Source organism: Candidatus Phycosocius spiralis (assembly GCF_030158815.1).
Lineage (GTDB): Bacteria > Pseudomonadota > Alphaproteobacteria > Caulobacterales > Aquidulcibacteraceae > Aquidulcibacter > Aquidulcibacter spiralis.
In genome coordinates, this window is sequence record NZ_BPFZ01000007.1 from 1 (window position 1) to 57671 (window position 57671).

50 protein-coding genes and 1 pseudogene (1 of these 51 running past the window's edge) are annotated in these 57671 nt (G+C 53.2%); 22 read left to right on the top strand and 29 right to left on the bottom strand.

All coding sequences use genetic code 11. The features are described 5' to 3' along the window. On the top strand, positions 1-526 hold a 526-nt coding region (locus PsB1_RS06460; RefSeq protein ID WP_284359876.1), incomplete at its 5' end, for a TetR/AcrR family transcriptional regulator C-terminal domain-containing protein. 13 nt (positions 527-539) lie between these two features. Here the strand turns inward: PsB1_RS06460 and PsB1_RS06465 are convergent. Further along, positions 540-1310, bottom strand: a complete 771-nt coding sequence (locus PsB1_RS06465; protein WP_284359878.1) for a glycosyltransferase family 2 protein — start codon at positions 1308-1310, stop codon at positions 540-542. A 49-nt stretch (positions 1311-1359) separates the two neighbouring features. On the opposite strand from PsB1_RS06465, the gene PsB1_RS06470 reads away from it, so the two are divergent. Beyond that, a complete protein-coding gene (locus tag PsB1_RS06470) occupies positions 1360-2748 on the top strand; it encodes an ABC1 kinase family protein (RefSeq protein ID WP_284359879.1) in 1389 nt (462 codons plus the stop codon). A 30-nt stretch (positions 2749-2778) separates the two neighbouring features. Here PsB1_RS06470 and PsB1_RS06475 read toward each other — a convergent pair whose 3' ends face one another. Continuing rightward, the gene (locus tag PsB1_RS06475; RefSeq protein ID WP_284359881.1) at positions 2779-3639 is read right to left on the bottom strand and encodes an SDR family oxidoreductase; all 861 of its coding nucleotides are present in this window, start codon (positions 3637-3639) and stop codon (positions 2779-2781) included. Positions 3640-3716: 77 nt separating this feature from the next. Here PsB1_RS06475 and PsB1_RS06480 point away from each other — a divergent pair, with 77 nt between their 5' ends. From PsB1_RS06480 to PsB1_RS06495, 4 genes are all read left to right on the top strand, one after another. Further along, positions 3717-4382 carry a tetratricopeptide repeat protein gene (locus PsB1_RS06480; RefSeq protein WP_284359883.1) on the top strand — a complete coding sequence of 222 codons (666 nt, stop codon included), beginning with the start codon at positions 3717-3719 and terminating at the stop codon, positions 4380-4382. A 101-nt stretch (positions 4383-4483) separates the two neighbouring features. Next, entirely contained in the window at positions 4484-6151 is a 1668-nt protein-coding gene (locus PsB1_RS06485; protein ID WP_284359885.1) for an MFS transporter, read from the top strand. Between the two features lie 273 nt (positions 6152-6424). Continuing rightward, positions 6425-9865: a hypothetical protein gene (locus tag PsB1_RS06490; RefSeq protein WP_284359887.1), complete on the top strand. Its 3441-nt coding sequence runs from the start codon at positions 6425-6427 to the stop codon at positions 9863-9865. Positions 9866-9873: 8 nt separating this feature from the next. Continuing rightward, entirely contained in the window at positions 9874-10941 is a 1068-nt protein-coding gene (locus PsB1_RS06495) for a beta-N-acetylglucosaminidase domain-containing protein (RefSeq protein WP_284359889.1), read from the top strand. A 119-nt stretch (positions 10942-11060) separates the two neighbouring features. Here PsB1_RS06495 and PsB1_RS06500 read toward each other — a convergent pair whose 3' ends face one another. From PsB1_RS06500 to PsB1_RS06520, 5 genes are all read right to left on the bottom strand, one after another. After that, on the bottom strand, positions 11061-11888 hold the full coding sequence (locus tag PsB1_RS06500) for an enoyl-ACP reductase FabI (protein WP_284359890.1): 828 nt from the start codon (positions 11886-11888) through the stop codon (positions 11061-11063). Between the two features lie 121 nt (positions 11889-12009). Next, a complete protein-coding gene (locus tag PsB1_RS06505) occupies positions 12010-12657 on the bottom strand; it encodes a cupin domain-containing protein (RefSeq protein ID WP_284359891.1) in 648 nt (215 codons plus the stop codon). A gap of 145 nt (positions 12658-12802) precedes the next feature. Next, on the bottom strand, positions 12803-13408 hold the full coding sequence (locus tag PsB1_RS06510) for a sigma-70 family RNA polymerase sigma factor (protein WP_284359892.1): 606 nt from the start codon (positions 13406-13408) through the stop codon (positions 12803-12805). A 775-nt stretch (positions 13409-14183) separates the two neighbouring features. After that, positions 14184-15224 (bottom strand): aldo/keto reductase, encoded by a 1041-nt coding sequence (locus tag PsB1_RS06515; protein ID WP_284359894.1) that lies wholly within the window; start codon positions 15222-15224, stop codon positions 14184-14186. A gap of 27 nt (positions 15225-15251) precedes the next feature. Continuing rightward, positions 15252-15929 carry an arylesterase gene (locus PsB1_RS06520; protein WP_284359895.1) on the bottom strand — a complete coding sequence of 226 codons (678 nt, stop codon included), beginning with the start codon at positions 15927-15929 and terminating at the stop codon, positions 15252-15254. 60 nt (positions 15930-15989) lie between these two features. Between PsB1_RS06520 and PsB1_RS06525 the strand changes: the two genes are divergently transcribed. After that, positions 15990-16676 (top strand): ABC transporter ATP-binding protein, encoded by a 687-nt coding sequence (locus tag PsB1_RS06525; RefSeq protein ID WP_284359896.1) that lies wholly within the window; start codon positions 15990-15992, stop codon positions 16674-16676. Next, positions 16673-19207: an ABC transporter permease gene (locus PsB1_RS06530; RefSeq protein WP_284359898.1), complete on the top strand. Its 2535-nt coding sequence runs from the start codon at positions 16673-16675 to the stop codon at positions 19205-19207. The genes PsB1_RS06525 and PsB1_RS06530 overlap by 4 nt, the downstream gene beginning before the upstream one ends. Before the next feature lie 51 nt (positions 19208-19258). Here PsB1_RS06530 and PsB1_RS06535 read toward each other — a convergent pair whose 3' ends face one another. The 3 genes from PsB1_RS06535 to nth form a co-directional block, all read right to left on the bottom strand. Next, complete coding sequence (locus PsB1_RS06535) at positions 19259-20026, bottom strand: dienelactone hydrolase family protein (protein WP_284359900.1); 768 nt, start codon at positions 20024-20026, stop codon at positions 19259-19261. 17 nt (positions 20027-20043) lie between these two features. After that, positions 20044-21630, bottom strand: a complete 1587-nt coding sequence (purH, locus tag PsB1_RS06540; protein ID WP_284359901.1) for a bifunctional phosphoribosylaminoimidazolecarboxamide formyltransferase/IMP cyclohydrolase — start codon at positions 21628-21630, stop codon at positions 20044-20046. A gap of 85 nt (positions 21631-21715) precedes the next feature. Beyond that, complete coding sequence (nth, locus tag PsB1_RS06545) at positions 21716-22426, bottom strand: endonuclease III (RefSeq protein ID WP_284359903.1); 711 nt, start codon at positions 22424-22426, stop codon at positions 21716-21718. Between the two features lie 109 nt (positions 22427-22535). Here nth and PsB1_RS06550 point away from each other — a divergent pair, with 109 nt between their 5' ends. The 4 genes from PsB1_RS06550 (at position 22536) to glmS (ending at position 26514) form a co-directional block, all read left to right on the top strand. After that, the gene (locus PsB1_RS06550) at positions 22536-23081 is read left to right on the top strand and encodes a DUF2244 domain-containing protein (RefSeq protein ID WP_284359904.1); all 546 of its coding nucleotides are present in this window, start codon (positions 22536-22538) and stop codon (positions 23079-23081) included. 19 nt (positions 23082-23100) lie between these two features. After that, complete coding sequence (locus PsB1_RS06555; protein WP_284359905.1) at positions 23101-23571, top strand: VOC family protein; 471 nt, start codon at positions 23101-23103, stop codon at positions 23569-23571. Between the two features lie 3 nt (positions 23572-23574). Beyond that, positions 23575-24546, top strand: coding sequence for an alpha/beta hydrolase (locus tag PsB1_RS06560; RefSeq protein WP_284359906.1), 972 nt, complete (start codon positions 23575-23577; stop codon positions 24544-24546). A 144-nt stretch (positions 24547-24690) separates the two neighbouring features. Beyond that, complete coding sequence (gene glmS, locus PsB1_RS06565; protein ID WP_284359908.1) at positions 24691-26514, top strand: glutamine--fructose-6-phosphate transaminase (isomerizing); 1824 nt, start codon at positions 24691-24693, stop codon at positions 26512-26514. 312 nt (positions 26515-26826) lie between these two features. On the opposite strand, the gene tkt is transcribed toward glmS, so the two are convergent. Next, positions 26827-28797, bottom strand: a complete 1971-nt coding sequence (gene tkt / locus PsB1_RS06570) for a transketolase (RefSeq protein ID WP_284359909.1) — start codon at positions 28795-28797, stop codon at positions 26827-26829. A 180-nt stretch (positions 28798-28977) separates the two neighbouring features. Between tkt and PsB1_RS06575 the strand changes: the two genes are divergently transcribed. From PsB1_RS06575 to PsB1_RS06585, 3 genes are all read left to right on the top strand, one after another. Further along, complete coding sequence (locus PsB1_RS06575; RefSeq protein WP_284359910.1) at positions 28978-29379, top strand: hypothetical protein; 402 nt, start codon at positions 28978-28980, stop codon at positions 29377-29379. 105 nt (positions 29380-29484) lie between these two features. Further along, positions 29485-30195 carry a response regulator transcription factor gene (locus PsB1_RS06580; protein WP_284359912.1) on the top strand — a complete coding sequence of 237 codons (711 nt, stop codon included), beginning with the start codon at positions 29485-29487 and terminating at the stop codon, positions 30193-30195. Continuing rightward, complete coding sequence (locus PsB1_RS06585) at positions 30146-31783, top strand: sensor histidine kinase (RefSeq protein ID WP_284359913.1); 1638 nt, start codon at positions 30146-30148, stop codon at positions 31781-31783. Before PsB1_RS06580 ends, PsB1_RS06585 begins: the two co-directional genes overlap by 50 nt. A 257-nt stretch (positions 31784-32040) precedes the next feature. Here PsB1_RS06585 and PsB1_RS06590 read toward each other — a convergent pair whose 3' ends face one another. Further along, positions 32041-34899 (bottom strand): [protein-PII] uridylyltransferase, encoded by a 2859-nt coding sequence (locus PsB1_RS06590; protein ID WP_284359914.1) that lies wholly within the window; start codon positions 34897-34899, stop codon positions 32041-32043. A gap of 51 nt (positions 34900-34950) precedes the next feature. Then, positions 34951-35448 carry a SixA phosphatase family protein gene (locus PsB1_RS06595; RefSeq protein ID WP_284359915.1) on the bottom strand — a complete coding sequence of 166 codons (498 nt, stop codon included), beginning with the start codon at positions 35446-35448 and terminating at the stop codon, positions 34951-34953. A gap of 198 nt (positions 35449-35646) precedes the next feature. Here PsB1_RS06595 and PsB1_RS06600 point away from each other — a divergent pair, with 198 nt between their 5' ends. The 3 genes from PsB1_RS06600 to PsB1_RS06610 are packed head-to-tail and all read left to right on the top strand — an operon-like array spanning position 35647 to position 37777. Then, the gene (locus PsB1_RS06600; RefSeq protein ID WP_284359917.1) at positions 35647-36090 is read left to right on the top strand and encodes a hypothetical protein; all 444 of its coding nucleotides are present in this window, start codon (positions 35647-35649) and stop codon (positions 36088-36090) included. A 56-nt stretch (positions 36091-36146) separates the two neighbouring features. Continuing rightward, positions 36147-36518 carry a YciI family protein gene (locus PsB1_RS06605; RefSeq protein WP_284359918.1) on the top strand — a complete coding sequence of 124 codons (372 nt, stop codon included), beginning with the start codon at positions 36147-36149 and terminating at the stop codon, positions 36516-36518. Positions 36519-36520: 2 nt separating this feature from the next. Beyond that, positions 36521-37777, top strand: coding sequence for an RNA polymerase sigma factor (locus tag PsB1_RS06610; protein ID WP_284359920.1), 1257 nt, complete (start codon positions 36521-36523; stop codon positions 37775-37777). Between the two features lie 340 nt (positions 37778-38117). Here the strand turns inward: PsB1_RS06610 and PsB1_RS06615 are convergent, their stop codons facing one another. Beyond that, complete coding sequence (locus PsB1_RS06615; RefSeq protein WP_284359921.1) at positions 38118-39431, bottom strand: NAD(P)/FAD-dependent oxidoreductase; 1314 nt, start codon at positions 39429-39431, stop codon at positions 38118-38120. Between the two features lie 454 nt (positions 39432-39885). Here PsB1_RS06615 and PsB1_RS06620 point away from each other — a divergent pair, with 454 nt between their 5' ends. Further along, complete coding sequence (locus tag PsB1_RS06620; protein WP_284359922.1) at positions 39886-41460, top strand: lysine--tRNA ligase; 1575 nt, start codon at positions 39886-39888, stop codon at positions 41458-41460. 450 nt (positions 41461-41910) lie between these two features. Here the strand turns inward: PsB1_RS06620 and flaF are convergent, their stop codons facing one another. Continuing rightward, positions 41911-42297: a flagellar biosynthesis regulator FlaF gene (gene flaF, locus PsB1_RS06625; RefSeq protein WP_284359923.1), complete on the bottom strand. Its 387-nt coding sequence runs from the start codon at positions 42295-42297 to the stop codon at positions 41911-41913. Further along, positions 42245-42697 carry a flagellar biosynthesis repressor FlbT gene (flbT, locus tag PsB1_RS06630; RefSeq protein WP_284359924.1) on the bottom strand — a complete coding sequence of 151 codons (453 nt, stop codon included), beginning with the start codon at positions 42695-42697 and terminating at the stop codon, positions 42245-42247. The genes flaF and flbT overlap by 53 nt, the downstream gene beginning before the upstream one ends. 225 nt (positions 42698-42922) lie before the next feature. Between flbT and PsB1_RS06635 the strand changes: the two genes are divergently transcribed. Then, the gene (locus PsB1_RS06635; protein WP_284359925.1) at positions 42923-43678 is read left to right on the top strand and encodes a TerC family protein; all 756 of its coding nucleotides are present in this window, start codon (positions 42923-42925) and stop codon (positions 43676-43678) included. 225 nt (positions 43679-43903) lie between these two features. On the opposite strand, the gene PsB1_RS06640 is transcribed toward PsB1_RS06635, so the two are convergent. The 4 genes from PsB1_RS06640 to PsB1_RS06655 form a co-directional block, all read right to left on the bottom strand. After that, the gene (locus PsB1_RS06640; RefSeq protein WP_284359926.1) at positions 43904-44251 is read right to left on the bottom strand and encodes a glycine zipper family protein; all 348 of its coding nucleotides are present in this window, start codon (positions 44249-44251) and stop codon (positions 43904-43906) included. A gap of 344 nt (positions 44252-44595) precedes the next feature. Further along, complete coding sequence (locus PsB1_RS06645) at positions 44596-45573, bottom strand: HupE/UreJ family protein (RefSeq protein ID WP_284359928.1); 978 nt, start codon at positions 45571-45573, stop codon at positions 44596-44598. A gap of 8 nt (positions 45574-45581) precedes the next feature. Further along, the gene (locus PsB1_RS06650) at positions 45582-46391 is read right to left on the bottom strand and encodes a peptidylprolyl isomerase (protein WP_284359929.1); all 810 of its coding nucleotides are present in this window, start codon (positions 46389-46391) and stop codon (positions 45582-45584) included. 19 nt (positions 46392-46410) lie between these two features. Then, a complete protein-coding gene (locus tag PsB1_RS06655) occupies positions 46411-48294 on the bottom strand; it encodes a DUF3604 domain-containing protein (RefSeq protein WP_284359930.1) in 1884 nt (627 codons plus the stop codon). A gap of 344 nt (positions 48295-48638) precedes the next feature. Here PsB1_RS06655 and PsB1_RS06660 point away from each other — a divergent pair. Continuing rightward, positions 48639-49792: pseudogene (locus PsB1_RS06660) on the top strand (IS3 family transposase). A gap of 183 nt (positions 49793-49975) precedes the next feature. Here the strand turns inward: PsB1_RS06660 and PsB1_RS06665 are convergent. From PsB1_RS06665 to PsB1_RS06700, 9 genes are all read right to left on the bottom strand, one after another. After that, complete coding sequence (locus PsB1_RS06665) at positions 49976-51670, bottom strand: amidohydrolase (RefSeq protein WP_284359932.1); 1695 nt, start codon at positions 51668-51670, stop codon at positions 49976-49978. A gap of 203 nt (positions 51671-51873) precedes the next feature. After that, entirely contained in the window at positions 51874-52698 is an 825-nt protein-coding gene (locus PsB1_RS06670) for an alginate export family protein (RefSeq protein WP_284359933.1), read from the bottom strand. Further along, positions 52607-52831: an Arm DNA-binding domain-containing protein gene (locus PsB1_RS11940; protein ID WP_420887889.1), complete on the bottom strand. Its 225-nt coding sequence runs from the start codon at positions 52829-52831 to the stop codon at positions 52607-52609. Before PsB1_RS11940 ends, PsB1_RS06670 begins: the two co-directional genes overlap by 92 nt. A gap of 281 nt (positions 52832-53112) precedes the next feature. Next, a complete protein-coding gene (locus tag PsB1_RS06675) occupies positions 53113-53397 on the bottom strand; it encodes a hypothetical protein (RefSeq protein WP_284359934.1) in 285 nt (94 codons plus the stop codon). A 158-nt stretch (positions 53398-53555) separates the two neighbouring features. Then, positions 53556-53753 carry a hypothetical protein gene (locus PsB1_RS06680; RefSeq protein ID WP_284359935.1) on the bottom strand — a complete coding sequence of 66 codons (198 nt, stop codon included), beginning with the start codon at positions 53751-53753 and terminating at the stop codon, positions 53556-53558. Next, positions 53719-54084, bottom strand: a complete 366-nt coding sequence (locus PsB1_RS06685) for a hypothetical protein (RefSeq protein ID WP_284359936.1) — start codon at positions 54082-54084, stop codon at positions 53719-53721. Before PsB1_RS06685 ends, PsB1_RS06680 begins: the two co-directional genes overlap by 35 nt. After that, the gene (locus PsB1_RS06690) at positions 54081-54608 is read right to left on the bottom strand and encodes a glycoside hydrolase family 108 protein (RefSeq protein ID WP_284359937.1); all 528 of its coding nucleotides are present in this window, start codon (positions 54606-54608) and stop codon (positions 54081-54083) included. Before PsB1_RS06690 ends, PsB1_RS06685 begins: the two co-directional genes overlap by 4 nt. Then, positions 54592-54897 (bottom strand): hypothetical protein, encoded by a 306-nt coding sequence (locus PsB1_RS06695; protein WP_284359939.1) that lies wholly within the window; start codon positions 54895-54897, stop codon positions 54592-54594. Before PsB1_RS06695 ends, PsB1_RS06690 begins: the two co-directional genes overlap by 17 nt. Before the next feature lie 653 nt (positions 54898-55550). Then, positions 55551-57050, bottom strand: a complete 1500-nt coding sequence (locus tag PsB1_RS06700) for a sigma-54-dependent transcriptional regulator (RefSeq protein WP_284359940.1) — start codon at positions 57048-57050, stop codon at positions 55551-55553. A gap of 241 nt (positions 57051-57291) precedes the next feature. Here PsB1_RS06700 and hisC point away from each other — a divergent pair, with 241 nt between their 5' ends. Further along, positions 57292-57671 carry the 5' end (the start) of a histidinol-phosphate transaminase gene (hisC, locus tag PsB1_RS06705; protein WP_284359941.1) on the top strand. Its footprint extends 712 nt past the window's final position, so the window shows 380 of its 1092 coding nt (coding positions 1-380); the start codon lies at positions 57292-57294; the stop codon falls past the right edge of the window.

Sequence of the window (57671 nt, forward strand, 5' to 3'; positions counted from 1 at the left end):
GATATTGATTCCATTGGCGCTCAAACACGCGGGCCAAGACCCTGCGGTATCTTCAGGCGTGTTGGTAACTTTTGTAACTGACCTTGTTGTGGCCGAGCAAATTGAAGGGGCCTGTCGACTAATTGACAACCATCGTGGCCCTACTAAGCCATTGCTCAATCAATTGGTCAGAGATGCGCGATTGGCATTAAGTGCACCAGGTGCTTTGGCACCTTGGCGAATAGCTGTTGGTGAAGCGGACAGATTTCCTGACCTTGCAGCATTTTTACGCAATGGTTTCATTGAACCAATTGAGCGCTCGATTGAAAAATTGTTTGAGCGCTCTTTGGCAGCAAAAGAAGTCAGAGGGGCCAGTGCTGCAACCTTGAGCCGATTATTTTGTGCACCTGTTGCCGCGGTTGCGATGATGCTGGCCACTTTTGGGGACGATGAAGATGCCGACTTCGATGTTGATCGCTTCTTAAGCGCTCATGTAGAAGGATTTTGGCGCGGATGGTCGGTTAGTGAGCAAGTGTTAGATAGCTGATTCTAACATAGGTTTAAGCTCTACGGCCTAATCGCCTTTCCCAATATTTAGCTAGCCTGAGGTAGCGAAAAAAGGCATAATTCATAGCTGTCATAAAGCCATAAAGGCCGCGAACGCAATGACGGCGCGTCACATAGGCTTTGAGAAAAGCCAATGGGAACTCCAGTATCAGACGTAAGGCAGAAAATGTTCGCCCCTTTTCGTCTATATCATCGGCTTGACTATCGCTATAGGCATTGAGTTTGATCAGTTCATCACCAAGGGATCGAACGGAGCGATGTTCAATCATACCCGCTAAATGATGCACGGTTGTGCCAGGTAGAATATCCACCCGATCGTGGACGGGGGAGGTATTATAACGACCGATATCGCGGTGGTAGAGCCGCACCGGACTTATGCGAAATGCCCAAGGATGGGGGTGAATTTCACCTGGAAACATTTCGATAATGTCGGTTTTGAATGCACATGGCGCTTGGTTATCCGTGCTCAGAGCCGATCGGATCGCTTCTTTCAGTTCATGCGTCACCACTTCATCGGCATCAATATTGAGCATCCAAGCATGGCGGCATTGATCTTCGCCAAATCGCTTTTGCGCTCCATAACCCGGCCAAGGATTATAAATCACCCGCGCGCCAAGGCTTTGTGCCAACTCAATCGTGCCATCGCTAGAGCCTGAATCAATCACCACAATATCGTCGGAGAGGTCGCGTACCGCTGCAATCGTTCGCTCAAGGCGATCGAATTCATTCTTGGTAATGATGAATATAGAAAGCGATGCACTCATGGCTGGACCCCTTCAGGCTGCTTAGCAGAGCTGGTGCGGACACGTCGAGATGGGGCTCGCTTCTATACTCACAGCGCTCTATATCCCGAACATGGGCGAGGATAGCGAACGTAATCGAATGTCTAGGAGGCTAACTCGGGTTGCACAAGTCGGCGTCAATATGGGCGCGGCAGCAGCCAGTTTTGGTGCGCTAAAATTATTTGGCAGCCAAGAGGGAGAGCGTGCAACCGCAATCGCGCTTCGCCAAGCTCTGGGTAAGACCCGTGGGCCGTTGATGAAGGTGGCACAAATTCTTGCCACCATTCCAGACTTTTTACCGCCTGATTACGCCCAAGAACTGGCGGCTTTGCAAGCTAATGCACCCTCCATGGGCTGGTCATTTGTTAAGCGGCGGATGCGCGGTGAACTTGGGGCTAATTGGGAAAGTCAATTTGCCCAGTTTGAGACTGAAGCGGCCCATGCAGCCTCTCTGGGTCAGGTGCATCGCGCGACGCTGCATGATGGCACACAAGTGGCTTGTAAGTTGCAATATCCAGAAATGTCTAGTGCAGTGGAATCCGATATTGGGCAATTAAAGTCACTGCTTGGCCTCTTTAAAACATTTGAACGCACCATTGATCCCACGGAAGCTGTCAATGAGGTTACCGATCGCTTGCGTGAGGAGCTCGACTATGGGCGTGAGCGTCAGCATATGCGCCTTTATGGCAATTTACTGGCAAACCAGCCTGACATCGAATGTCCGCGGCCTATAGACGCCCTCTCCACGGGTCGATTGCTGACCATGACATGGCTTAGCGGTGCACCTCTTCTGAGCTTTAAGTCTGCCCCTCAACAAGAGCGAGATCGCATCGCAACCCTGTTATTCAACGCTTGGTGGATACCCATGATGCAAACCGGAGTAATTCATGGTGACCCGCATTTGGGTAATTATTCCCTAACTCCCGATGCGGCACGGCTGAATTTGCTAGATTTTGGATGTATACGGATTTTTCCAGCTCAATTTGTCTCAGGGGTTGTGCAACTCTATCGCTCCCTTGAGCGTGAAGATTTTGCAGGGACACTTGAGGCTTATGAGATTTGGGGCTTTAAAGGGCTTACACGCCCGCTGGCGGAGGCCTTGAATGTGTGGGCGCGCTTTATCTATGCACCCTTGTTGGACAATCGAAGTCGCACCGTGGCAGACGGTATTGCACCAGGGGAATACGGCCGCAGCCAAGCGTTTGAAGTACGAAACCTCTTAAAACAATATGGCCCAGTAAAACTGCCAAGGGAGTTTGTGTTCATGGACAGAGCGGCCATAGGCCTTGGGGCGGCCTTTCTGCATTTAGGGGCCAAGCTCAACTTTTATCAATTATTTCAAAACTCAATTGCAGATTATGATGAAGCCGCCTTGGCCAAACGGCAGAAAAAAGCCTTGGGTGCGGTTGGTCTTGGCTAAACAAGATGTATCCTAAATAGCCCTTTGACCTCAATGCCCGTTCCGATCCAAATGAGCCAAACAATCAGCCAAGCCTTCAACATAAGTCGGGAAAGCAGGTATCCATCCCAATTCTTGTTTTATCCTTAGGTTTGAGACGCGTTTACATTCGCTATAAAATCGCCGTCCCATCTCCGAGAGTTCAGCCTCTTCAAACGGAATTAAGGGTGGTGGTGTACGGCCTAAAAGCCGACAGGCTTCAACCACGACCTCACCAGAGGTACAAGGATGATCATCGCATACATTGTATATGCGTCCGGGATTAGGTTGGGCGCAGCTCGCCATAAGGGCTGAAACAATATCGCATTGATGCACGCGAGAAAACACCTGTCCGGGCTTGTCGATGCGCCGCGCCGTGCCGGCCAAAACTTGTTCTAATGCACTGCGCCCCGGCCCATAAATCCCTGGTAGTCGAAAGATATGAGCTTGAGGGGTTATGCTTTGCCAAGTCGTCTCCGTTTCGGCGCGGCGCTGGGCTTCGATGGACAAGGGGGTAGGGGTATCATCTTCACAAGCCCACCCACCTTGGCGGTCCCCATAAACCCCTGTGGTCGATAAATAGGCAATCCAGCTTGGGTGATACTGCTCCAAGGTGCGGGCCAAAGCGGTTATGGCTGGGTCACCATTGGGCCCAGGCGGGATAGATGCTAGAACATGTGTTGCTGCTTGGGCAGCACGTTCGAGAGCTGCGTTTAAGGTGCCGTCAAACAAGATTGGCTCAATCCCTTGAGCGGTGAGCGCTCTGGCACGTAATGTGCTGCGGCAACTGCCCTTAACAATGGCCCCTTTTTGGGCCATAGCAAGGCCAAAGGCAGTTCCAACATAACCACATCCTAGTATCAAAACGTCCATGTCACCTGCTTTGCCTCAGTTTTGCCGCTTAAACCCATCAAAAGCCAATCATAACCCTTAACATGCACACCAAAGTCATGAATTACAAACTTATACTCACTCTAACCGTGGCGTTAGCAACGCTAGCAGACCAAGCCTCCGCTGCAATAGATCCACGAGATAGCGCACGTTTAGAAGCCTGTATCACCAAAGCCGAAACCAGGCCGGAGGAGGCGCGTGAAGATGGCCTGATTTGGCGCAGTCAGGGTGGGGCTCGTTTTGCTGAACAATGTGTCGCGATAGCTCAAATCGAAGGGGGGGATATTGCCGGTGGGGCAGAACGTCTGACTGTTTTGGCTTCGGCCCCTGATGCGGGCGATAGCGATCAGCGCGTGCTGATCATGGCGCGCGCAGCCAATGCATGGCTGATGATTGAAGCCTTTACCCCGGCGATGAATGTTCTTGATGCCGCCCTTAAACTCAAACCTGGTGAGCCTGACCTCTTGATTGATCGCGCGCGGGCCAAAGCAGGGCTTGGGCAGTGGGCAGAGGCAGAGGCTGATTTGACCTTGTGCTTGTCCGTTCGCCCGCTCGATGTGCTCGCTCTTCGCTTACGGGCGGAGACTTTGCTGCAACAAGAGGCCTATGATGCTGCAGATCGTGATTTAAACCAAGCCTTGCAATTGGCCCCCAAGGACGTAGATAATTGGCTGGTACGCGGACGCATTCTTGAAGCCCGCCGTCTAGGCCGTGCCCCAGAGTGAAAAAATCACTGTACCCGAATGAGCAACCCATTCCACACTGACTTGATTGCCAAAGCAGCCCCAGCTTATTGTGAGCCAGATACCAAGCAAGGGGACATCGAGTGATACAGAGTGCGACTTCATCGTCTCAAGAGCGTCAAAATCTTAAGCTTGTGGTCGCTGCCTCCGCCGCCGGCACAGTGTTTGAATGGTATGACTTTTTTATCTTTGGTCTGTTGGCTTCCGTGATGGGGCAGCATTTTTTCACTGGCTCTCCCCCTGCTGCCCAATTTATTTTTGCACTTTTAACTTTTGGAGTAGGCTTTGCAGCACGCCCCTTGGGCGCGTTGGTGTTTGGTGCGATAGGCGATACCAAGGGGCGAAAAGGCGCATTTTTAGTTACTATTTTGATGATGGGGGCATCCACATTCGCTGTGGGCCTGCTGCCCGACTTTGACCAGATTGGCATTTGGGCACCTATCTTGTTGGTGGCCCTACGCATTGCCCAAGGCTTTGCTTTGGGCGGGGAATATGGTGGGGCCGTGATTTATGTCGCCGAACATTCCCCCGCACATCGACGCGGCTGGAATACATCTTGGGTGCAAACCTCTGCAGCGGGTGGTTTGCTTTTGGCAATCTGTGTCGTGCTCCTCACCCGAATGGCATTGGGAGAAGAGTCTTTTCAAGCCTGGGGTTGGCGCTTACCTTTTTTGTTATCGGCTTTTTTGCTGGCCATCGCCTTGTGGATAAGGCTGCAATTAGAAGAAAGTCCGATGTTCCAAACGCTCAAAGCTGAAGGTGCAGCTTCAACTGCTCCATTGTCTGAGGCTTTTGGCAATTGGGGTAATCTGAAGCTGATATTGCTTGCTTTGTTCAGTTTGATGATGGCACAAGGGGTCGTTTGGTATACCAGCTTCTTTTATGTTCAAGTTTTTTTGGAACGCCAATTAAAAGTTGATCCACAAACCATCAATGTGTGGCTCTTGACCATAACTACTCTTTCGGCAGCTCTTTATGTATTCTTTGGATGGCTTTCCGATAAAGTGGGACGCAAGCCTGTCGTTTTATTTGGTATGGCTTTGGCCGGTTTGAGCTTTTTCCCAGGGTTTCACCAATTGACCAAAGCTGCCAATCCCGATCTGGTCGCTGCCCAAACCGCAACCCCGGTGGTTGTGGTGGCCGATAAGGCGACCTGCTCAATTCAGTTCAATCCAGTTGGTAAGACCCCAGACGGTCGCGATGCCTTTTCCTCCTCTTGCGATGTGGCTAAAAGTTTTTTGACGAATGCAGGTATTTCATATGATAATCGGCAAGCTCCGGCGGGTAGCCTTGCCTATATTAGAATTGGAACGCACACCATCAAAAGTGTAGAAATCGGGAACTTAGACGCGCGAAGCCAAAAGGCTGCCAAGGACGCATTTACCAAGGAAGTGAAAGCTGCACTCAAGATTGCCAATTACCCGAACAAAGCCGATCCGGCTAAAATCAACCATGCTATGGTTATAACAATATTGATGGTGTTTGTTATCGCAGCTACAGCCCTTTATGGACCATTGGCAGCGGCATTAGTAGAATTATTTCCAACCCGAATTCGCTATACAGCCTTATCAGTGCCCTATCATGTGGGAACCGGCTTTTTTGGGGGCTTTATGCCTGCTGCTGGTGTGGCTATTGTTGCAACCAATGGCAATATGTACTCAGGACTTTGGTATCCTGTGATCATAACCGCTATTAGCATCACCATTACCTTGGTCTTGCTTCCAGAAACCAAGGACCGTGCCATCGAGTAAGTTTGAGCTATTCAAAATGCTGAAGCAGGCGCCAACTCTAAAGACTTGGTCTAGAGTTCACAAAAAGAAATTTAAAACAACTAATTCTTAGCTGTGCACGTTAATGGGTGTTAACGCCTCATTTACCATGACACCAGCACAAACACCTATTCGGGACTTTCGCCGTCACAAAAGAGCTGTTCAAACCACGCAAAGCAGTGGATGGCAATGTGGAGGGTGATTGTTTTCAAGGATTTGTTGGAGATATCACAGGGTGGATAAAGAGTAACTCAAATGAGCGGACAGACGCCATCGAGTGTGAAGGGCTTAGAACCTAAAACACGTGAGGCCGCCAAAGACCTCGCGCGGCGCGAAGGCTTGACGCTTGGCGAGCTGCTGAATCGTTTGATTGCTGACATTGAAGAACCCAAACCAGAATCCAACCCACCCTCACAAATCCTTTCACAACCGGGGCTTGAAGGGGATCGTTTGACTACTGCTTTAGAGCAATTAACCCGCCGTTTGGAAGCCAGTGGCTTAGAAGTTGGGTCAAATTCGCCAGAAGAACATGGATTTGAAGCCAAGGACACTTTACCTCCTGTTGCAATAGATGTTGGCAATAAAGCTACCCCAAGCCTTGGGGACAGCCTTGTGAAGAACACAGATGCGACGCCAGAATCGATCGGACCTCCACCCTCGCTTCCTCAGGATTTGACTGAAGCTGAACACTTTTTGGTCGATAAGATCAGTCTGGATGGGACGAAAGAGCCTGAAACGGCCCATTTGGCCTCGATGCATGCGATGGAGGCAGTTTTACACGCGCTGAAGACGCAAATGACCGCGACCGAGAACCGTGTCGGGGAAATTGAACACATCATCCAAGAGTCACTACAAACCCTTGATCGCAGTCTAGATCTGGTCACCCAGCGCTTAAGCTCCACTGAAACATTGGCTCAAGAGACCAATCGTAGATTTTTGGATGGGATGGTGGATTTATCTGCACGGATTACCTCGTTGGAATCTAATCCGGACATCAACCTACAAACGGGCGCAGGTCATTTTGAAAATCGAATAGCTCAGATCGAAAGCTTGTCGACCCAAGTAAAGGAAACCCTTGATCACACTATGGCAAAGCTTGGTGACCAAGCCGATCGAATTCAGGAATTCACCCAAGACAATGCCACCCGGATGGTCGATGCCCTGATTGAACTATCAGCCCGTATCACACAAGTAGAAGCCATTGGTACAACCGGTGATCTCAGGCTTGCCATTGAAGCTTTGGAGTCCAAATCGGCACAAATCGCATCGCAAATGAGCGAATTAAGCACACGCTTGGGCGAAAAGGATAAAGACGCAAATACGCAAAGTGAAACGGCTATTTCAAGCAAAATTGATCGACGCTTTATCGATCTTGCGCAAGCATTAGCTGATCGGTTGGACGCTACTGATAAACGAAACCAAGAGGTTTTTGAACAGTTCAACAACCGCCTGATCCACGCCAATGATGACTTGAACTTGCGTATTACGCAGCTTGAAACACACAGCCAAACTGATGCTTCGTCTGAAATTCAAGATGTGAAAACGCGGTTGGAACACCTAAGCCGATTGATCGAAACACGCCTTTCCTCGTTTGAGGACCAAAATGGATCCAGTTTGGGTCAAGCGGGTGAACGTTTGCATACACTTGCTGAAAGCTTAGGCCATAAACTTGATAGCAGCGAGATCCAGTCAACTCAAACCATGACTCTTCTCACCCAGCAAATGGATAAATGGGCTGAACGCCTCCAGGCCAATCAGGAAGGCACTTTCACTAAGCTGACAAGCCGCCTTGAAGACCATGAGGCACGAACACAAGCTTTATTGGATGAAGTCCTTGGGCGTGTGCGCCATGAGATTAAAACAGCAGAAGATCGCACACAAAGGGCGGCGATGAGTTTGGCAGCGCGCATAGAAACTGTAGAACAAGCAACAGTTGCACCTTATGCTGAAGCCATCTTGGACATTCCAAATATAGATGGAACCAGTTCTTCACTGGCGTTTGATCCTGACGCGATCAGTGCGATTGATGATTATTCATTTGAGACTGGGCCAGGCTCATTTGGATCAACCAGTTACGAAGATCCTTTCGCAACGAGGGAACCAAACTTCACCCCACCCCTTAACGCGACTAATCGTGGGAGAGTAGGTGGGTTTGGCTCCCCCTTTCCGTCGGAGGTTAGTGCGGACGGTTTATCAGATTCTCCACCAATGGATATCCAATATCTATCCGAAGAAGAAGTAAGGATTGGTGAAGACCAAGGCGATCCTACTCGGTCAGCCGATCAAGTGATTGACCTTGGACAAGAACTCATTGGCCCACCTTTGTTGGACGTTCTGGAAGAGGAGGCTGAAAGCGCGTTTATAGATTTGGATCAGGACTGGGACGACTTGGTTCCCCTTCATGATCCCGATTCATCTTCATATCATAACCCAATTTCTGTCACATCGGCAGATGAAAGCGCCCTAGAAATTGACGCACCAGTTTTAAATGCCAAAAATCGTGATGAAGAAAAGTCCGGCCCAAAGAAGGCAAAATCGGCGCAAACTCAACGCAAGACACATGCGGTTAGGGGGAATAGTGCAACTCGGCAGGCCAAGTTAAAACCCAGCATGGCACCCGTGGCTATGGCTGCCGCACTTGTCACATCGGGTGCATTTGCAGTTTATAGTCTTGTGCAAACACCCGCAGAATTAAATCAAAAGCCTGACGTCCATAATCAAGACCCAGCTGATAAGTTGTCCAATGCTGCCAACGTCGATCCGCTAAACCAAAGCGCTAGCCACTTAACGCCCGTTCCAGCCCCAATCTCAGCACAGCTTTCTGAATCCGCACTTATGTCCAAAGAGGCTAAAGAAAAACCCAGCTTCAACCCACCCTCCAAAAGTGCACAGCAAGGACTGGAAAAAGCCCAATTCAATCCGCCACCACCAAACCAAGCTACCAAAGCGCGCTTCACCCAGCCCCCGATAGAAAGGACTAAACCAGATCCAATCAACGCGCGGATCACACCAAAGGCAGAGAGAAAAAGTGCCTCACCCACCCAGTCGGTCACAAAAGCCACAATAAACCAAAATTTAGACGTAACCCTATCGTCACCGGGCCAACTTCCAGTAACTTCTCCGTCACCCCAAGTACGAACTACGCCAAGTCTTACCCAGTCATCAAGGTCATTGTTTGAGCAAGCTCTTGCCCGCGAGCAGGTGGGTGATCTAGTTGGAAGCCTTGCTTTGCTCAATCGTGCTGTTGAGGCAGGTGATATGCTTGCTATGAACCGCTTGGCCAAAAAATATGAGACAGGTGATGGTGTGGCTAAAGATTTAGGTAAAGCGCGCGTTTTGACCGAACGCGCTGCGGCACGTGGAAGCTCTGAGGCTATGCATAATTTGGGGGTCTATTATGCGCAAGGCGATGGCGTTCCCAGCGATATGGCCCGTGCCGCAGACTATTTTCACCGTGCAGCGCGTCGAGGCATTGCAGATTCTCAATTTAATTTGGGGGCCATGGCGGAGCAGGGACTAGGCGGCCCCAAATCGGATTTGCAAGCCTATTATTGGTACTCTATAGCCAGCAAAAGCGGTGATCAAGACGCCGAAGCCAAGGCCCGCGAAATCGGCAAACGCTTATCCAATGATCAAAGAGCGGCGCAAGATAAGTTAGTCGCCCAATTCCGGCCAGAAATCAGCGCCCCAGAATAAATCCAGACATGGCCGAACCCAATCTAGGCATTATCGAAGGCTATTTTGGGCCACCTTGGCGTTGGGAAGATCGTTGCGCCGTCGTTGAGCAACTCGCCCCTGTGGGCTATCGTTTTTTTCATTATGCGCCCAAAGGGGATGCATTTTTACGTCGACGCTGGCAAGAAACCCATCCTCCAGAAGAAGCTAAACAAATCGCCCATTTTGTGAGCTTTTGTCAGGAAAAATCAGTTCGCGTTGGTATTGGCCTTAGTCCTTATGAAGCCTTTAATGATTTTCATCATGGTGTAAAGCAAGACTTCGTGCGTCGAATTAAAGACCTTGCCTCTCTAGGCATAGATGACCTTGGTATTTTTTTTGACGATATGCATAGCCATTTGCCTGATTTAGCACAAAAACAAATTGAAATTATGCACTTAGCCAAAGAGAGCGCCCCAAATCTCAAGCTGGTTATGACCCCAACCTATTATTCCAATGATATGGTTTTAGACCGTGTGTTTGGGCCAAGGCCGCTTCATTATTTGGCTCAACTAGGGGCTGAACTTGATCCGGCGATTGATATGTATTGGACAGGCGAAGAAGTTTGTTCTTTGGAAATCTCACTTGGACATGTACAAGACATTGGCGCGGTGTTGGGTCGTAAGCCGCTATTATGGGATAATTACCCCGTCAATGACGGACCGCGGATGAGCGGGTTTTTACACTTACGTGGTTTTACTGGGCGTAGTGCGCGTTTGACTGATTGGACAGCAGGCCACGCGATCAATCCTGCCCTACAGCCTTATTTGACTTGTATTCCTGCTATGACGCTTGCTGATCTTTATCGTATGGGCGATGCCTATTGCTATGGAGCCAGTGGGTTGGCTGCGGCACACAAGGTGCTGGGGCCACAGCTGGCTGAGATGGTTTGCGCGGATTTGATCAGTTTCCAAGATGCTGGACTTAGTCAGCTTAGCCATCGACTGGAGGCCTTAAGCGAGCGATATCAATCTATCGACCACCCCGCCGCCCGCGAGATCGTGACTTGGCTTCAACATGGCTATGCGTGCTCGAGTGAGTTTGTCCAAACCCAATAAGTATGGCTTGGACTGGGTGATTGTGTTGGGAAAATCCGTATGGTCAGCCTTCATCTGGCTTAAAGGTTTGACAATGGATCGGTGATCAGTTGGTACAGATTACGCTTCCCATTCAGCCACTAACCCTCACCCAACCCGTCGGGAACGCCGACCACATGAAAGCCCGCATCGACATGGACAATTTCTGCTGTCGTTGAACGACCAATGTCGGAAAGCAGCCATAACGCGCACCCTGCTATCCCCTCCATGGAAGTGTCTTCCTTCATCAATGACCATTCGCGCCCAGTATTGACTAAGCCCCGACCGCCTTGAATACCTGCCAAAGCCAAGGTGCGCATTGGGCCGGCACTAATGGCGTTGACCCGTATTCCGCTGGGCCCAAGGTCGCGTGCAATATAACGGGTAGCGGCTTCAAGAGCAGCTTTGGCTACCCCCATGACATTGTAGGAGGGCAATACCCGCTCGGCCCCCAAATAGGACAAGGTAATCATGGAGCCGCCTTGGCTCATCAATGGAGCGGCACGTTTCGCGCAAGCGACCCATGAGAAAGCGGAAATATCCATCGTACGTAGAAAGTTTTCCCGCGTTGTATTTTCAACAAAAGAGCCTTTGAGTTCATTCTTGTCTGAGAAGGCGATGGCGTGCACCAAAAAGTCCAAGCCACCCCAGTGCTGGTTAATAGCAGCAAAAACGGCGTCCAAGGCTAGGTCATCGGTTACATCGCAAGGAAGGATTAAATCAGAACCAACACTTTGTGCCAAAGGTCGCATCCGCTTTTCAAGGGCTTCCCCCTGGTAGGTAAAAGCCAATTGAGCACCTTGTGCTGCCAATTGCTGGGCGATGCCCCACGCGATCGATTTTTCATTGGCAACACCCATGATCAGGCCTCGCTTCCCATTCATCAAGGTACCGTTTGGAAAAGTGGTTTGGGATGTAACGCTGCTCATGTGAGCTCCTGCCGCTGATATTGCTTAGTCCACGTGGGTGTCCACATGCTGTTTGGCGCTTCTTTGCCTTGTCTGCCCATAGGGTCAAGAGCTAAGTACGTCCTAAGTTGGGTTAAACGACCTAGTGGCGGGTGAACAGACGTTGCAACATGCCCAGCGCACCGGTCAATGCAATATCGCCTTCTTCAATCACCAACGCGATACAGATACCGTTATCAAGGGCTATTGGATGGTGCACTTGACCGGGGCGCTTGATCGACAGATCGCCTGGTCCAAAACGCTCAATGCCATCCTCAAAGGCACCGCAGACCACCAAAGTATATTCGGTGCCGGTGTGGTCATGTTGGGGTGACCCATGCCCTGGCTCAATCCGCACTAATTTGGCGCGCAGTTCACCGCCGGTTTCAAGGACCATCGATTTCATACCCGGACCAACAAAGGTCCAACCCTGATATGCCGCTGCCTCAAGGCTGACGTCACGTAAGGGTTGAGGTAAGCGCAACAATTCATGAATAGAGCGCCCGGCAGTCTGAGCTGCCTCCAGCGCTTGTGCTGTGATATCATCGAACCGATCAATTCGGGCCAGTACGCTTGATAGAAAATGCTCCGAGACTGGTTCTGGGTTTTGGCCTTCTAAAGCTGCCCCGCCTATCATATCGCCAAGATTAAATGAATAAGACCTCATGCCTTTCAAGGCCGCTTGGGTTTCAACCAGTAGACGCAATGAAGGGTCCACAGTCAGGAAGTCGTTAGAATTTGCCCCGATCATCGTCGTACCTTATTTATCCCAGTGGTCTTTTCTCGAGCTAAGCAATTGCTTGTGGCGTTTGGATTGTGTCAGCCTGTGCAGCAGCAATTAGGATAAGTGATATTGGTTGCCATTTGTTTACGTCAAGAAACTGTAGGTCTAAGCCTTAGTCTTGGCCATCAAGTTTTGATCTTAACTTTAAAAATGCCAGTCGCAGACGTGACTTGACCGTACCCAAGGGCAAACCCGTCTGTTGTGCGATTTCGCGATGGGATAGACCATCATAAAATGCTTGATGCAATAATTGTCTTTGTTCTGTTGGTAAATCAACCATGGCGGCGCGCACCAATCGATCACGTTCAGCGCCTAGCAAAGTGTGATCGGCAGCCTCTGATTCCGAGGGTTGTAACATTAGGTCATTGGGATCAAGCTCTGGCTTGGTGCTACGCCGAATGGCATCGATGCGTTTGTTGCGGGCGATACGAAACAGCCAGGTTGAGACTGACGCTTGGGTTCGGTCAAAGAGTTCGGCTTTGCGCCAAACTGTGACCATGACATCTTGGGCTAATTCCTCAGCCAATGGATTGTCCGCACCCAGCCGCATCAAATAGGCCTTCACGCGCGGCCCATAATAAGCGAACAATTCCCCATAAGCTACCTTATCCTTATGCTGAGCAACTGCTTGCATTAAATCGGCAAAGCGATCGCGTTGTGCGTCGCTTAAGAGCCCATTATTGGGTATAGTTGTGCTAGCGGCATGCTCATGCGGCATGAGCTTAGACTTAGGAGGGGGGCTATCCGAATAGGACATCAGAAAAAGCTACTTTCTTTAGGTACGCACAAGATCGCTTAGGTTTTACGTCTTGACTGAAATCAAAGATGCGACAAACCGTTTCTATGAATGGTTAGACACGCTCTAGGTTTCCTTTAGAACCAGACGTCCTCAATTGCCAATTTGAAACTGCGTGCGTAATAAGCTACGCTCAAACCTAGAAGAACAGTATATCTTTATCCGCAATCGAATAATAGCTTGGACTCCTTGTGTATAGGCGGATTGAATAAAGATAAAAGCGGTCTGGGTGCGAGGGTTCAGCTTGAAACAAGGCGTGGCGGCGTTAGCAGGTTAAACCGACACTAAAGCTTGGCCAGGCAGCAGATAGCACAACATCACATGGAGTTAAAAGTTGCGTGCGTCGCTCAAGAGGCCAATGTGACTGTAAGTCCTTACACCTGCCTGCTGCAAAGCCATGAGATTCGGGTTGTCCTCAACGCCTAATCCTATTTAATGGGGTTTTTGATGGCCAAGAAATTCCGCCCCCTTAAATGAAACCTCAAACGGCGTGCGGCGAATAACCGCCACGAGCAGATCAAGGTTGCGAGCTTGCGTTTGCGTCACTTTCCCAACCATGCGCAAGGTTATGCACTTTGTCCGTTGGTCTCAACTTTGCGCCCTCAATCCCTATCTGTGCCCTGATAACATGGTCGCTGACAACCCCATCAAGGGGCAAAGCAATGAATGATCGCATGCCAGTGTGCCTCCCAAACGCTTAGGGGCAAGGGTTTGGTGTTGTGGCGTGCAATTGTTCAACCGCTGCTTCCAGCTCAGGCGACCAAGCGACATCAAAGGCATCAATGTCATGGCGCAATTGCTCCATCGTGGTAGCACCAATAATCACCGAAGCCATGAATTCTCGCGTCGCGCAGAATTTAAGCGCCAATTGCGCCGGGGTCAGGCCATGGTCGTGTGCAAGGTTAACATAGGATTTGAGGGCCGCTTCTGCTCCAGGCCCTTCATAGCGTTGACCACGCTCAAACAATGTGCTGCGGGCACCGGGTGGGCGGGCACCGCCTAGATATTTGCCGGTGAGATAGCCTTGCGCCAGCGGCGAATAAGCCAATAGGCTGACATTTTCGCGTAGGCTGACTTCTGCCCCACCCATTTCAAAGGTACGGTTCACAAGATTATAGGCATTTTGGATCGACACAATGCGTGGCAGGCCGTTACGTTGCGCCTCATCGACAAAGCGCATAACGCCCCAAGGTGTTTCGTTGGAGACACCAATATGGCGGATCGCTCCTTTTTTGATCCACACATCTAAGGCGGCCAGCACCTCTTCAAACGAACTATAGTCGTTGGGATAATCCTTATAGCTCCAGCCGCCAAACACATTGATGCGCCGATCCGGCCAATGGATTTGATAAAGGTCGATGTAATCGGTCTGCAGACGCTTGAGGCTATTTTCGACCGCCTCGTCAATGTTGGCTTTATTGACCCTTGACCCTGCTCCAGATGCCCTAAACCAATTCATGGCTGAGCGGCCGACCACTTTGGACGCCAAGAAAACCTTGTCCCGATTGCCGCGTGCTTTAAACCAACTGCCAATAATGCGCTCGGTAAAGCCGGCCGTCTCTGGGCGCGGTGGTATGGAATAAAGCTCTGCCGTATCAATGAAATTGACACCGTGCTCGAGCGCATAATCCATCTGGGCGTGACCTTCGGCCTCTGTATTTTGCTCGCCATAAGTCATGGTGCCAAGGCAGATCAGTGGCACAGTCAAACCGGTGCGGCCAAGGGGTTTTTGGATCATGGATCGGCTCCTAAAGGGTCAGGGAGTTTAGCGGCGGGTGGGCTTAAGGCCAAAGGACTTAGCGATGAACGGGGTTAGTCGGGCAGCGATACGCTCAGCGCCGATTGAATTGGGATGGATCCCATCGCTTTGATTAAGACTTGGGACAAGGGCAACGCCCTCTAAAACAAATGGGTCAAGCGCTACGGCGTATTTGGCTGCAAGTGTGGGATAAATTGCATCAAAGCGTTTGCGATAATCAGCGCCCCAATTGCTAGGTGCCCGCATGCCCAAAAGCGCTACCTTCAGCCCACGGGCTTTCGCGCGAACCAAAATAGCTTCAATCGCGCGCTTGGCATCTTCCGGGCTGCGCCCTTGGAGCATATCGTTGGCACCAATAGCCAGGATAAGCCCATCGGTGTCACGGGGTACCGCAAAATCAAAACGCGCCAGCGCCCCAGCGCTGGTATCACCCGATAGCCCCGCATTGGCGATGCGCACCTGATAACCAGAGGCTTTTAACCGGGCTTCTAAGCGTGCCGGAAAAGCTTCGCTGCGCTTAATCCCAAAGCCAGCGGTAAGTGAATCGCCCAAGGCTACGATGCTATAGGGTCGCTGGGTAGCATTACTCGCCTGTGCGTTAATGCTTGGAACCCACAAACATGCCGCAACCCCACCTGTGACAAAGGCCCGGCGCATGCGTGATTGAGGAGTCTTTAAGAGCATGGCGCTTATTTAATCCATTCCCCCCATTGCGACAGCCCCTTTCAGGATTATGTGCAGTCTATGATCCAATCTGAAATCCTGCTTTCCCTAACCAATGTAACTTTGTCTCTGCCTGGCGTTGATGGGCCGGTTGCGATCTTAAAAGGTATTGATGGAGAAATCCGCGCGGGGGAGAGCGTTGCTATTACCGGGCGCTCTGGTTCTGGCAAGTCTAGCCTTTTGGCGGTGGCAACAGGTTTAGAGCCGGCCACATCGGGCTCGATCAAGCTCTTAGGCACTCAATTGGTTGGATTGAACGAGGATCAATTGGCCGCCGTGCGCCGGGGCCACATTGGCATTGTGTTTCAAGCCTTTCACCTATTACCCAATATGACCGCCCTAGAAAATGTCGCGATCGCCCTTGAAACGGCCGACATTGCTACAGGCAAAGCCGCCCGCGACCGCGCCGCCCATGCGCTTGATCAAGTGGGCCTCCTTCATCGGCTCAAGCATTATCCAAGCCAGCTTTCGGGTGGGGAGCAGCAGCGCGTTGCCGTCGCACGGGCCACCGTGATTGAACCCAAATTGATTTTCGCCGATGAGCCGACCGGCAATCTCGATCAAGCGGCAGGCCAATTGGTGCGCGATCTATTGTTGAGTGCCGCGCGCAGTCAAGGTGCTGCTTTGGTCTTGGTGACCCATGAAGCGAGCCTAGCCGCCGCCTGTGATCGCATTATCCATTTGGATGATGGCAAGGTGGTTTCATGACCCGCTGGCGCTATGGCGCACGCATTGCGCTGACCGAGCTACGCGGTGGCATTAAGGGCTTTCGCCTCTTTTTGGTCTGCCTGGCCATCGGGGTTGCCGCCATTGCCGCAGCGGGCAGTATGGCGCAGGCGTTTCGATCTGGACTGGATGCAGAGCAACGGCGGATATTGGGCGGTGACTTTGTGCTTGCCCTACGCCAACGTACGCCAAGCCCGCAACAGCTTGCGTTTTTTCAGGCACGAGGCACCATTTCCACCGCCATTGATAGCAATACGATGGGCGGCTCAGGGGGTGGGCGTCGCCTGATCCAATTACGCGCAGTCGATCAGACCCACCCACTGGAAGGGACGATCACTTTGGCGCCCCAAGCGCCCTTGCAAGAGCTCTTAATGAAAAAAGACGGCGTGTGGGGTGGGGTGGCTGAACAAGCTCTCCTCGACGCCTTTAAGCTCAAAGTGGGCGATACACTGGAGCTACCCTATGGCAAGGTGCAGATCCGCGCCGTCCTCCTGAAAGAGCCAGACGCCTTGGGCCGTGGCTTTGCCTTTTCGCCGCGCTTGATGATTTCAACCAAGGCTCTACAGCCCCTAAATCTCGCCCAACCCGGTGCTTTGTTTTCGTCCGCTTTGCGGGTGAAACTCACCAATCCAAGCGCCGCCGCCCAGACCAAAGCAGCCTTTGAAAAGGCCTTTCCGTTGGATGCGACAAGCCTGCGCGATAAGGCGCGCTCAGCCGAAGGGTTTGATCGCGCGCTTGACCGGATGGAGCTCTTTTTGTCCTGCGTTGGCTTTGCAGCCTTGCTCGCGGGTGGTTTGGGCGTGGCGGGGGCCGTTCGGGGGCATTTACAAACCCGGCGTAGCTCAATCGCGATCCTAAAAGCGATGGGGGCATCGGGTGGCGATGTGCGCTTGGCCTATGGCATTCAAATCCTCTGCTTGGCTTGCTTGGGGGCATTGCTGGGCGTTATCTTGGGTGGTGCCGCACCATTTCTAACGTCTTGGGTCTATGGCAGCGCTTTGCCGATCCCCATTGATCTCGCTCTTTTTCCAAAGCCTTTGGCCTCGGCCTTTGGCATTGGCCTTGTGTGCGCTTTTGCCTTTGCAGCCCTACCGCTTGGTGCCGCGCGCGCCACCCCGCCTTCTCATTTATTGCGTGGCGGCGATGACGATAGCCCATCGCCACTTCTGGAAAGAAGTGCTGCAGGCCTCGGCCTTGTGGCTTTGGTGGCTCTTTTTGCTTGGACAAGCCCTGACCCCGGCATGGCTGTACTATTGGCGATTGGGTCAGGCATCGGCTGGCTCGCCTTTTATGGTTTAGGAAAAGCCGCGCAAGTTTTGGCCCACCGGGCCCCACGTCCGGGTGGCGCGTTAGGATTAGGGCTTGCAGCCCTTGGGGGTCCAGGTTCTTTAGCCCCTACCGCAGCGCCCGCTTTAGGATTGGGCTTGGCGCTTTTGGTAGCACTTGGGCAAATCCAATCCAATTTGGTCGCCCAAGTTCGCGACACGGCACCCGCTAAAGCACCCAGTGTGGCCTATACCGAAATTCCCGATGCGAAGGCCGCGGCGTTTGATGCTTTGGTGCGCAAAACCTTGCCCGAATTGAAGGCCGAAGATTATGGCCGCACGCCGGTGATGACGATCCGGGTCATCTCCCTAAATGGGCAAGAGATTGACGTTGAAAAAGTAAAGGCCTCCGAACGCTGGTTCGTTGAGCAGGAAATCGGCGCAACATGGCAAGCGACACTCCCGGCAAGTGCCAGAATCGTTGAGGGCGATTGGTGGCCGCGAAACTGGAACGACCCCACCGATGCGCGGGTTAGCGTTGAAGTGGACGCCGCCAAAGGCATTGGCGCCAAAGTGGGCGATCGGTTGGGCATTTTAGTGTCTGGCCGCGAAGTGGAAGCGCGCATTGATAATCTGCGCAAAGTCGATTGGGGTGGGTTTGGGGCCAATTTCGCACTGGTTTTTGCCCCCGGCGCTTTTGAAGGGGCGCAGTTTCGCCATTTTGCCATTGCACGCCTGACCCCCGCCCAAGAAACCAAAATGACTGCGGCCTTAGCGCTGGATTTTCCAGCCGTTGGCATCGTGCGTGTGCGTGAAGCACTCGCGGCAGCAGGGGATTTATTCGAAAGCCTTGCCATCGCCATTCAGGCGATTGCGGCGGTGGCATTGGTCGCGGGCGCTGCCGCTGTCGCGGGCGCTTTGGCGGCGGGTAGTAGACGACGCCTTTATGAGGCCGCGATCATGAAAAGCCTTGGCGCAAGTCGGGCCCGTATTGTCGCGGCGATGGCGATTGAGCAGGCCTGCGCCGGGTTGATTGCCGCACTCATTGGCTCAGGCCTGGGCCTGGGTGCGGCCTATTTCATCGTTACTGGGGCGCTGGAGGCGCAATGGGTGTTGGACTTGAGATTGGTTGGTTCTATTGTGTTTGCTGGCGTCTGCGCGTTCGCATTGATTGGGATCGTCCTAGGGTTCGCCGCCCTTGGTCGCCCGACTTATCGGGTCTTGTCTGCCGCAGTTGAATTTGGCTAGGCTTGACCTCGATCCATTCTTTCCATCAATAGGAGTGACGAACTCAAATCCCTAAACCAGAAAACGCGCCATCCAATTGGCGAAGCGGGTGTGGGCATCACGTGCTTTACTTGCTTCATATCGAAAGGTCGGGTTGACGGAGGTTTCTTCATCAAATGAATGGGTGGCACCGGGGTAAATGTGCGTCTCAACATGGCAGCCCGTGTTGGATAAAAGCTCAGCGGCCTTAAGGGGTAGGCTAATGCCGGCGAGGCTATCATTTTGAGCCAAGATAAAGGCAGTTGGGATTGTCTTTGTCCAGCCGCGTGATAAGGTTTGTGCGCCAATCCCACACCATGGATAGACTAAAAAAGTAGTTTTTAGACCAGCAAATAGGTCATGGGGCAGAGCTTCCAAATGTGCGTGGCGGGCACATTCTTGACCCAGAGCTAACGCATCCATGATTGACCAAGCACCATGGCTCCAACCCGCTAGACCTAATCGAGCTTTATCAACCCAGTTTTGGTTGCGTGCCCAATCGAGGGAGGCAAGTACATCGCCCGCCCGCTCCCGGCCCCAAAGTCGCATGCCGCTACACACCAATAAACGGGCTTCTAGGAGAGTGATACCGCGCGGCGCAAACGAATTGACCAGTATGGAAGCCACCCCACGCGCGGCCGCAGCGGTGGCGTAATGAGGTTGTGGCCCGTTAGCATCGCCGCAGCCATGCAAATACACGACAGTAGGAAATGGCCCTGGACCTACTGGTTTCACAATACGGTAAAAAGGTGCAAAGCGTTCGGCGCGGGCTGCGAGCGTTTCAACGGGCAGCTTTCTCATGGCAGCTATCGCCCACTCTAATGACGGAAATGGCGCATGTTTGTGAATACCATAGTGATGCCTGCTTCATCGGCTGCCGCAATCACCTCATCATCGCGGATAGAGCCACCTGGTTGGATAACAGCGGTTGCACCCGCTTCAATGGCTTGGATCAAGCCATCTGCAAACGGGAAAAAGGCGTCAGATGCACAGGCCGATCCCATGGTCGCAGGCTTTGGCCACCCAGCTGTCTCTGCGGCCTCAACAGCGCGCACGGCAGCGATACGCGCGGAATCGCGCCGGTTCATTTGCCCAGCTCCAATCCCCGCTGTTACGCCCTGTTTCGCATAGACAATAGCATTGGATTTAACATGCTTGGCGACCCGGAATGCAAACAACATATCGCTGATTTCTTGAGGCGTTGGGGCGCGCTTGGTGACGATCTTTAGATCGGGCAAGGTGATGCGCCCCGTATCGCGGTTTTGCACCAAAAAGCCACCTGCCAATGTGCGCCAGGTCAAGCCCGCTTGGCTTGGGTCCGGGAGCCCGCCAGCCAGCAAAAGTCGCAAATTCTTCTTGGTTGCAAAAATAGCTTTAGCTTCTTCGTCGGCATCGGGCGCGATGACTACTTCGGTAAAAATCTTGATAATTTCTTCGGCGGCAGCGCCATCGAGTGTGCGGTTACACGCCACAATCCCGCCAAAGGCCGAAACCGGATCACACGCCAGCGCGCGCTCATAGGCTTCTTTGAGGCTTTTACCCAATGCCACACCACAGGGATTGGCGTGTTTGATAATCGCGACACCCGCCGCTTCATGGGCATCAAACTCAGCGACCAACTCATAGGCCGCATCGGTGTCATTCAAATTGTTATAGGATAATTCCTTGCCTTGCAGCTGGCGGGCGGTGGAAACGCCGGCCCGGTTCTCGGTCGTGCGGTAAAAGGCGGCGACTTGATGGGGATTCTCGCCATAGCGCAGGGTTTGGACTTTGGATCCACCAAAGGCGCGCCAGTCTGGGCTATTTTCTCCGACCTGATCGGCGTACCAGTTTGAAATCGCGGCATCATAAACGGCGGTGCGGGCATAAGCTTTAGCGGCGAGCTTTTTGCGGGTGGCCTCAGTGGTGCCGCCAAGGTCCGCCATATCGCGTAAAACCGCTTTGACATCATCAAGGTCCGTCGCAACGGCGCACCATCCAAAGTTCTTGGCACCCGCCCGGATCATCGCCGGGCCACCAATATCAATGTTCTCAACGCAGGTCTCAAAGTCCGAACCTGCCGCCAGGGTCGCTTCAAATGGATAGAGATTTACCCATAAGAGGTCGATGCCTGATATGCCATGCGCGCTCATCGCGCTTTGATGCTCTGGGTGGTCGCGCAAAGCTAGAAGCCCGCCATGTACATTGGGATGTAAGGTCTTAACCCGGCCATCCATCATTTCGGGAAAGCCCGTGATGTCAGCCACGTCCACAACCGAAAGCCCCGCAGCGGCGAGTGCTTTGCTGGTCCCGCCCGTTGAGATCAAGCGCACGCCTTGGCTTGCCAAATCCTTTGCCATCTCGATCAAGCCAGTCTTGTCCGAAACCGAAATAAGGGCAGTGCGGACAGGGCGGATCATAGACATGAGGATAGGCTCCAAACTGGGAGTAAAGGTAAGAAGTGCGCTTTATAGGGTGTGAATTGCGTGCTGGCGACCTAGCCTTAACAGCCTAAAGCTTGGCCTTATGCTTTAGGGTTTTGACTTGATCGGCAGGATTGGGTGTTTTGGGCTTATAGTGACATAGGTTGGCGATCCCACAGCGCCAGCATGCGGGCTTGCGGGCATCACAGACATAGCGCCCATGCAGGATCAACCAATGGTGCGCGCCCTGTTTATAAGCGCTTGGTGTGACGCGATCTAAAATCGCTTCCACTTGGTCAGGCGTTTTGCCCGGAGCCAGACCTGTTCGATTGCTTACCCTAAAAATATGGGTATCGACCGCGATAGTGGGTTCACCAAAGGCTTCGTTCAAAACAACATTAGCTGTCTTTCGGCCCACGCCTGGTAGGGCTGTTAATGCATCGCGGTCGCGGGGAACTTCGCCACCATGATGTTCAAGCAACAGACGAGATAGGGCTATGACATTTTTTGCCTTAATGCGCCAAAGACCGATGGTTTTGATGAAATCGGCCACTTTTTTTTCGCCCAAAGCTACCATTTTAGCCGGGGTATCAGCAGCAGCAAAGAGCCCATTGGTGGCCTTATTGACGGCAATATCGGTGGTTTGTGCTGATAGTGCGACCGCCACCAGCAAAGTATAGGGGTTAGAATAATGCAATTCGGTTTTGGGATCAGGGCGCTCTTTAGCCAATTGGGCATAAAGGGCTGCGATTGCATCGCGCTTTAGCTTTGACTTTGGGGCTTTGGCTGGGGTTTTCATGGCACCGATTTAAGCAGCGAAGTCTTTATCGTATAGTCATGATGCGCCGTGGCAATACAGCCAGAATAAAGGCGCTGTCCTTTATCGTTTTTTGCGCTAGGTTATAGGCATGAGCAGTCTGATCACAACGCTTGCGCAACCGCCTGAATTTTCCTCAGGCGATGCCATTTATATGGATGCCGTGCTGCGTCCCAACCGTTCCTTGTCCAAGCGGGGCTTCCTGATCTTTATGCTGGCTTTGATTGCGATGAGCATCTCTGTCAGCTTAGTTTTTATATCAATAGGTGCTTGGCCAATTGTTGGATTTTTTGGATTGGACGTCTTGTTGGTTTATTTGGCCTTTAAAGCCAATTTCAAGGCAGGCACGCGCGAATGCGAGACCGTCAAGGTCAGCGCTTCACAGATTGCTATTTCCAAGACTTGCCCTAAGGGGCGAGTGGGCTGGTGGCGCGTCCCGCCTAGTTTTGCGCGCGTGGTGATTGAAGAGCACAAGGCCGATGAAGCCAAAGTTGTGTTAGCCGCCGGGGGTGGGGAATTGCCTTTGGCCAATTGCCTTTCCTCGGATGAGCGACGCGCGTTTGGTGCCGCCCTTAAGGTCGCCTTGCATCAAGCGCGTAGCGAACGTTACGCGACTGAAACCTCAGTTTACCTTTAGCAGGGTGAAAGGCTGGATTATGGACTATTTGCATACGATGATCCGCGTTGGAAATTTAGACGCAGCTCTTGATTTTTTCTGCGGCGGTTTGGGATTGATCGAAGTGCGCCGAACCCAAAATGAGCAGGGGCGCTTTACTTTGGTGTTTTTAGCAACACAAGGTGATGCGGAACGCTTTAAGGCCCATGCCGAAACCTCCACACCTGGCTTGCCAGCAGGCTTTCCGATGCTGGAGCTAACCCATAATTGGGATGAAGTGACTTATGAGGGTGGTCGAAATTTTGGCCATTTGGCTTACCGCGTTGATGATATTTATACTTTATGCGCCCATCTTGCTGCCCGTGGCGTAGTGATTAACCGGCCACCCCGCGATGGCCATATGGCCTTTGTCCGCTCGCCTGATGGCATATCGGTAGAATTGCTCCAGAAAGGACAACCCCTTGCCCCGCAAGAACCTTGGGTGAGTGCACCCAATCAAGGGGTTTGGTAACAAATGCTCAAACGTCACAAGCCTTGGCAAGCTTTAAGAGCACTGATGATGATGGGTTTAGCGGGTCTGAGCGTCACCGCTTGCAGCACAGACATGCCCAAGGCCGTGGCGGAAGCGCGATATAGGTCCAATACCTCAGCCTTTATCAGCCTTAGTGACGGGGTTAGGTTGCATGTGCGCGATGAAGGCCCACGCGATGGCCCGGTCTTGATACTTGCCCATGGTTCCAACGCCTCGCTTCATACCTGGGAGCGTTGGGTAGAGGTCTTGAAGGCAAACTGGCGATTGATCAGCTTTGATTTTCCGGGCCACGGCCTAACCGGGCCATCTAAAAGTCGGCGTTATGATGGGGCAAGCTATGTGCAGGTGGTTGATGAATTGGCCCAGTATTTTGGCGTCAGCCGATTTGTTCTCGCAGGTCATTCTATGGGGGGTGGTGTGGCATGGCGCTATGCTTTAGCGCACCCCGAAAAATTATCCGGTCTCATTTTGGTAGATGCAGCAGGTTACCCAAGAGAAACGAAGGCCATACCGCTTGTGTTTCGCATCGCGCGCGCACCGATATTAGGGGAAGCCTTATCAGTGTGCACCACCAAAGGCATGATTGCGGCCAATTTGAAACAGGTTATGGTCGATGATGCTTTGGTAACGCCCCATATGGTGCAGCGTTATTATGACCTACTCATGCGCGAAGGTAACCGACAAGCGACCTTGGACAGAATGCGCGCCAAACCCAATCTGCCCGACGCTTATCAATCGATTCCAACTATTAAAGTGCCTACTTTAATTCTGTGGGGGGAGGAAGATCCATGGATCCCCCTCTCAGACGCCCGCCGCTTTGCCCGAGAGATTAAAGGCGCAAAGTTCGTAAGCTATCCAGGCATTGGCCATCTGCCGCAAGAGGAAATGCCAAAGGAAACAGCGCTGGTAGTAGGCAACTTCCTACAGCATATTGAAGCTGTCACATCACCATAAAGCCCTAAGCGTGACATTAGGGAATTAGATCTCATGCAATGTGCTGTCACCAAATGTGACAGAGATAAGGCTGGTCTTATTGGACTATGCTTTCTATTAGCGTGGAGAATGATTGACCATGTTTGACTTAAAGGACGCTTCGGCATGTGCGGCATCATTGGAATTCTGGGTCAACAAGGTGTTACGGCACGCTTAATAGAAGCGCTAAAGCGGTTAGAATATCGCGGCTATGATAGTGCTGGCGTTGCCACTTTGGTGGATGGCCTCATTGAAAGACGCCGGGCGCATGGCAAGATCAAGAACCTTGAAGATGTATTGGTCCAAAAACCTTTGGCAGGGCTAACCGGCATCGGTCATACCAGATGGGCGACCCATGGTGCGCCTACAACCCGCAATGCCCACCCCCATGCCACTACCCGCGTGGCAGTGGTGCACAACGGCATCATCGAAAATTTTCGTACTTTACGCAGCGAACTTGAGGCCGAGGGTCGTATTTTTGATTCAGAAACGGACACAGAAGTCATTACCCAATTGATCTCACTCGCTTTAGAGCTTGGGGCCAATCCAAAAGAAGCGGTCGTTGAAGCGCTTAAACGGGTACGTGGGGCTTTTGCGATTGCCTGCTTATTTGCTGGCGAAAATGATCTTCTTATCGGCGCACGGCAAGGCAGCCCCTTAGTCGTTGGTGTAGGTGAGGGTGAGATGTATTTGGGCTCGGACGGTATTGCCGTTGCGCCTTTTACCAACCGCGTCATTTATCTCGATGAAGGCGATCTTGTTGTGCTAACCCGCACCAGTCACGCGATTTATGATGCGGGTCACCAGCCTGTAACCCGTGAGGTCAAATCTGTTGCCGCAAGTGCTGCTGCGGTCGAAAAAGGCAATTATCGTCATTATATGCAAAAGGAAATTCATGAGGAGCCTGACGCTGCTGCCCGCACCATAGGTCATTATATTGATCCTTTGGAAGAAACATTAGCTTTACCCAATTGTGGTGTCGATTTTGCTGTTATTGACCAATTGTGGATCGTGGGTTGCGGCACCGCTTATCTCGCGGGTCGGGTTGGCGAATATTGGTTTGAGCAAGTGGCGGGCCTCGCCTGTGAAGTCGATATCGCCTCTGAATTTCGCTACCGCGAACCCGTAGCTGCAGGTCGGGCAGCGGCTTTATTCATCTCCCAATCTGGGGAAACCGCCGATACGCTCGAAGCACTTCGCCTTTGTAAACGTAAGGGCTGGAAGACCATCGCTGTTGTTAATGTGCCTGAAAGTTCGATTGCGCGCGAGGCTGATGCAATCCTACCGACCCTCGCCGGCCCCGAAATTGGCGTGGCTTCTACAAAGGCCTTTGTTGCGCAATTATCAGCTTTGGCCGCAATTGCAGTTGCCGCTGCACGGACGCGTCAAAAAATCGACCGCGGGGAAGAGCGCCACCTCTGCCATCTACTCATGGAAACGCCGCGCCTGATAGGTGAAGCAATAAAAGTTGAAGCCGCTATTGCCGCTGCCGCTAAAGAGTCCAGCCACGCTCGCTCCATCATCTATATTGGGCGGGGCATGTCTTATCCGATCGCACTGGAAGCTGCCTTAAAGCTGAAAGAAATCAGTTATATCCATGCTGAAGGCTATGCGGCGGGGGAGCTGAAACATGGCCCTATCGCGCTTATCGATGAAGTGACGCCGGTGTTTGCGATCGCGCCTTATGATCATTTGTTTGAAAAAACGATTTCTAACGTGCAAGAAATTGCGGCACGCAAAGGCCGTGTGACATTATTCTCTGATGCGCAAGGCATTGAAGAAGCAGGTGATGTCGCGCGCCATGTGATTGAAGCCCCCAAAGCCGATCCCTTCGTGGCACCCATCGTTTATTCACCCTTGATTCATTTGTTGGCTTACCATGTTGCCTTAGCCAAGGGCACAGACGTCGACCAGCCGCGCAATCTGGCAAAATCAGTGACCGTTGAGTGATTTGGTGTCTGAACGGATGCATCACAACGTTCCACCAATCAATTCATGAAAATGGATCGGCTTGGAACCGTCAACCAGCTCCATTGCCATCCGGTAAGCTTGATGATTGGACACGCCTAAGTCGAAAAACGGGTCTTGGTCCTACATCGGACGCCTTATTCCGTGTGTCCCCATGCACCTGAGGTGCATGGGGACATATGGATCCAACAGTATCGTCTCACGTTTCTAGATATGGTGCGTCCACCAAGCCACCCTGTAGAACAAGCACGCGCTTTGATGGGTATTCTCAGAAAAGAACAAGGGGTGTCATTTTCAATCAAGGCCAAGCACAGCGGCACAAATCGCCTCAGACGTAATGCCAAAATGCGCATAAAGCTCTTGATAGGGCCCAGAAGCGCCAAAGCCTTTCATGCCGATAAACATGCCTTGTGGCCCGATCCAACGATCCCAACCAAAACGCACAGCCGCTTCAATCGCAATCTTGGGCAGATCACCCCCCAGCACCTCATTTTGGTATTCAAAAGTTTGGGCCTCAAATAATTCAAGGCAGGGTGCTGAAACTACCCGCACCCCGATGCCGCGCTGTGCCAACTGAGTTTGTGCTTTCATAGCAAGCTCAACTTCAGAACCTGTGGCGATGAGAACCGCTTTTTCTGGGTGCTGGGCAGGGGACATGACATATGCACCCTGCGCGCTGCGATTGATGGGCGAGCCCTCACAGCGTTGGAATGAAAGCTTTTGACGAGTGAGCGATAAAACAGAAGGAGATTGCTCGGCCAAAATAGCCAATTCCCAACATTCGGCGACTTCAACAGGGTCGCAGGGACGAAATACCAACACATTGGGGATGGCACGCAAGGAGGCGAGCGTTTCAACGGGTTGGTGGGTCGGCCCGTCTTCGCCGAGACCAATACTATCGTGTGTCAATACATGAATGGTGCGTACACCCATCAATGCACCTAAACGCAATGCGGGGCGCAGATAGTCGGCAAAGACTAAAAAGGTTCCTGAATAAGGAAGGACCCCCCCATGAAGGGCCATACCGTTCATGGCAGCTGCCATGGCGTGTTCGCGCACGCCATAATGCACATAGCGCTCCTGATAAGCATTGGGACCAAAGGCCTTCATGCCAGCGACCTTGGTATTGACTGAGCCTGTCAAATCGGCAGAGCCACCCATCAGGCAATCTAATTCAGGTACCAACACTTCTAAAGCCGCGCCAGAACTTTCCCGTGTGGCAAGGCTTGGAGCGTGTTGAGCTATCTCTGCACAATGCGCTTTGATCAAGTTGCGCAATGGTACAGGGTCGATTTTGGTTTCGATTAGATCTTCAAACGCTGCGCGGTTTGGATGTTGCGCTAGGCGCTTGTGCCAAGCGGCGTGCGCTTTAGCTCCTTTTTGACCAGCCGCACGCCAAGTGGCACCAATCTCTTCTGGCACCACAAAGGGGGCGTGGGGCCAATTGAGGGCCGCCCGTGTCGCTGCTATTTCCTGCATACCCAGTGGGGATCCGTGGGTCTTTGCGGTCCCGGCTAAGTTTGGTGCACCAAATCCGATTTGGGTTCGACACGCGATTAAGCTTGGCTTCACGGAAACAATGGCTGCCGCCATCGCAGCTTCAAGGGCTTCGGGATCATGGCCGTCGACGCGCACCGCTTCCCAACCTGCGGCCTTAAAACGCAAGAGCTGATCGCCAGATTCCGCAACCGATAGTGCCCCGTCAATTGAGATCTCATTGTCGTCCCATAAGACGATAAGGCGATTGAGATTTAGATGACCGGCTAAAGAAATCGCCTCTTGGCTGATGCCCTCCATCAGATCGCCGTCGGAAGCAATCACCCAGGTGCGGTGATCGCACAGGTCAGCGCCCCAGTTTGCGCGCAGATGCGCTTCTGCCATGGCCATACCAACAGCTGTTGAAATACCCTGACCCAGTGGCCCAGTCGTCGTCTCAACGCCTTGGACATGGCCATATTCAGGATGACCCGCTGTGAGCGCGCCTATTTGCCGAAACGCCTTGAGCTGTTCGATCGTCATGGCTTCATAGCCTGTTAAATGCAGCAAAGAATAGATCAACATCGATCCATGTCCCGCCGATAAAACGAACCGATCACGGTCTGGCCAATTGGGCGCATGCGCATCAAATTTTAAGAATTTGGTAAAGAGTACAGTCGCGACATCTGCCATTCCCATGGGCATACCTGGGTGTCCAGAATTTGCAGCCTGAACGCTATCCATGGAAAGAAAGCGAATGGCATTGGCAAGGTCAGTATGGGACGGCATCTGATTTTAGCTTTCCTGCTAGAAACGCGGATTTGCTTATAGGACTCGTTCTTGGCAAACAATGGCTTGTGGCATGGGTCGCGTCGCGCCAGTGCGCTCGTGAGGGCCGTAGCCGCGCTACGTCCAGTTTTGACGTCAACATAATTCACAAGGGTCTTGTAGAAATCAGGAGATCCCTTCATGACAATTCTTGCTTATCCACAGTCCCGCCGCAATTCCAAAGCGCCAAAAGTGCCTAGCCCCGTATTAGTAGCACCGCCAACAGGGGCTTTGTTGAATGTTATCTTATCGTATGCCGACTTGTGTGAAGACATTGGTGGGGGCTTATCATTGTTGCGAGTCAGTGCACGACGCATGGCCGATGTTGTGATTGTCCAGACTTTGGGCCGTGAAGTGTCGCGCTTGAGGGAAGTTTCCATCATCTGGAATGATGAAAGCAGTGAAATTCATACCATCTTGGATGCGGCTAGCCCTCCTGGGATTGAAGAGGGGTGGTATGAGCCCCAATTTGAACTTACTGATTTCGCTTTGGCCTATCTGGCCAAGGAGATGGCCCTCGACTCCCAAGTCAAAGCGAGCTAATGATTGTAAGATTATGCAGTTCGCCTCTGCATTAACACTCAATTTGCCTTATTCTTGCCCTTGAAGGGGTAACATGCGGCCACAAACCACCTTATAGCATAAAGCATGACGACAATTGCCTTGGTCGATGACGACGAAAACATTCGTGCTTCACTTGTAATATTGTTTCAAAGTGAAGGCTATGAGGTGCGCACTTATCCCGATGGTGCCACTGCACTTCCTGCTCTTATTGCTGACCCTCCTGACATAGCGATCTTGGACATCAAAATGCCAAGGATGGACGGGGTTGAATTATTGCGCCGTGTCCGCGAAAGTTCTGATGTTCCAGTTATCTTTCTGACCTCAAAAGATGATGAGATCGATGAGGTCATTGGCTTTTCAGTCGGCGCTGACGATTTCATCCGTAAACCCTTCTCAACCCGCTTGCTTTCAGAGCGTGTCAAGGCAGTGCTGCGCCGTTCGAGACCTTTAGACTCCCCTGAAGAAGGGGATCAACCACTTGATGGTGATAAAAAGATTGTCACGCGTGGGTCGTTGACCATGGATCCAAACCGACATGCTTCCTTCTGGAAAGGTAAGCCTGTACGTCTGACTGTAACCGAATTCTTGTTGTTGCAAGCACTTGCGCACCGTCCAGGTTTTGTCAAAAGTCGCGATCAGCTTATGGATGCAGCCTATGATGACAGTGTGTATGTGGATGATCGCACGATCGATAGTCACGTAAAGCGGGTACGCAAAAAATTCCGAGAAGTCGATGGCGAGTTTGATGCCATCGAGACATTGTATGGGGTTGGGTATCGCTATAAAGAAGCCTAAACACAACGCTACAGAGTCCTTTGGCAAAACCCAAAGGCGCCATAGGCGTGGCGGGATTGCGGGCATCATCTTTATTGCAAATTTCGCCGGCATCCTCATTTTGGTGCTGGGTTCGCTTTTGTTCAATGAGTTAAGATCTGGTCTGACCAAGGCACGCATGGAAGCGCTACGCGCTCAAGGTTCCACCATTGCCAGTGTGATCGCAGAAGCGGCCATTCCACCTGACGCGTTGCCCGCATTGGATGAAATGCGTGCCCGTGCAATCTTGCGGCAATTAACGCGTGAGCCAGGCGCAAGGCTACGCTTGTTTGATCGAGAACTTAGACCAATTGCTGATAGTTCAGTCTTAGATGACACTGTCGAGGTCCGCCAACTCCCTCCCCTAGGCCCAGCAGCACCAGATGTGGTTGACGTAGCCGACCGCGCGGTCGCCAATGCTCGGGTCTTTATTCAAGGGGCCAGTGACGACCCACACAAAGCGCTCATCCGGGAAATCTCAACAGCCTTACAAGGTCAAGTCGTTCAAAGTGAACGCTTTGACGAGAATGGGCGACGGGTTGTTTCGGTCACAGTACCCATCCAGCGTATACGCGCGGTGGTTGGCGTTTTAACACTTGAAAGTAGCGATGTATCTGAAATTGTTGATGCCGAGCGTCGTGCACTTTACCCCTTCATTTTATCGGCCATATTGGTCACCGCACTTTCTGCCACCTTATTGGCGTGGTCGATTGCAGTGCCCTTACGCCGACTGGCCGCTGCCGCTGATGATGTCCGCCGTGGACGCGCACAGGCCCTGGGGGCGGACAAACTCCGCCAGCGTCCCGATGAGATTGGTGACTTAGCTGATGCCTTGGCCGCCATGACACAAACACTGCAAGATCGTATCAATGCCAATGAAAGTTTTGCTGCCGATGTGGCGCATGAGATTAAAAATCCGCTAGCGGCCATACGCAACGCCGCTGAATTATTACCGCGCGCGACAAGCGAGGAAAGTAAAGCAAAACTTGAATCCATAATCCTTTCAGATGCACGACGCGTTGATCGTCTGGTCACTGACATTGCCAATGCCTCGCGCCTAGATGCCGAACTAGCGCGTGCCAGCCAGAAAAAATTTGCAATGGCGGATATGATTGATGACATGGGTCGGGTTTATGCATCCATAGCACATGCGCACCAAGTTAAGATCATTGTTCAGCATACAGACGAAACCGATCGATTATTGGTTAGCGCCCGCGAAGAAGCCATTTCTCGTGTTCTAACAAATTTACTCGACAATGCTTTGTCCTTTTCCCCAGCCCAAGCTAACATTTATTTGCGCGGGACGCGCGAACATGAAAAGGTGTGTGTCCAAGTAGAAGATGAAGGCCCAGGTATCCCGCAAGAAGCCCTGCAAAGTGTATTCAAACGCTTTTACACCCATCGTCCAACCAGTGTCGGCGAAGAAGGCCAAGCCGCCTTTGGCAAACATTCAGGCTTGGGCCTTGCCATCGCCCGACAAATAGCCGAAAGTCACGGCGGGATTTTGTGGGTTGAAAATCGCACCGAGGGCCAAGGTGCCCGCTTTGTCCTTGAGTTACCAGCGGCTTAGTGGGCATCCAGTTTACGGATTTGCAGATCGTTTTGCATTCACCTTGTATCAGTTCGGGTTTAACCAATGAGGGACTGCTCTCAGCGAAGTTCAGTTGCGAGGATCTGTTTGATTGGGTGTTGTGAGCAAAATTGGCGTTTTGTTATCAATGACTTTGTCATTGAAATTGAATCGATATGTCTTTAGCAATGATTGGGCGCGAAGCCTATCTGTGGCATGAGGTCAGATCACACCATAATCACTCAAAGGGATAGGCTTTAGCGTCGACTACTGGCGCGTGCTTTGGCTAAAGTGCGCTTTGCGATTAGGCTTGGACCATCTCGGAGGTCAGCATCACCCAAGACACCCATCAGGCGTGCCTTTAAAGTTGCGATCACGCGTGGGTCACGAACTTTCAGGCCACCACGATCACGCAGATAGAAAGCATCGTTGGCGCGTTCGCCTACACTATCAATATGGGCCGAAGTGACATTGAGAGCCTCATCCTCAAACACTTGTGCCAAATCCGCCAATAGGCCTGGCCGGTCGCGTCCAGAAATCTCCACTATGGTGTCAAAAGCTGCGCCATCATTATCAATTGTGATGACAGGCTCGATGGCAAAAACTGCAACGCGATTGGTCGGTTTTTTGGGATGCAAGCTTGCATGTACCTGCGCAGAGGGCTTTCCAGTTGAAAGCGCCTCTTTCAGGTGGGCAAACAGGCGTTCAATTGTATCGGGTCTATGTTCGCCAAACGCACAGCCCGACTGATCTTGCAGCGCAAATATGTCAAAAGCAGTTCCTCCCTTAGAGGTATAGATGCGCGCATCAATCACATTTGCGCCTACCTGAGCGAAGACGGCTGTTAAAGCAGCAAAAAGGCCAGACTGATCGGGGCAATACACCAATATTTCAGTTGCACCCCGATAAGGGGCAAGGCGGCTTGCTAACCAAACGTCTGTGTTTGCTTGCAGGGCTTTGGCGATCTCGTGGCCGTGCCAGACTTGTTGCTCCGAATCAAAACCAAGCCAATATGCGTCCTCAAGATTACTGAAAAACTGGGATAAGATTGGATCGCTCAAGGCTTGGGTACGTCGTTCATCGGCTTGAGCTTTTAAATGGCGTCGAACAAATCGTTCATCAGAACGACCGCCACGTAAACTTGCCTCCGTGAGTTTATAAAGATCGCGCAGTAATTGTGCTTTCCAGTCGTTCCAAACACCTGGTCCCACGGCGCGAATGTCCGCAACGGTAAGGATCAATAATAAGCGGAGTTTTTCAAGTGTGCCAATTGTGGAGGCGAAATCGGTTACCGTCTTTGGATCACCAATATCGCGGCGCTGGGCAACCTCGCTCATGATTAAATGGTGACCAACAAGCCAAGCCACAAGCTCTGTTTCCGCTTCATCCAACCTTAAGCGTCGGCAAGCCATCGTAGCAGCTTTGGCACCTTCGATCTGTTGATCGCCTTCACCTTTACCGACATCATGGAGCAGCATAGCTAAATAAAGTGCGCGTCGATTGGCGATTTTTGGGAATAATTCGGTTGCAACTGGAAGTTCTTGATACAGGCGGGCGTTTTCAATGTCAGACAAATTGGCTATGCCGCGCAAAGTATGCTCATCAACGGTAAAATGATGATACATATTGAATTGGGTTTGCCCTACTATACGGCCAAATTCTGGTATCAGCTTGCCCAATAATCCGGCCTCATTCAGGAGACCTAGTGCGCGAGCAGGATTTTTTGGGGAAGCGATTAACTCTAGAAAGCTTGCAATGGCTTTTGGGTCTTCACGCATCTGGCGCCCCTTTGGTGCCAAGCGCGAAACCAATGCTAAGGCTCTGGGATCGATGTCCAAATCCAGTTGATCGGCCAGCTTAAATATGTCGATTAATGAGGAAAGATCGTTTTCCACATTTTGGGGGTCTGCAAAACCAATGCGGTTTCTATCTTCAACAAAGCGCGGATCGGCAAGCGGTTTGCTTTTGTTAGCGGCGACAAAAAAGCGCGATAACCGACGCGGGCTGGCTTTCTGGCGATCCAGCTCCAAACGGGCAGACAGGATGCGTGTCAAGGAACCGACTTGCTTGGTGACTAAAAAATAGCGTTTCATAAAGCGCTCAACCGCAGGGTTATCGGCCCGGTCACCATAGCCCATTCGACGCGCCATTTCAGGCTGCAAATCAAAGGTCAAACGCTCTTCGGCGCGCCCAGTCAGAAAATGCAAATGGCACCGCACCGTCCACAAGAACTCAGCAGCTTGGTTAAACTGCTTCATATCTTCGGGCGTGAAAATGCCCTTTTCGACAAATTGGCCGGTGTCATCGGTGGCGTGAATGTATTTGGCGATCCAAAAGAGCGTATGTAAATCGCGCAAGCCACCCTTACCGTCTTTGATGTTGGGTTCAACCATATAGCGGCTTTCGCCGGTTCGCCGATGTCGGTTATCGCGTTCAGCCAGCTTGGCCGCCACAAAATCAGCAGCTGTGCCTTCAAACAAGTCTTTGCGCAGGCGAACTTCTAGCTCACGGAATAAGAGACGGTCGCCGCACACAAATCGGGTTTCTAGTACTGAGGTTCGGATTGTCATATCTTCTCGCGCCGCACGCAGACATTCAGATATCGTGCGCGAGGCGTGGCCAACTTTCAGCCCCATATCCCAAAGCATATAAAGCATATATTCAATCACGCTTTCGGCCCATACCGCATCGCGGATCGGACGGACAAACATGAGATCAACGTCCGAAGAGGGTGCCATGGAATTGCGGCCATAACCGCCAGTAGCACAGACGCTTAGCCGCTCAGCTGCTGTAGGATTGCGCGCGCGTATCACATGTGTCGTCGTAAAATCATATAGGGCCGCGATCACTTGATCTTGCACGGCCGCCAGAAGATGGGAGCAATCAAGCCCTCCTGCCCCGCTTTCCAGCCTTTCTTGCGCGATCCAACGACCCCGCATGAATGCCCCTTTTAACAGCTCCAGAGCTCTGGTGCGGGTGGCCTTGTCATCGCCTAAATGATCTAAGGCGGCTGCGTTCAATTGCACACGAAGCCGATCGCCATCCACCACAGTCTCAATCGACCAGGGTTTTAACCGGTACTGCTTTGGCTTGGGTTTGGGTTGGGGTTTTGACATGTTTGATCAAGCGCATAGAAATTTTGATTTGTCGTTAGTCCGTCTAGAGCCTTAGGTAGGAAGTGGTGCCCAAAACTGCTTCAGCTTAAAGCCTGAATGTGCCCCAGTATCGGCATGAAACCAAGCGATACCTGAGGTTGGCAAATGCTCCATCAATTTGGTTTGGCCAGCCTCAACACCCCGGTCACCCTTCATCAAGCGGCGCGCCAGATCGTGCAAGCCTGGGTTATGAGCGATCAGGATTGCAGATGAATGCATGCACTGTTCTAAGGCCCTTAGATAATTGGCAGGTGAAGCCAAATAGAGCGCACGCGACATTTCGACAGGCGTTTTGGGGAAAGCTGTTGTGCACGCGTCCCAGGTTTGGCTAGCGCGCAATGCGGTTGAAACCAAAGCTAGATCAGGGAGAAAGCCTGCTGCTTTCAACCGCAAAGCTTGAGCACTGGCTTGTGCTGCTCCAAACGGCGTTAAGCCACGGCAAAAGTCATCGCGTGCTTCAAGGGGTCGAACCGCTTTGCCATGACGGAAGAGCACCAATTCTGAGAGCATTGACCAAAGTCTCCACATGAAAGGGGTTCAGTGATCGTTGCGCACCCCCGCTTTGTCAAGTTAGCGCGGACTGCAAGAAAATCAGCGCGGTTTGTCGGCGATGTCGAAATCGACCCATGCTCAAGTGTCATGCCCATGAGATCACCCTCCGCTTTCTGGCAAAGGCGATCTTGGAATAGGACAAAAGGAGCAAGTTGTATGACAGAATTAGTAGGCAAACTCAGACCACCACTTTGGCTGATGGTAGTCGCAGGGCTTGGATTGGCTTGGAACTTTTTTGGTGTATTGCAGTTTTTCACCACGCTTAATCCCAGTTTAGAAAGTCTGATGGCGCAGGGCCTGACGCCCGATCAAGCGGCCGTTATGGTGTCGATCCCGTTTTGGATGAAGCTGGCTTTTGCAATTGGGGTTTTTGGTGGCGTTTTGGGCTCAACCCTTTTGGTGTTCCAGACCCCAGTGACACGACCCATCTTGTTATTGTCACTCCTTAGCTATTGCGCGCTTTATGTGGGCGATATCACCCATGGTGTGTTTGCGGCCTTAGGGACCAGTCAAGTGATCGTCCTTACCACCGTTGTCGCCATCGCAGCAGCTTTGCTGTGGGTCGCCCACTTTTCTAACAAACAACGCCTTTTGGCCTAATCTCACCTCTCGACCAGACTTTGGGTCTGAGTCATAACTTAAAAAGGAGAACTACCATGCAATTCATGCTGATTATGAACGAAACCGAAGCCGAAAGATCCAAGCGCGACGACCCAGCTACAGCCGGGGCTTATTGGGGCGGTTGGACAGCCTTCGTTGGCGCGTTACAGCAATCTGGCATCATCATTAATGGGGATGGCCTGCAGCCACCCCATACCGCGACGACGCTGCGCATCCGCGATGGCAAAAGGGTGGTCCAGGATGGCCCATTTGCCGATACCAAAGAGCAATTAGGCGGTTACTTCATTATTGAAGTGCCGGATCTCGATGCCGCACTCGAATGGGCGGCCAAATCTCCGGCGGCCAGCGCGGGCTCGGTTGAAGTGCGCCCTGTCATGCCCCCGCGTTCTACCGCGCCTGCGGGCTAAGCATGGTCGGTGGCCGCACCCGGTCGACGGAAGTGGCGCAAGCTGCTTCAGTCGAAGCTGTTGTTGTGGCGACGGCGCGCAATTCTTATGGCCGTCTCGTAGCGCTCTTGGCGGCCCGTGATGGCGATCTGGCTGCCAGTGAAGATGCCTTATCGGAAGCATTTGCAGCGGCCCTACAAACCTGGCCCAGACGTGGCATACCGACCAATCCCGACGCTTGGCTTTTGACCACCGCGCGCAACCGCCTGATCAATACCCACCGGCATGAGGCCGTTAAGCTGCGCGGCATGGACGAGATTTTGCGAAGGATGGACGCCCCCTCTGCAACTGCGGCGCCCATCCCGGATCAACGCCTCAGTCTTTTGTTTGTGTGCGCGCACCCCGCCATTCAAGAAGATATGCGCACGCCGCTCATGCTCCAGACCATATTAGGCCTCGATGCCGCCCAGATCGCCTCTGCCTTTTTGGTCTCGCCAACGACCATGGGCCAACGGTTGGTGCGGGCCAAAGCCAAGATTAAGGCCGCGGGCATTGGCTTTAAAATTCCAGACCTCGACGCCCTACCCGGTCGCTTGGACGAAGTTTTGTCGGCGATTTATGCAGCCTTTGGGACTTCCTTTGATGCCGTCGCAGGGTCAGATGACCACAATATCTCATTGGCTGACGAGGCGATTTTTCTCGCGCGTTTGGTCGTTTCACTTTTACCGCAAGAGCCAGAGGCTTTTGGTCTCTTGGCGCTGATGCTCTATGTCGATGCGCGCAAGGGCGCGCGCTGGGGGCCTGAGGGCGAATTTGTACCCCTCAAGAATCAAGACGCAAAGCTATGGGAGCGCGCGAAGATTATCGAAGCCGAAGGATTGTTGGCGCGTGCCTCCAAGCTCAACCGCCTTGGTCGGTTTCAGATCGAAGCCGCGATCCAGTCGATCCACATTCAAGCCCCAATCACGGGTGCCACCAATTGGGCGGCGCTACGCTCCTTCCATGAACTTCTGCTGACCCATCGGCCCAGTATCGGCGCCTTTGTTAGCTATGCGGCTGTCCTACAAGCCATGGGGCAAGGGCGCGCGGCACTTGAGGTCTTGTTCAGCCTCAATACCGCCGATGTCAGCACCTATCAGCCTTATTGGGTGACCTTGGCGGCGGCCCATCGCGGGTGTCAGGAAGCGGCGGCAGCGGCGATAGCGATGGAGCGCGCGATAGGGTTGACGGAGAACACGAAGGTGCGGGCGTTTTTGTTGGGGGAGCGGGAAGGCGGGTAAGCAATCCGCTCCGTGCGGTAGGATGCATTCCAACCATGGGATGCACCATTGTCAAGCAATTCTTAAGATCGCTAATGTTTGTCCGCAGCCAAAGCACTTGGAACGGCTTCAGGCCGCACTCTGCTTGCCTTGAAGCCACCCGACAATTGTCTCTGCGCAAGATGGGGGGTCAAGGGGCGCGCCTATGGCGCGCCCCTTGACGCCCTATCTTGCGCGCTCAAACTCGACTTAAGCCTTTGCGCAGGCAGAGCATAGCGCAAAGGCTGTCTAAGTAGAATACGCTAAATCTAACCTCACAGCGAACGCGATAGTGCTGTCCTGACGAACCGCACCCTACGCCCTAATGCAGCTTAAATTTCGGTCGGATGATATGGTTGACATGGCCGATGATGATGAGGGTCAGGCCGCGCCACCAGCCGTGGATGGCGATCAGATGCATGCGGTAAAGCGACTGATAGACCATGCGGGCGACCCAGCCCTCAACACGCATACGCCCGCCAACCAAATTACCCATGAGGCTGCCCACTGTTGAAAAGCGGCTAAGCGATACCAGCGAGCCATGGTCGTGATAGACAAAATCCTGTTGTGGCTGGCCCGCTTGTGCGCGCACCAGATTATGGAAGACTTGGCTGGCCATTTGGTGGGCCGATTGCGCACGCGGCGGAATGGGGCGGTCGCGGCCGGGCAGCATGCAGGAAGCGCAATCGCCCAGCGCATAAATGCGGTCGTCGCAGGTGGTCTGTAGCGTTGGGCGAACGACGATTTGGTTGCCGCGAGTCAGCTCCAGATCGCCCAAGGTGCGAATTTCTTCAGCACCCTTTACCCCGGCAGCCCACACAATCAGATTGGCCGCAATCACGGCCCCGGTGCCGGTATGAACCTCGTTTTTGGCAAGCTTCACCACTTGGGTATTGTCGAGCACATTGACGCCCAATTTCTCCAACTCAAGCTTGGCACTTTCGGCGAGCTTCTCATCCAAAGCGGGTAATATTCGAGGGCCAGCTTCAATCAGCGATACTTCAAGCTTGGATTCATCAAACACCTCGAGGCCGTAATGGCGCAGTGCTTTGGCGGCATTATACAGTTCTGCAGCAAGCTCCACCCCTGTGGCACCGCCACCAACAATACAGATGCGCACGGCGGCCTGCGTATCGCCCGTCTGATGGGCGTGGTTGGTGCGCAGGCAGGCGTTGAGTAGTTTTTGTCTAAAGCGGTCGGCTTGCGGGCGGTCTTCGAGAAACATCGCGTGTTCGCGCACACCCGGCACGCCAAAATCGTTTGAAATCCCGCCCATTGCGAGGACCAGATAATCATAGCGAATGCTATGTCGAGCGATGATCTCCTCACCGCGTTCGTCTAATAAGGGTGCGGTGGTTATGGTGCGGGCGATCCGATCGACACTTTCAAGGCTGCCATTGAAAAACCGATAGCCCCAGCGCACGGCATGGCCGCCATAGCCCACTTCATCCAGATTGGCATCGAGCGAACCTGCCGCCACTTCGTGCAATAAGGGCTTCCAGACATGGGTCAAATTCCGGTCGATCAGGATGATGTCATGGTCTTTGCGGCCATAGCGCGAGCCGAGCAAACGAACGAGCTCTAAGCCCCCGGCGCCCCCGCCAACGACTACAATTTGTGTCTTTCTCTGACCCACCCAATTCCCCCTTAGACCGCGACATAGCGTCCATTGACCTTATCAGTGTAGCGCCTGACTACTCAAGCTTGAACGTGAGCTTCATTACGTGCGCGGGGTGTTTGCGTCATGCAGTGGCGCTTTATGTCGGTCCATTGTTGCATTTTCCCGCACAAGTCCTGATCCATCATGCAATGAGCAGTAATGCACAAAACCCACTGTGTTATTGTGAAATAGGTGGATGGTATGGGATGATTATAAAAATGGGTGGCAGCCTGATTGGTACTTCTAAACTGTCCATCACGCACATCAAAAGCAGTGCAATTATAAGCCTCGAGAATAATAATGGCGGTATAATTCAGTATGTGTACCGCCCCGGACTGAGGAATAGGCGTACCGTGGATTTGACCTTAAGCGCTGATTTTGTCACAACGCCGCACCATCCACTAACCCCCCTATGATAAATGAGACTTGAATGCAAGATCGTGCATTATTGGCTGGCGATGCCAAAGCTTGGCCGTTTGAACAAGCACGTTTACTGCTGGACCGCGTAAAGAAGACCGGCAGGCAAAGCCCAATTATCTTTGAAACCGGCTATGGCCCATCAGGCTTGCCGCATCTTGGGACATTTGGCGAAGTCGTGCGGACAACGATGGTGCGTCAGGCCTTCATTGCGCTGACCAATGGCACAATTGAAACCAAGCTGATCTGCGTCAGCGATGATATGGATGGCATGCGCAAAGTGCCTGATAATGTGCCAAACTCAGAGGCACTGGCCCTCTATCTACAAATGCCCTTAACCGATGTGCCCGACCCATTTGGCACACACGAGGGCTTTGCCCAGCATAATAATGCGCGCTTGCGCGGCTTTCTCGATAGTTTTGGCTTTGATTATGAATTCAAATCGGCGACACAGCTTTACCGCTCCGGCGCATTTGATGCGACCTTGCTGCGCGCGCTAGAACATTACGACGCCATTATGGGCGTGATGCTTCCGACTTTGGGCGAGGAACGCCGTAACACCTATAGCCCGTTTTTGCCGATCTCGCCTACCTCGGGTCGCGTGCTTTATGTGCCGTTGAAGGCTAAAGACCCCAAGGCTGGCACCATAACCTTTCGCGATGAAGACGGCACCGATGTGACCATGTCTGTGACCGGTGGGAAGGTCAAAATGCAGTGGAAACCCGACTTTGGCATGCGTTGGGCCGCTTTGGGTGTCGATTTTGAAATGTATGGCAAAGACCATCAAACCAATGGTCCGATCTATTCCAAGATTTGTCGGATATTAGGGGCTGAGCCGCCAGTTCAATATTGCTATGAGTTGTTCTTGGACCAAAATGGCGAAAAGATCAGCAAATCCAAAGGCAATGGGATTTCAGTTGAGCAATGGCTGAGCTATGCGCCTCCTGAAAGTCTTTCGCTCTATAATTATCAAAAGCCGCGGGTAGCCAAAAAGCTCTATTTTGACGTGATCCCACGTGCGGTTGACGAATACATCCAATTTCTCGATGCCTTCTGGCGCGAGGAGCCCGCCAAGCAGCTGGAAAACCCGGTTTGGCATATACATAATGGCAATCCGCCACGCCATAGTTCACCCATTAGCTTTGGCCTTTTACTCAACCTGGTCTCAGCCGCCAATGCATCAACAACAGAGGTTTTATGGGGCTTTATCAAGCGCTACGCGCCGCAAGCCACGCCCGAGACCCAACCCTTGCTCAACCAATTGGCCGGGTTTGCGATTGCCTATTACCGCGACTTTATTGAGCCCACCAAAAAGTTCCGTGCGCCATCAGACCAAGAGCGCGCAGCGATTTTAGACCTTCTAGGCCAATTGGATGCACTATCGTGCGATCAAATGGATGGGGACAGCATCCAAACCATGGTGTTTGAGGTTGGCAAATCCAACGGCTTTGAAAACCTGCGCGATTGGTTCAAAGCCCTCTATGAAGTTCTGCTTGGCCAAGAGCAAGGCCCTCGTTTTGGTGGCTTTGTGGCGCTTTTTGGGGTTAAAGAAACCATGGCACTGATCCGAGAAAGACTAGCTTTATGAGGGTACGCCTGCACATTGCAACCTATGAAGAGATAGGCGATTTGGGGCGACATGGCAGAGATGAAGCTTTTTATGGCGACACCCTTGGACGCTTGATCGGAGACATGTGAAGCCAATACTGGTTGAGGCTAACCACTTCAGCATGGGGATCGACACCCCATCGATTAATGATTGCCAATTTGAACCAGAAAAATCCCACTTTCATCCTGGTAATGAATTTCTATTTCGACCTATTTAGATGATTTAATGGTAGGTTGATCCTCATTACGTTAGGTCACCACCTAGGCCTAAGGCATTGTATCGCTGTTGCGCTTTCAATGGATTGAAATGAGCAACAAGCCCGACAATGTCAGTGCGATCCAATTACTTAACGATGGAAAATTCCTAAAGGATCCAAAAGCCCCGTTAGACTTGATTAACCTTAAACACCTTGACGCAGCAGGCTCAAACCTATTCAGCCGATTGCAAAACCGGGGAATTTGTTTCGATTTGGCTGGCAAGTCCTTGCATTATGGACCGATTAACATCGATTAAGGGCTCGACTGATTCGCCTTTTTGCATGACTTCACTGGAATAACGACTAACCCATAGGCTAAGCGAAATGATGGATGCGCGCAGAGTCTCAGGCAGGGCGTTGGTTGAAGACATGCAATCGCTGGCCATAAACGACCATACGCGACGATTCCAATCAATCGCATCCATCCGCTTACCAATTTCATAGCGGGGAAGATCTTGAATTTCGATCAGGGCCCGCGTGACTTGTCCAAACAAACGATACTCTAGCTCACGCGGCGTCTCGACCCGTTGCTGCGCTGTCTGATAGGCTCTCAAAGACATGTTTTATACCTTCTAAATTCAGCCTTGCGGCTTCGAATTCCATTAGCTTTCTGCACCGCGTGAGCGCTTTATAATACTCACCAGACATGACTTCACGCGAGATATTAACACATTCTTCCAAAACCGATGGGACACGCACTACACCCATAAATTCGGTCATACGCAATGCAAACTCATTATATTGTTCAGGTGTTTCGTGGCCTTGCAGATACATGAGCATGATCGGTAGATAGATTCTGCGGGCAGGGGTATTGGCTTCTTCGAGTTGCATTATGTCTTTTTCACGCAATACAGAGGCTTTGTTTTGAAGTAACAAAGTGGTGCGACGATCCCCATTTTGCACCACAGCACCATTTAGCACGATTTTTTCATTCGGCTTTAGGGACAGTTTCAGTGGCATTATCAGCTCCTTAGTGCCTACTGCGCTTCACGAGGAATCATCGGAACGATGTATCTAAGCGCAATTTCCTCAAACATACTAAACAAACGTGGTTAACGAATGCCTTATCACACTTTCACATGCAAGTTCATGCACCATGGATTGATTTGATCTGTTTGTCATTGGTCATATTGCTTGACCAAACCTGCCCCAACGGGCAACCAACCCATAAAGGGGTACCCTTAATTGACCGATTGGTTTACATGGATGGCATCTGCCGATGGCTGGGCGTCATTGGCGATTTTGACGTTGCTAGAAATTGTATTGGGGATCGACAATGTCATTTTTATCTCCATCGCGGCGTCAAAATTGCCAAAAGAACAACAGGTAAACGCGCGCAGAATGGGTTTGGCCCTAGCACTTTTTTTACGCATCCTGCTTTTATCGATGTTGGTATGGCTTGCCGGACTAACCAAGCCATTGTTCGCCTTGTTCGGCCATGCATTCTCTGCCCGAGATTTGATCCTGATTTTGGGCGGGGGTTACCTCCTCTACAAAGCGACGATTGAAATTGGCGAATTGGTCCGCGCCAAAAGGGTAGAAGACCATGCAGGCCCAAAGACTAAATCTTCACAAATGATGATCGTAGTCGCTCAAATTGCCGTGATTGACGTCATTTTTGCCCTTGATTCGATTGTGACTGCGATTGGGATGTCGAGCAATTTGGCGATCATGGTCACAGCCGTTGTGATCGCCATTGCGGTGATGATGTTTGCCAGTGAAACAGCCTCAGCCTTTATTGACAAATATGAGACCACAAAAATGCTGGCCCTCGCTTTTTTGTTGATTGTCGGCATGGTTCTGGTGGCCGATGGCTTTGGCCAACATATTGAACGTACCTATCTTTACGCCGCGATCGCCTTCTCGGTGCTGGTCGAAAGCCTCAACATTGTGGCGAAACAAAGAAATGCCCGCGAGGGACAGGATGGTGAGGGGATATAGAGGGTGAAAGCCATAGACGCGCATGGGACCGCGACCCCGCTTCTTCGTGAAAACGGGGGCATCATTACACACGTGTGATCATGGGTTTTGGCCAGCTCCGTGGCGGGGGTAAAGGTGGTGGCCTTGATCGGCTTTTCTGGATGATCTGAACCGCCATGGCATCGTACATGGCGTTGGGTTCTGTGCCACAGCCGGCCATCACACGGGGATGTTGAGGTGGAGCCATCAACAAGCCATGACGGCGTCGCGCCAGCGTGAAGGCCAGGCGCCGCGCCCTGTTAATCGGATCATGCAGTCGTTGTAGTTCCAGCTGTAGGAGCGGCTCTTCTGTGCAAGGCGGCGTGTCGCGCCCACGCCAGCCCCGATGGCGGCGCCCTGGCCGGCATGTCCGGAAAACGACCCCACGACGGCCCCTCGCGCAGCACCACGGGCCGCCCCCGTGGAGGTTGGCGTCGATCGTGCGGCGTTCCTCGTATAGGCCTCGCAGGATTGGCTTTTGGTCTGTGCGAGCGCCGTCTCGGCGGTGAGCAAGCAGCCAGCTGTCAGCACTACGGCCGCAAGCAAATGCTTCATGGTCCTCCCCCTCGGTTCTCCGCCCTAAGGGCGGACAAAGCACCTGTGGCCAACGCTCCAGTATGAACGAATGCCCAATATCAATCTGGAGCAGAACTTTGGCTGAAGCTTAGCGGGATAGCAAACGGTCTCGAACTGTGAGGCTATCGATATCGTCAATGTTATCGACGTGATAATGTCGAAGCCATGCGAAGGCGCTCATGCGATCCGGCTGTTTCTCCGGGTACGCCCCAAGGTCTGACCTTGCACGTAATGCCCCGATATCCGGGTTGGCGGCGGTGGGCATGGCGCCGCTTTCGACACACCTTTGCGTGATCACCGGGAACGGCGCCGCCGCCATCGCTTCAGAAGAATGCCGCGACCCGCTCGAACATCCAGTAACTGGCAATGCCGCCTATGGCGTAGGCGGGCAGCACCGCAGCCCAGCGCGGATCGGTCGGCCCGGTAACGCGGCGCACCAGCGCGGCGGCTGCGAGCAGCGCGGCCACGAACAGCAACTGCCCGATTTCGACGCCGACGTTGAAGAACAACAGGGCCAGCGGAATGCTGTTCTGCGGCAGGCCGACTTCGGCCAACGCGCCGGCAAAGCCGAGGCCATGGAGCAGGCCGAAGCTGAAGGCGATCAGCCAGGGCTTGCGGACCGCAAGGCTTGTGCGGCCCTGCTGCCGGTGCAGGATCTCCGCGGCGACGAACACGATCGACAGGGCGATGATCGCTTCGACCGGTGGCCCCGGCACCTTCAGCACGCCCAGGGTCGCCAGCGCCAGCGTGATCGAATGGGCGATGGTGAAGGCGGTGATGGTCAGCAGAAGCTTGCGCCGGCTGTCGACCAACATGACGAGGCCGGCCACGAACAGGAGGTGATCGATGCCCTGCCAGATATGCTCGATGCCGAGCAGGGTATAGCTGCTCACCACCTCCCATGGCCCCGGGCTGGCGGCGGCGGTGAACACCGGGTTGGCCGGGTTCAGCCGCTCCAGTTGCTCGGTGCCGTCGCTGCGCGCCATGCGAACCAGCACGTCGACCGGCACCAGCGCCAGGCCAGCAAAACCGATATCCCTTCCCGTCAGTCCGCCGGGTACGGCGATGCGCCAGCGCTGTACGGTCGCGCCGCGGGCATAGATGCCACTGTGGGGCGTGACGTCCCGTGTGCCCGGGGGGAACACCGGCTGCAGCTTCAGCACCTTGCTCTCGTCCAGCGCCGGCACTTTCCAGAGCACATCGTAATAGCCGCCGCCGCGCTCGATCAGTTGTAGATAGGCCGGCTTGAACTCGTCGGCGGTCGCCGGCAGGGCGAATAGCAGGGCCAGCCAGAACAGCATGGTCCTGATCACCGGCCGGCCACCTCGACTTTGTAACGCTTGCGGAGCGCCGCGTATCGTGCGGCGGCCGCAGTCTGGCGGCGATCATTCTCCCATTCGCGCTGAACCTCGGTGCGGATGACGGCGAGTGGCGGCGTTTCTGCCGGCACGCGCGCTGACAGGCGAACGAGGTGCTGGCCGTAGCCAGACGCCACCGGGCCCTGCCAGCCCCCGATCGGCATCGTCGCCAGTTCACTGGCCAGGACGCCGCCAAAGTCGCGGGCGACGCGGTCGAGCGGTTCGCCGTTGATGCGGCGCGGCAGCAGCGTTTCCGCACCCAGCCGGTCCGCGTCGCCCCCCGCATCCAAGGCGGCCCTCAACGCCGCGGCATCGGCGCCGACGGGCAGCAGGACCTGTTTGAAACTCACCACCGCAGGACGACGGAACCGGTCGGGGTGCGCCTTCAGATAGGCGGCAAGATCGGCTTCGGTTGGCGCGCTGCTGTCTTCCTCCTCGGCGATCAGTTCGTACTTCTGGCGCACCCGGCGCTTGATCACGGCGTCGTCACGGTCCAGGCCCATCACCACGCCTTCGCGATACAGGATTTCGTCGCGCACCCGCGCCTCGATGATCGCGTCGCGCTCCTGCGGCGTCGGCGGGCGGCCCCACCGCTGGCGGAACTGGTCCTGCATGGCCGCCACCTCAGCGGCGCCGACACGGATGATTTCGCCGCTGCCGCCGCCACCGCCGGGTGTAACGACGCCGTGGAGGGCGAACAGCAGCAGCCCCAGCGCCAAGAAATGCACCAGTGGCTCGCGAAGCAATCCTCGCAACGACATTGCGTCAGCCTATCGGGCTTCAGGACGGCGTGTACCAGATGGGGGAAGTGAAGGCGCGTTCCTGGTGGATGAGCTGCGCCTCGGCCGGCGCCGGCACCTTGAACCGCACCTGGTCGTACGCCGTCCAGCGCGGGGTCGGGATTTCCAGCACGCGGACATAATAGACGGCGCGCTGCTTGGGGTCGAAGCCGGGGTCCCTCCACAGTCCGACCAGTTCGGCAGCGCCGATGCTGTTGCTGTAGGTGGCAGTCTTGAGATTGACGGTGTTGCCCACCGCCGGCAGCTTGCCATTCGCGCCGGGCTTGCGGGCGCCCGCCCATTTGACCTCATAGACCTGTTCATGGGTCTGGCCCCGGGCATCGACCCAGCCCTTGATCACCTGCACCCGGTCGAGATTGGCGCCCTGCGGGTCCTTCATCGCGGCAACCAGGAAGGTAGGGGCCTTGCCGGCCGGGGCGGGCTTCAGGTCGCCGCCCATCGGCACGCCACGGGTATAGCCGGCCCTGACGAGATTGCCGAGGTCGGCGGCGGCAAAGTCATAGCCGCCAAAGAAACGTACCGTCATGCGCGGGCCGGTGGTAGCAAAGGTTTCGCGCCGCTGCATCGCGTCCCACAACGCCTCGCGCGTGTTGGCTTTGGCCCAGACGCCCATGTAGCCGGCGGCGGTCGTATCAAAGCTCAAAAACTGCTTGTTGAAGGGCCGCGTCATCCGATCGGCCGACGGCTCGATCGACGCCAGCTTGCCCCAGTAATTATTCTCCTCGGCCGCAGATAGGGCGGTGTGGGTATCGGTGCCGGCATTGGCGCCGATCTTGAACGGATTGGCACCCAGCGTGCCCTGCAGCCTGAGGCCGCTCTTCAAGGCCTCCCGCCAATATTCGGTGCGAACCATGCCGGGCTCCTTGAGCACGCCGTTCAGATTGCCCCGGTCCCACAGGTCCCAATTTGCGAATTCATCGTTCGGGCTCAGACTGGGGTGGCTTTCCGACTGACCCTTCATCTGGGTCAACTCGACCAGCGGCTCCCAACGCTGGCGCGCAGAAGCGTATTCACGCGTCATCGGCGAGCGGTCGAAGCGGGTTTCCTCGAACATCCGCCCGTTCGACAGATTGCCGTTGTGGGGGATGGCCAGCGCCTTGCCGCCGGTCTTGGCTTCATAGTCCGCCATCCACTTCCACAACCCTTCCGGATCCTGGGTCTCGAAGGACGTGAGCGGGAGCACTTGGCCGGCCTTGTCGGCCCCGTCGCGCAGGACGACATTGCGGTGCAGATTGTTCCCGTCATCGGCATTCACCGTCCACTCATAGCCGATCATTGCGGTGAACTTGCCCGGTTCGTTGTATCGGTCGGCGATCTCGATCGTCCGCTTCCAAGCGGAGACCATCCACTTGGGATCCGTCATGGCCTTTGGCAGCTGCTGGGCCACCTGCAAGTCCACCGCTTCCAGCATCACTTTGTTGCGCAGGTTCGCGTCCGAACTCTTGAGGGCGGCATTCATTCGCTTCAGGAATTCGTCGTTTCCGATCATCTCGGGATTGCCGGAACGGATTTCGCTGATGGTTCCCATCCCGTCGGAATGGTCAGTGATCACCATCCAGTCGAGCGCGCGGTTCAGCTTCGCCTTCTGCCCGCTGTTGGATGTCACTTCGTCGCCGCGCGCGAAACGGAAGGCATCCTCCGGACCGAGGATCGCGCCGTCGATGCCCGCGTCCGCCGACCAGCCGGTGTGGACATGGGTGTCGCCGAAATAGGCGCGGTCGGGATAGGCGGTATCCTTGACCTCGCCGCTGCCGGTGACCTGCTTGACTTGGCCCTCGGCAATGGCCTGAATGGTTCGACCGAAGCTGCCCAGCAGCAAGGTTGAGCCGAGCAACAGCACGGCAACGGCAGATGAAATGCGCATCCTAATTCCCTCCCGTTGGACAGGTCTACGCAACTGCAGCGCCGTCGGCATAGCCTTGCAAATAGGCTCGACCCATATGCCTCGCGATGTTCGCCGATGAACGCGACAATGGCCTTTGGAATGCCCAAGCTCACGCTGGATCGGACCTTGCCTTAAGCTTAGGAGGATAGCAATTGCTATGAAACTGTCAAGATACTGATGCCATGGGTGTTATCGGCGTGATGATGTCGAAGTCATCAAGAGGGCGCGGTGATGCTGAACTCGGCAAGGCAACTTGAAATGTGGACTTGTAACGGTTTTGTTCCGGGTGGTGAGATGTAAATCACCTAATCAGGAGTAGAATCATGACACAGGTATACGGAGAAGAGTTTCGTCGTGAGGCGGTGCGTTTGGCATTGACCAGCGGTTTGACGCGTGAGCGTGTGGCGGCCGATCTTGGGATTGGCAAGTCGACGCTGGGCAAGTGGATCCAATTAGCAGGGAGACATGATGGCGAGGGCATCAGGTCAGCACCGGGCAATTTGCCGACAGACTTTGACTTGTTGAAAGAGAACGAACGGCTTCGTCATGAAAACAAGGTTCTGCGCGAGGAGAGGGAGATCTTAAAAAAGGCCACTGCCTTCTTCGCGAGCCAAAAGTGATGCGATTTGCGTTCATCCAGAAATGGCGTCATATCTGGCGCATTGAAACGATGTGCCGGGTCATGGACGTCACGGCGCGCGGCTTTCGGGCTTGAGTCAACCGGCCCATGAGCACGCGGGTGCGTGGCGACATGCGGCTGCTAGCCCATATCAAAGACCAATACACCCAATCTCTTGGAACCTATGGCCGATCTCGCATGACGGCAGAGCTCAAGGAAATTGGTTTGAAGGTTGGAGAAAGGCGGGTGGGTCGGTTGATGCGTATCCATGGTGTCGTCCCGGTTCGGACGCACCGTTACAAAGTCACGACTGACAGCAATCACAAACATGGATATGCCGAAAACCTCTTGGCGTGCGACTTTCAGGCTGATGGTCCCAATCAGAAATGGGCAGGCGATATCAGTTATATCTGGACAGCTGAAGGCTGGCTCTATCTGGCCGTCGTTCTGGACCTTCATTCACGCCTCGTAATCGGCTGGGCAGTCAGTGACCGGATGAAAAAAGACCTCGCAATCAGGGCATTCGATATGGCTGCACGGCTGCGTAATCCCCCACCTGGGTGTATCTTCCATAGCGACCGCGGCAGTCAATACGCTTCGGGTGATTACCAGAAGCGCCTTGGTGCCTACACAATGAAACCGTCCATGAGCGCAACCGGGAATTGCTACGACAACTCCGCCGTCGAGACATTCTTCAAGACCATCAAAGCCGAACCGATCTGGCGGTACCGCTGGGCCACACGCAAGCAAGCCCATACAGCCATCTTTGAATACATCAATGGCTTTTATAATCCGCGCCGCCGACACTCATACTTGGGCGGCATCAGCCCACTGGCTTTCGAAGCAAAAGTGGCCTAACAAGAGATACCACACCGGAACGAAACCGTTACAAGTCCAGCTCCAGCCAAATGGTTCGCGCAGAGGTGCGGATGCCGGACGCAAGCCGTGTCCGGGTGACGAGACAAATACCGGCGAACTGCTCAATGCGCATCGGCGGGCCTTCACTCAGTTTGGATGTTTGCCCGCCGCGGCCGCCACGGTCTATTTGCGGCGATAGATCGTATGGCCTTCCTTGATCGTTTCCTCGACCTTGATCTGGTCGATTGTTTCTGGATCGACCGCGGTCGGATCGGCCGAAAGGATCACGAAATCGGCAAGCTTGCCGACCTTCAGCGAGCCTTTCCGGTCTTCCTCGTAATGCTGATAGGCAGGCCAGATCGTCATCGCCTTAAGGCCAGTCATAACGTCGACCCGCTGCGATGCCCCAAGGATATCGCCGCTGCGCGAACGACGCGTGACCGTGGCATCGAGCACCCGCATTGAGTCTGGGAAGGCAACCGGCGCATCGTGGTGCGTGGTGAAGATCATCTTGCGCTCGCGGACCCAGCCGGTGGGAGAGATATTGTCGGCATCGACTGGGCCGATCGTGTGATCACGGTGCCAGTCGCCCCAGTAGAAGGTGTGCATCGGGAATAACGAGGGGATCACGCCGAGCCGGTCGAAGGACGCGATCTGGTCCTTGCGCAGGAACTGGCCGTGGATCAGCACCGGCCGGCGGTCACCCTTGCCGTGGTGCTTTTCGGCCTGCCCGAGCGCGGCGATCAGCAGGTCGCTCGCCGCCTCGCCGTTGGAATGGGTCAGCAGCTGGACATTATTGGCATAGGCCCAGTCGACCGCATCGAACACCTGTTCGCGGGTGGCGGCCGGATAGCCGACATAGTCAGGCGGATATTCGCCCACGGGGGCGAAATAGGGATGATCGCGCCAGGCGGTGAAGCCTTGCGGCGAACCGTCGATGGTGAGCTTGCCGCCCCCCACGCGGAAGCGCTTGACGTAATCGGGCGAAGACTTGGCCTTGGCCATGTCGCGGTCAACCAGCACGTCGATGTAGGCGACCACGTCGATCGGCAACAGGCCCGCGCCCGCCGCTCCTTCGAGCTGAGCGATCGTGCCTGCAGTGGCGCGGCCTTCCTGAGCGGTGGTGTAGCCGAATCGAGCCCAAAGGTCGGTGCCGGACTTGACGATCCCCAGCACCGCTTCGCCGTCGAACACCGTGAACATCTTGCCCAGGCTCATGAAATGGGCGGTTTCCTCGAACACCCCGTCAGGTTCGCCATCGCTTCGCTTCCGGATGATGCCGCCTTCAGGGGAGGGCGTTTTGCGGGTGATGCCGAGCTTGGCGAGCCCGACCGAATTGGTCGCGCCGAAATGCCCGGACTGGTGGATGAGATAGATCGGGATTGTGGTCGAAATCGCGTCGAGATCGTCGCGGGTCGGGTGGCGAGCCTCGGCGAGACTGGCATTGTCGTAGCCAAAGCCGAGGATGATACCATACCGGTCGACCATCGCCTGGTTGTCCTTGATCCACTGGCGGATCACTGTGATCATGGAAGGAATGTCCTTCACATCACCATCGGGGGGAGCGAGCAGATTGGCGCTCATCGCTTGCAAACCGCCGCCGGTGACATGACCGTGGGCGTCGACAAAACCGGGTAGCAACGTTCTCCCTGCGAGGCCGATGACCTCGGTTTTGGGCCCCTTGAATTTCATCACCTCGGCGACGCTACCGACCGCGACGATCTTGCCGTCATCCTCGGCGATCGCCTCGGCGCGCATTGCCTCGTCCTCCATGGTGATGATCGGCCCGCCGGTCCAGATCCGGTCGGCGTTCTGAGCTAGCGCCGTGCTAGCGGAGGATGCCAGCAGTGCCAGTGCGGTCAAACGGAATGCGCGCATGAAATTCCCCTTACCTTTTCAATATAGTCCACCGAAAAAGGGCGAGCAAAGGCTAATTGCGTGACCGAACGACAAAACCACTTATTCAGTGTTCGGAGGTCCACAAAGCCCACAAATCATCTTGATCGTTCCCGAAGGCGCAATATCATTATCATCGCAGAAAATGGTGATCAATGATCAGCAAAAAATCGGTCTCCGTATTGCTAGAAATTGAAGACGAGATTGACGTACCCTCCGGTCCACGCCGGGACGCCGCCCGGCACTGTGTTCTCGATTCCCTCACCCGGTTCTGAGATCGTGGCTCCAGCCGATAAAAATAGATTGCGAGTGATGACTCTATTGTATTCGAGGAAAATGTCGTCTGAGACGTGAGAGGCCGTGACCCCGGCGACAACATTGGGCAGATCGCCGCCGGTCCCGAAATCGACGCGTTCGGCCTGTCCGAATTGCAACGGACTGCGCAGTTGGTTGGCGTCGATTCTGGTCAAGCGTAGCGTCAACGTGTCCTTGGGCGACGGCTGCACCCGGAAGGCTACGCCGTGCGCACGCACGTTTGAATTGATGAACACCATCGAGGACTTGGACCCGGTCGACCACGCACTGGGCGAGCCTTCGTAGAACAACGGATCGAACCGCTCGAGCCCGGGCGTGTCGGGATCGTCGCCCGAGAATGTCTGGAAGCTGTAGGTGATCGAGGGGCGCCACTTGGCTTTTGCGAAGGTATAGCCCACCTGCACCCGTCCGGCCCAGGCCGATTGATCGATCCGGTTGTTCCACTGGTAGGTACCGTCAATCGCGAAAAGCCAGTTTTCCAGCGCGCCCTTGAGTTTGCCGGTGCCCGCATAGAAATTGACCGTGTTGGTGCCGTCACGCATGGCCTTTGCTATGACCAGCCCACCTTTTCCGGCCAAAGCTTTTACCCGTTCACTCGGGCTCTCAGATAAGTCGACGCCCTTGGTCGCCTCGGTGATGACTTCGCGCGCGGTTGCGCGCTGCTTCAGGAGTCCAAGGCAAACCGTGTTCGCCAATTGTCATCCAGCGTTGTTGACGGATGACGCGATACTTTACGCAATAGGTCTTCCGGCCACTCGACGAGATCCGAAGCATGAAACCACGCAGCTCAATATCCCAAATCCGCGTGTCCCCAGTCTCCGGCGGCATCGCTGAATCGACAAATCGCTTATTGATTTTTGCCTTCAAAACGTCTTACAAAGTTAACTTCCTATGCCATATTTATGCTATCAATCGACCCCATCACGCGACACCATCATCTCAAAAATGGCGAAGTTTGGACCGATTTTCAGCTTTTTTTGCTACCAATTTGCTACCAAATGGGAAAAATTCAGTAACAAGCTGTCCCATAATATTAGAAGAAAATCTATGTGACACAATATATTATGAAAAATTGTGACAAGCCGTGAAAACGCGAAAAAACGAGGGCCTCACTGTTGGTAATGATGGGGTCGCAAGTTCAATCCTGTTTGCAGCACCAGTGTTTTCAATGGCTTATGTCTAAAAGATAATGCGTTCATCCCATCCAGTCGCCCCAGAGCTTGATTAGCCCGGTCCAATAAGGCGAACAGGGGCTCCAACTGAAGCGGCGGATTGGGCGGTAAGGGCGGCGGAATAAAGGCGCGCACCACTTCCCCACCAGCGACCGTTTCACGGTGTTGGCCCAGCCGATTTGAAGGGCTAATATCAAATGATGCGGAGGTTGGACTATTCACACACGCGTTCATAGCGAAAGTCGTTATTAAAGGAAAGCAGCTTTTACGTTATTAGGAAAGGCACATTGTAGAGATATCGAAACAACTCAATCCGACACAATGGAATGTAGATACCAAACATGCGCCACAAAGCCCGTTTGCTAACCATAATCTGGAAATTACTGCCGCCACCAAGGTTTTTTTGGTGCGTTGGCTTTATTGATGGTGTCTATGATTGAGATCGCCGCTTCTCGGCGTGCATCGCACAATTCGAGATCGGCACTTTGTTGAACCGAAAAAGCCGCCAGCGCACCAATTGTTAGACCATCCGTGCTTGGCCGCTCAGTCCTTGGGCAGGTTTTGATGGTTTCTGGCACCGTTACGCTCAGGCTGGGTGCTGGCGTTGCGCAGGCCGTCAATGCCATTACCCCAAGCAGCGGCAACATCAGGGGGTACAAACGCATCAGCCGATGGGAGCGCTTCAATTTCTTTTGTGACATACTGCACCTCATGCGTAATACGCCTTTCTGTCTGCGTCACACGGTCTATCGCTTTGGCGGTGGCTTTGCTGACCAAGGCTTCTGCCTGTGCTACCTTGGCAGCTTGTTTGGCTTTTGCGACTTGGGTTGTAAGAAACGTCATGTAGCCAGAGAGAATACATAAAGCCAAAAGCAAAAAGCCAATGAGATATGCTTTCCAATGGATCATGCGACACCGACATCTTCTAAAGCCACAGCCCTGACTTCGTTGATGCGACGGAACCACCCTTTGCCAAACGTGGCAAAAGTTCGCAGTTGCGATACAAAAGAAGCGCGCCGGGCCATGATAGCTTGAACCAAAGATCCTGAAGGAAGTGTGGTGGCCGCTTCAATCGTACGCGGTCCGATTATGCCATCGTCTTTTAGACCACAGGCAAGTTGCAGATAACGAATGGCCCGATGAACGCCGCTATTCACAGCCAAATCTAAAACCGCATAATCCACACCAACAGGCAAATTATCGCCGCGTATGGCATCCCAATACATCAATTTATAAATGGAGCTGACTTCATTGTATTTGATGTTGGCAACCGATTGAATTGGCAGCTTTGCGTTACGCCTAAACGAATCATATACCGCCTGAGTGACACCGAAATTTGTAGCCCCACCTGGGTCTTTTGGGTGATCAACAAACCCACCTTCATGCTTTAAAATGCGGGGCAAAAGCTCTAAAAATCTATTGGTTTTTTTCATGTTCATCCTCGTTCACGTTCACTTCGACGGCTCCAGCTTTCAAAGAGAATGAACTGATGCCGTCTTTAGTAAGAAACAGGGCAAGCCCAATCATGAAAATATTGGCTAAAAGCGCGATACCCAGCCATTGCACCCGCGCTTCTGCCGTCTCAATCGGCCAGCCACCGCGCCACAAAATCAACACCAACCCCACCGCCGATAAAGTCAAAGGAATAGGTGCAGCAATCCGAATACCTTCTCCAATCCAAGGCCAACCGGGAAATTTACCGGGAAATTTAAATGTATTCATGATATGACTTCCTGCATGGCTCTATCAAGCTCACCTAAAGGTGTGGCGGTGATCTTGAGTTGACCTGCCATGACCTGACTCACCACAAAGCTAAGTTCGCTTTAGGCTAGGGGGAGATTGATTGGGTTAGTCTAATCCGGCCGGAGGAAATGGTGGATAAAGTTTAAAGCAGAAAGCCGATTTTGTTTGCTGGAAGCAAGAATTTGGTGCTAACAAGCGTTTTGACCATCTTGCCTAGACCATGGTACACAAGATGACGAAATATGTAATCATGAATAAGATGAAAGTTTACACAGAATTGGCTAAGTAACTAGTGTCGAAGCCTTATTCTATCCAATTAACACGATGGCGAACAAGATGGACTGGAGAGTTTTGCAAATTGATGACAAAGGAGCTTGTGAAGCATCTAACCTAGCGACGGATGATGATTTAAAACCACTATTGTGTGGTTCGCCATGCATTTTCACTTTGATTTCCCGCCTGGTTCATAGATAAAAATTTAGAGCCTTGGAATGTTTTAGTTTGGCTGAATTCATACGACCTCTGATACCTTAAAGGGCCATCAAATGCACTGAGGTTTGTCCAATCATTTGAATTCGATATTGTTCAATTGTCTTAACCACAAATGGAAAGTAAAACTCTCATCTTCGATTTTATCCAGCCGCTTGGGTTATATGCTCAACAAGATCATATTCTTTCAACTTGCGGTACAGTGTAGAACGCCCAATGCCAAGACGACGGGCAACTTCTGTCATGTGTCCAGCGTAAAGATCAATCGCACATTCAATCAAGTCGCGCTCAATTTGCTCCAAGGTGCGCAAATGGCCGGCCGGATCAAAGATAGCAACTGAACTTGTGTGGTCTAGGGCCGCCGCTAACCCATCGCCTTTCGCGGGCATATTGGCTAGGTCTAGGCCAATTGGTGCCCCTTGAGACGTCTTGGGCGCATCATTTTCCCCGCTCTGCACTGGAAAATGAGGTAATGCCATTTGAATATGGGGAAAATCCTCTGGCTGAAGAAAATCTCCATCACTGAGAACAACCGCCCGAAACACCGCATTCTCTAATTGTCGGACATTACCTGGCCAGTCAAATTTTTGCAGCATCATCAAGGCGTGAGGTGAGATACCCAAAACGCACTTACCCTCTTCGGCATTGATCCGGGTTACAAAATGCTTCACCAAATCTTGGATATCTTCCATGCGATCACGCAGTGGCGGCACGTCGATGGGAAATACATTAAGGCGATAATAGAGATCCTCACGAAACCTCCCTTCCGCTACCAGTTTGGCCAAATCCTTATTGGTTGCAGCAATCATGCGCACATCAAGCTTGATTGGGCGCTTGGAGCCAATTGGATCAACCTCACCCTCTTGGAGAGCACGTAACAATTTCACTTGCATGTCCAATGGCAGCTCACCAACTTCATCAAGGAATAGCGTGCCCCCGGCTGCCTCTTGGAACTTACCTAAATGACGCTCATGCGCACCGGTAAAAGCCCCTTTTTCATGGCCAAACAAAATGCTTTCCACAAGGTTTTCAGGTATTGCGCCACAATTAACGGTTATGATCGGGCGTCCGGATCGCTCACTTTCGCCATGGATCGCTCGGGCAATCACTTCCTTACCCACACCACTTTCGCCCAAGATTAGCACGGGAATGTTAGATGCAGCTGCGCGTTGACCCAAGCGAATGACCTGACGCATCGCGAAAGCCCCCGCTACCATGTCAATAAAAGTGAACGTGCCTGTAGCTTTTTTCTTGAGCCGTTTGACCTCTCCAGATAATTCCCCCACTTTAAGCGCGTTGCGAATAGAAACCAATACACGCTCTGGGCTTGCAGGCTTTACAAAAAAATCTGATGCGCCAGCTTGCATCGCCTTAACAACGGTGTCGATGCCCCCTGAGGCCGTTAACACAATAATGGGCAGATCATCGCGTTTAGTTCTGATTGCAGCCAAAGCTTCCATGCCAGATACACCAGGCATGATCAAATCTAACAAGACGACATCCACGGCTGGATCCAAGGCTTGTGCGATGGCTTGTGCGCCATCCTCGGCAGAGCGCGTCGCAAACCCTTGGCGCTCAACTGCGGCCTGTAGCAAACGACGTTGCGATGGATCGTCATCGACGATCAGCACGGTCTTACTCATTCTACCCACCAATTTCTGACTATTAGATTGTTCAACTCTCGGCCTCCTAGAAATCACATTTTTATAAGCTAAGGACCAGTTCTGTCGTTGTGTCTAAGGACCGGATGTAAAGGCTGGCTTAAAATGGCACACAAGATCTTCATAAACTGCACATCCTACCCCTTGACCAAAGCCAGCCACAACGCCATGCCCACAGGGGTACACCCATCCCATTCAAACCAACATTATATAGGCCCGTTTCATGCCAGTTACCCCGCTTCCCGGTATTCTAGATATTGCCCCCTATAAGGGTGGAGAAGCCGTCATTGCCGGCATTGAAAGGCCTTGGAAACTCTCCTCTAACGAAAATCCATTGGGCTGTAGCCCTTTAGCGCAACACGCCTATCAAACTGCGGCAAAGGATTTAGCCACTTATCCAGACGGCGATCATGCCAAGTTACGTGAAGCCATTGCCCAGCTTTATGGTTTGGATCGCCACCGCATCATGTGCGGCAATGGTTCAGATGAGATTTTCCAGCTCCTGGGGCGGGCTTTTCTTGATCAAGGCGATGAAGTGGTGCAATCCGAACATGGATTTCTGGTTTATCGACTAACAGCACAGCAGGCTGGGGCGGTATGTAT

Excerpts from the sequence above, each read along its gene's own strand:
- PsB1_RS06465 (WP_284359878.1), bottom strand. The coding sequence starts at position 1,310 with ATGAGTGCATCGCTTTCTATATTCATCATTACCAAGAATGAATTCGAT.
- PsB1_RS06470 (WP_284359879.1), top strand. The coding sequence starts at position 1,360 with ATGGGGCTCGCTTCTATACTCACAGCGCTCTATATCCCGAACATGGGC.
- PsB1_RS06475 (WP_284359881.1), bottom strand. The coding sequence starts at position 3,639 with ATGGACGTTTTGATACTAGGATGTGGTTATGTTGGAACTGCCTTTGGC.
- PsB1_RS06480 (WP_284359883.1), top strand. The coding sequence starts at position 3,717 with ATGAATTACAAACTTATACTCACTCTAACCGTGGCGTTAGCAACGCTA.
- PsB1_RS06490 (WP_284359887.1), top strand. The coding sequence starts at position 6,425 with ATGAGCGGACAGACGCCATCGAGTGTGAAGGGCTTAGAACCTAAAACA.
- PsB1_RS06495 (WP_284359889.1), top strand. The coding sequence starts at position 9,874 with ATGGCCGAACCCAATCTAGGCATTATCGAAGGCTATTTTGGGCCACCT.
- PsB1_RS06500 (WP_284359890.1), bottom strand. The coding sequence starts at position 11,888 with ATGAGCAGCGTTACATCCCAAACCACTTTTCCAAACGGTACCTTGATG.
- PsB1_RS06505 (WP_284359891.1), bottom strand. The coding sequence starts at position 12,657 with ATGATCGGGGCAAATTCTAACGACTTCCTGACTGTGGACCCTTCATTG.
- PsB1_RS06510 (WP_284359892.1), bottom strand. The coding sequence starts at position 13,408 with ATGCCGCATGAGCATGCCGCTAGCACAACTATACCCAATAATGGGCTC.
- PsB1_RS06515 (WP_284359894.1), bottom strand. The coding sequence starts at position 15,224 with ATGATCCAAAAACCCCTTGGCCGCACCGGTTTGACTGTGCCACTGATC.
- PsB1_RS06520 (WP_284359895.1), bottom strand. The coding sequence starts at position 15,929 with ATGCTCTTAAAGACTCCTCAATCACGCATGCGCCGGGCCTTTGTCACA.
- PsB1_RS06525 (WP_284359896.1), top strand. The coding sequence starts at position 15,990 with ATGATCCAATCTGAAATCCTGCTTTCCCTAACCAATGTAACTTTGTCT.
- PsB1_RS06530 (WP_284359898.1), top strand. The coding sequence starts at position 16,673 with ATGACCCGCTGGCGCTATGGCGCACGCATTGCGCTGACCGAGCTACGC.
- PsB1_RS06535 (WP_284359900.1), bottom strand. The coding sequence starts at position 20,026 with ATGAGAAAGCTGCCCGTTGAAACGCTCGCAGCCCGCGCCGAACGCTTT.
- purH (WP_284359901.1), bottom strand. The coding sequence starts at position 21,630 with ATGTCTATGATCCGCCCTGTCCGCACTGCCCTTATTTCGGTTTCGGAC.
- nth (WP_284359903.1), bottom strand. The coding sequence starts at position 22,426 with ATGAAAACCCCAGCCAAAGCCCCAAAGTCAAAGCTAAAGCGCGATGCA.
- PsB1_RS06550 (WP_284359904.1), top strand. The coding sequence starts at position 22,536 with ATGAGCAGTCTGATCACAACGCTTGCGCAACCGCCTGAATTTTCCTCA.
- PsB1_RS06555 (WP_284359905.1), top strand. The coding sequence starts at position 23,101 with ATGGACTATTTGCATACGATGATCCGCGTTGGAAATTTAGACGCAGCT.
- PsB1_RS06560 (WP_284359906.1), top strand. The coding sequence starts at position 23,575 with ATGCTCAAACGTCACAAGCCTTGGCAAGCTTTAAGAGCACTGATGATG.
- glmS (WP_284359908.1), top strand. The coding sequence starts at position 24,691 with ATGTGCGGCATCATTGGAATTCTGGGTCAACAAGGTGTTACGGCACGC.
- tkt (WP_284359909.1), bottom strand. The coding sequence starts at position 28,797 with ATGCCGTCCCATACTGACCTTGCCAATGCCATTCGCTTTCTTTCCATG.
- PsB1_RS06575 (WP_284359910.1), top strand. The coding sequence starts at position 28,978 with ATGACAATTCTTGCTTATCCACAGTCCCGCCGCAATTCCAAAGCGCCA.
- PsB1_RS06580 (WP_284359912.1), top strand. The coding sequence starts at position 29,485 with ATGACGACAATTGCCTTGGTCGATGACGACGAAAACATTCGTGCTTCA.
- PsB1_RS06585 (WP_284359913.1), top strand. The coding sequence starts at position 30,146 with ATGCCATCGAGACATTGTATGGGGTTGGGTATCGCTATAAAGAAGCCT.
- PsB1_RS06590 (WP_284359914.1), bottom strand. The coding sequence starts at position 34,899 with ATGTCAAAACCCCAACCCAAACCCAAGCCAAAGCAGTACCGGTTAAAA.
- PsB1_RS06595 (WP_284359915.1), bottom strand. The coding sequence starts at position 35,448 with ATGCTCTCAGAATTGGTGCTCTTCCGTCATGGCAAAGCGGTTCGACCC.
- PsB1_RS06600 (WP_284359917.1), top strand. The coding sequence starts at position 35,647 with ATGACAGAATTAGTAGGCAAACTCAGACCACCACTTTGGCTGATGGTA.
- PsB1_RS06605 (WP_284359918.1), top strand. The coding sequence starts at position 36,147 with ATGCAATTCATGCTGATTATGAACGAAACCGAAGCCGAAAGATCCAAG.
- PsB1_RS06610 (WP_284359920.1), top strand. The coding sequence starts at position 36,521 with ATGGTCGGTGGCCGCACCCGGTCGACGGAAGTGGCGCAAGCTGCTTCA.
- PsB1_RS06620 (WP_284359922.1), top strand. The coding sequence starts at position 39,886 with ATGCAAGATCGTGCATTATTGGCTGGCGATGCCAAAGCTTGGCCGTTT.
- flaF (WP_284359923.1), bottom strand. The coding sequence starts at position 42,297 with ATGTCTTTGAGAGCCTATCAGACAGCGCAGCAACGGGTCGAGACGCCG.
- flbT (WP_284359924.1), bottom strand. The coding sequence starts at position 42,697 with ATGCCACTGAAACTGTCCCTAAAGCCGAATGAAAAAATCGTGCTAAAT.
- PsB1_RS06640 (WP_284359926.1), bottom strand. The coding sequence starts at position 44,251 with ATGAAGCATTTGCTTGCGGCCGTAGTGCTGACAGCTGGCTGCTTGCTC.
- PsB1_RS06645 (WP_284359928.1), bottom strand. The coding sequence starts at position 45,573 with ATGCTGTTCTGGCTGGCCCTGCTATTCGCCCTGCCGGCGACCGCCGAC.
- PsB1_RS06650 (WP_284359929.1), bottom strand. The coding sequence starts at position 46,391 with ATGTCGTTGCGAGGATTGCTTCGCGAGCCACTGGTGCATTTCTTGGCG.
- PsB1_RS06655 (WP_284359930.1), bottom strand. The coding sequence starts at position 48,294 with ATGCGCATTTCATCTGCCGTTGCCGTGCTGTTGCTCGGCTCAACCTTG.
- PsB1_RS06665 (WP_284359932.1), bottom strand. The coding sequence starts at position 51,670 with ATGCGCGCATTCCGTTTGACCGCACTGGCACTGCTGGCATCCTCCGCT.
- PsB1_RS11940 (WP_420887889.1), bottom strand. The coding sequence starts at position 52,831 with ATGCCGCCGGAGACTGGGGACACGCGGATTTGGGATATTGAGCTGCGT.
- PsB1_RS06685 (WP_284359936.1), bottom strand. The coding sequence starts at position 54,084 with ATGATCCATTGGAAAGCATATCTCATTGGCTTTTTGCTTTTGGCTTTA.
- PsB1_RS06690 (WP_284359937.1), bottom strand. The coding sequence starts at position 54,608 with ATGAAAAAAACCAATAGATTTTTAGAGCTTTTGCCCCGCATTTTAAAG.
- PsB1_RS06695 (WP_284359939.1), bottom strand. The coding sequence starts at position 54,897 with ATGAATACATTTAAATTTCCCGGTAAATTTCCCGGTTGGCCTTGGATT.
- PsB1_RS06700 (WP_284359940.1), bottom strand. The coding sequence starts at position 57,050 with ATGAGTAAGACCGTGCTGATCGTCGATGACGATCCATCGCAACGTCGT.